The organism is Erythrobacter sp. SG61-1L, assembly GCF_001305965.1.
GTDB lineage: Bacteria > Pseudomonadota > Alphaproteobacteria > Sphingomonadales > Sphingomonadaceae > Andeanibacterium.
Genome location: NZ_JXQC01000002.1, coordinates 1 through 55,291 on the forward strand (window position 1 = coordinate 1; position 55,291 = coordinate 55,291).

61 protein-coding genes (1 of these 61 cut by a window edge) are annotated in these 55,291 nt (G+C 63.1%); 22 read left to right on the plus strand and 39 right to left on the minus strand.

Annotated features, from left to right (window positions below; genetic code table 11):
* Positions 1-35 precede the first annotated feature (35 nt).
* The 26 genes from SZ64_RS00050 to SZ64_RS00180 form a co-directional block, all read right to left on the minus strand.
* Positions 36-1,394 carry an MBL fold metallo-hydrolase gene (locus SZ64_RS00050; RefSeq protein ID WP_054528948.1) on the minus strand — a complete coding sequence of 453 codons (1,359 nt, stop codon included), beginning with the start codon at positions 1,392-1,394 and terminating at the stop codon, positions 36-38.
* Between the two features lie 78 nt (positions 1,395-1,472).
* Positions 1,473-2,504 carry a ribose-phosphate diphosphokinase gene (locus SZ64_RS00055; protein ID WP_054528949.1) on the minus strand — a complete coding sequence of 344 codons (1,032 nt, stop codon included), beginning with the start codon at positions 2,502-2,504 and terminating at the stop codon, positions 1,473-1,475.
* Positions 2,497-5,019 carry a heavy metal translocating P-type ATPase gene (locus SZ64_RS00060; protein WP_054528950.1) on the minus strand — a complete coding sequence of 841 codons (2,523 nt, stop codon included), beginning with the start codon at positions 5,017-5,019 and terminating at the stop codon, positions 2,497-2,499. Before SZ64_RS00060 ends, SZ64_RS00055 begins: the two co-directional genes overlap by 8 nt.
* Positions 5,020-5,088: 69 nt before the next feature.
* Positions 5,089-5,529 (minus strand): hypothetical protein, encoded by a 441-nt coding sequence (locus SZ64_RS00065; RefSeq protein ID WP_156313355.1) that lies wholly within the window; start codon positions 5,527-5,529, stop codon positions 5,089-5,091.
* Positions 5,530-5,608: 79 nt separating this feature from the next.
* Positions 5,609-5,905: a zf-TFIIB domain-containing protein gene (locus SZ64_RS00070; RefSeq protein WP_054528952.1), complete on the minus strand. Its 297-nt coding sequence runs from the start codon at positions 5,903-5,905 to the stop codon at positions 5,609-5,611.
* 94 nt (positions 5,906-5,999) lie between these two features.
* Positions 6,000-6,608 (minus strand): cation transporter, encoded by a 609-nt coding sequence (locus SZ64_RS00075; RefSeq protein WP_054528953.1) that lies wholly within the window; start codon positions 6,606-6,608, stop codon positions 6,000-6,002.
* Positions 6,598-7,095, minus strand: a complete 498-nt coding sequence (locus SZ64_RS00080; protein ID WP_054528954.1) for an SRPBCC family protein — start codon at positions 7,093-7,095, stop codon at positions 6,598-6,600. The genes SZ64_RS00075 and SZ64_RS00080 overlap by 11 nt, the downstream gene beginning before the upstream one ends.
* A gap of 153 nt (positions 7,096-7,248) precedes the next feature.
* Complete coding sequence (locus tag SZ64_RS00085; RefSeq protein WP_054528955.1) at positions 7,249-10,491, minus strand: CusA/CzcA family heavy metal efflux RND transporter; 3,243 nt, start codon at positions 10,489-10,491, stop codon at positions 7,249-7,251.
* Positions 10,492-10,493: 2 nt separating this feature from the next.
* On the minus strand, positions 10,494-11,645 hold the full coding sequence (locus SZ64_RS00090; protein WP_054528956.1) for an efflux RND transporter periplasmic adaptor subunit: 1,152 nt from the start codon (positions 11,643-11,645) through the stop codon (positions 10,494-10,496).
* Between the two features lie 2 nt (positions 11,646-11,647).
* The gene (locus SZ64_RS00095) at positions 11,648-12,910 is read right to left on the minus strand and encodes a TolC family protein (RefSeq protein ID WP_054528957.1); all 1,263 of its coding nucleotides are present in this window, start codon (positions 12,908-12,910) and stop codon (positions 11,648-11,650) included.
* A gap of 76 nt (positions 12,911-12,986) precedes the next feature.
* Positions 12,987-13,355 carry a hypothetical protein gene (locus SZ64_RS00100; protein ID WP_241772932.1) on the minus strand — a complete coding sequence of 123 codons (369 nt, stop codon included), beginning with the start codon at positions 13,353-13,355 and terminating at the stop codon, positions 12,987-12,989.
* Between the two features lie 292 nt (positions 13,356-13,647).
* Complete coding sequence (locus SZ64_RS00105) at positions 13,648-14,331, minus strand: hypothetical protein (RefSeq protein ID WP_054528958.1); 684 nt, start codon at positions 14,329-14,331, stop codon at positions 13,648-13,650.
* Positions 14,332-14,348: 17 nt separating this feature from the next.
* On the minus strand, positions 14,349-14,753 hold the full coding sequence (locus SZ64_RS00110; RefSeq protein WP_241772933.1) for a hypothetical protein: 405 nt from the start codon (positions 14,751-14,753) through the stop codon (positions 14,349-14,351).
* Positions 14,754-14,802: 49 nt separating this feature from the next.
* Positions 14,803-16,134 (minus strand): TolC family outer membrane protein, encoded by a 1,332-nt coding sequence (locus tag SZ64_RS00115; protein WP_241772934.1) that lies wholly within the window; start codon positions 16,132-16,134, stop codon positions 14,803-14,805.
* 73 nt (positions 16,135-16,207) lie between these two features.
* A complete protein-coding gene (locus tag SZ64_RS00120; RefSeq protein ID WP_054528959.1) occupies positions 16,208-16,957 on the minus strand; it encodes an HAD-IIB family hydrolase in 750 nt (249 codons plus the stop codon).
* 81 nt (positions 16,958-17,038) lie between these two features.
* Positions 17,039-17,452 (minus strand): hypothetical protein, encoded by a 414-nt coding sequence (locus SZ64_RS00125; protein WP_241772935.1) that lies wholly within the window; start codon positions 17,450-17,452, stop codon positions 17,039-17,041.
* Between the two features lie 77 nt (positions 17,453-17,529).
* Positions 17,530-17,985 (minus strand): MgtC/SapB family protein, encoded by a 456-nt coding sequence (locus SZ64_RS00130; RefSeq protein WP_054528961.1) that lies wholly within the window; start codon positions 17,983-17,985, stop codon positions 17,530-17,532.
* A gap of 55 nt (positions 17,986-18,040) precedes the next feature.
* The gene (locus SZ64_RS00135) at positions 18,041-20,563 is read right to left on the minus strand and encodes a heavy metal translocating P-type ATPase (protein WP_054528962.1); all 2,523 of its coding nucleotides are present in this window, start codon (positions 20,561-20,563) and stop codon (positions 18,041-18,043) included.
* Positions 20,564-20,566: 3 nt separating this feature from the next.
* Entirely contained in the window at positions 20,567-21,022 is a 456-nt protein-coding gene (locus SZ64_RS00140) for a hypothetical protein (protein ID WP_054528963.1), read from the minus strand.
* Positions 21,023-21,132: 110 nt separating this feature from the next.
* Positions 21,133-21,438 carry a zf-TFIIB domain-containing protein gene (locus tag SZ64_RS00145; RefSeq protein WP_082384347.1) on the minus strand — a complete coding sequence of 102 codons (306 nt, stop codon included), beginning with the start codon at positions 21,436-21,438 and terminating at the stop codon, positions 21,133-21,135.
* Between the two features lie 72 nt (positions 21,439-21,510).
* On the minus strand, positions 21,511-21,972 hold the full coding sequence (locus tag SZ64_RS00150; RefSeq protein ID WP_054528965.1) for an SRPBCC family protein: 462 nt from the start codon (positions 21,970-21,972) through the stop codon (positions 21,511-21,513).
* A 126-nt stretch (positions 21,973-22,098) separates the two neighbouring features.
* The gene (locus SZ64_RS00155; protein ID WP_054528966.1) at positions 22,099-22,446 is read right to left on the minus strand and encodes a DUF190 domain-containing protein; all 348 of its coding nucleotides are present in this window, start codon (positions 22,444-22,446) and stop codon (positions 22,099-22,101) included.
* Positions 22,446-25,700, minus strand: coding sequence for a CusA/CzcA family heavy metal efflux RND transporter (locus SZ64_RS00160; RefSeq protein WP_156313357.1), 3,255 nt, complete (start codon positions 25,698-25,700; stop codon positions 22,446-22,448). Before SZ64_RS00160 ends, SZ64_RS00155 begins: the two co-directional genes overlap by 1 nt.
* A gap of 3 nt (positions 25,701-25,703) precedes the next feature.
* Complete coding sequence (locus tag SZ64_RS00165) at positions 25,704-26,864, minus strand: efflux RND transporter periplasmic adaptor subunit (protein WP_054528967.1); 1,161 nt, start codon at positions 26,862-26,864, stop codon at positions 25,704-25,706.
* A gap of 97 nt (positions 26,865-26,961) precedes the next feature.
* Entirely contained in the window at positions 26,962-28,230 is a 1,269-nt protein-coding gene (locus tag SZ64_RS00170) for a TolC family protein (RefSeq protein ID WP_054528968.1), read from the minus strand.
* 460 nt (positions 28,231-28,690) lie between these two features.
* Positions 28,691-29,341 (minus strand): cation transporter, encoded by a 651-nt coding sequence (locus tag SZ64_RS00180; RefSeq protein ID WP_054528970.1) that lies wholly within the window; start codon positions 29,339-29,341, stop codon positions 28,691-28,693.
* A 67-nt stretch (positions 29,342-29,408) separates the two neighbouring features.
* On the opposite strand from SZ64_RS00180, the gene SZ64_RS00185 reads away from it, so the two are divergent.
* From SZ64_RS00185 to SZ64_RS18395, 8 genes are all read left to right on the plus strand, one after another.
* Entirely contained in the window at positions 29,409-29,837 is a 429-nt protein-coding gene (locus tag SZ64_RS00185; protein ID WP_054528971.1) for a helix-turn-helix domain-containing protein, read from the plus strand.
* Complete coding sequence (locus SZ64_RS00190) at positions 29,830-30,507, plus strand: helix-turn-helix transcriptional regulator (RefSeq protein ID WP_054528972.1); 678 nt, start codon at positions 29,830-29,832, stop codon at positions 30,505-30,507. Before SZ64_RS00185 ends, SZ64_RS00190 begins: the two co-directional genes overlap by 8 nt.
* A gap of 58 nt (positions 30,508-30,565) precedes the next feature.
* On the plus strand, positions 30,566-31,255 hold the full coding sequence (locus SZ64_RS00195) for a class I SAM-dependent methyltransferase (RefSeq protein WP_082384350.1): 690 nt from the start codon (positions 30,566-30,568) through the stop codon (positions 31,253-31,255).
* A gap of 84 nt (positions 31,256-31,339) precedes the next feature.
* Positions 31,340-32,104 carry a transglutaminase family protein gene (locus SZ64_RS00200; RefSeq protein ID WP_082384351.1) on the plus strand — a complete coding sequence of 255 codons (765 nt, stop codon included), beginning with the start codon at positions 31,340-31,342 and terminating at the stop codon, positions 32,102-32,104.
* A 98-nt stretch (positions 32,105-32,202) separates the two neighbouring features.
* Positions 32,203-32,478, plus strand: a complete 276-nt coding sequence (locus SZ64_RS00205) for a metal/formaldehyde-sensitive transcriptional repressor (protein WP_054528973.1) — start codon at positions 32,203-32,205, stop codon at positions 32,476-32,478.
* Positions 32,475-33,413 (plus strand): CDF family Co(II)/Ni(II) efflux transporter DmeF, encoded by a 939-nt coding sequence (dmeF, locus tag SZ64_RS00210; RefSeq protein WP_054528974.1) that lies wholly within the window; start codon positions 32,475-32,477, stop codon positions 33,411-33,413. Before SZ64_RS00205 ends, dmeF begins: the two co-directional genes overlap by 4 nt.
* 14 nt (positions 33,414-33,427) lie before the next feature.
* Positions 33,428-33,985 carry a cytochrome b gene (locus SZ64_RS00215; protein ID WP_054528975.1) on the plus strand — a complete coding sequence of 186 codons (558 nt, stop codon included), beginning with the start codon at positions 33,428-33,430 and terminating at the stop codon, positions 33,983-33,985.
* A 78-nt stretch (positions 33,986-34,063) separates the two neighbouring features.
* Entirely contained in the window at positions 34,064-34,342 is a 279-nt protein-coding gene (locus tag SZ64_RS18395) for a hypothetical protein (RefSeq protein ID WP_156313359.1), read from the plus strand.
* A gap of 112 nt (positions 34,343-34,454) precedes the next feature.
* Here SZ64_RS18395 and cueR read toward each other — a convergent pair whose 3' ends face one another.
* Positions 34,455-34,907 carry a Cu(I)-responsive transcriptional regulator gene (cueR, locus tag SZ64_RS00220; RefSeq protein WP_054528976.1) on the minus strand — a complete coding sequence of 151 codons (453 nt, stop codon included), beginning with the start codon at positions 34,905-34,907 and terminating at the stop codon, positions 34,455-34,457.
* 15 nt (positions 34,908-34,922) lie between these two features.
* On the minus strand, positions 34,923-37,433 hold the full coding sequence (locus SZ64_RS00225; RefSeq protein ID WP_054528977.1) for a heavy metal translocating P-type ATPase: 2,511 nt from the start codon (positions 37,431-37,433) through the stop codon (positions 34,923-34,925).
* Positions 37,434-37,693: 260 nt separating this feature from the next.
* Between SZ64_RS00225 and SZ64_RS00230 the strand changes: the two genes are divergently transcribed.
* Positions 37,694-37,897 (plus strand): heavy-metal-associated domain-containing protein, encoded by a 204-nt coding sequence (locus SZ64_RS00230; protein ID WP_054528978.1) that lies wholly within the window; start codon positions 37,694-37,696, stop codon positions 37,895-37,897.
* A 9-nt stretch (positions 37,898-37,906) separates the two neighbouring features.
* Positions 37,907-38,311: a DUF305 domain-containing protein gene (locus tag SZ64_RS00235; RefSeq protein WP_054528979.1), complete on the plus strand. Its 405-nt coding sequence runs from the start codon at positions 37,907-37,909 to the stop codon at positions 38,309-38,311.
* Between the two features lie 110 nt (positions 38,312-38,421).
* On the opposite strand, the gene SZ64_RS00240 is transcribed toward SZ64_RS00235, so the two are convergent.
* The 3 genes from SZ64_RS00240 to SZ64_RS00250 all read right to left on the minus strand — a co-directional run bounded on the left by SZ64_RS00240 (position 38,422) and on the right by SZ64_RS00250 (position 41,212).
* Positions 38,422-38,748 (minus strand): metalloregulator ArsR/SmtB family transcription factor, encoded by a 327-nt coding sequence (locus SZ64_RS00240; protein WP_054528980.1) that lies wholly within the window; start codon positions 38,746-38,748, stop codon positions 38,422-38,424.
* Positions 38,749-38,903: 155 nt separating this feature from the next.
* Positions 38,904-39,896 carry a cation diffusion facilitator family transporter gene (locus SZ64_RS00245; protein ID WP_054528981.1) on the minus strand — a complete coding sequence of 331 codons (993 nt, stop codon included), beginning with the start codon at positions 39,894-39,896 and terminating at the stop codon, positions 38,904-38,906.
* Between the two features lie 158 nt (positions 39,897-40,054).
* Positions 40,055-41,212, minus strand: coding sequence for a tyrosine-type recombinase/integrase (locus SZ64_RS00250; protein ID WP_054528982.1), 1,158 nt, complete (start codon positions 41,210-41,212; stop codon positions 40,055-40,057).
* Positions 41,213-41,328: 116 nt separating this feature from the next.
* Between SZ64_RS00250 and SZ64_RS00255 the strand changes: the two genes are divergently transcribed.
* Positions 41,329-42,348 carry a hypothetical protein gene (locus tag SZ64_RS00255; protein ID WP_241772936.1) on the plus strand — a complete coding sequence of 340 codons (1,020 nt, stop codon included), beginning with the start codon at positions 41,329-41,331 and terminating at the stop codon, positions 42,346-42,348.
* Positions 42,349-42,354: 6 nt separating this feature from the next.
* Here the strand turns inward: SZ64_RS00255 and SZ64_RS00260 are convergent, their stop codons facing one another.
* The 5 genes from SZ64_RS00260 to SZ64_RS00280 all read right to left on the minus strand — a co-directional run bounded on the left by SZ64_RS00260 (position 42,355) and on the right by SZ64_RS00280 (position 46,800).
* Positions 42,355-42,666, minus strand: a complete 312-nt coding sequence (locus SZ64_RS00260; RefSeq protein ID WP_054528983.1) for a type II toxin-antitoxin system RelE/ParE family toxin — start codon at positions 42,664-42,666, stop codon at positions 42,355-42,357.
* Positions 42,663-42,914 (minus strand): antitoxin, encoded by a 252-nt coding sequence (locus SZ64_RS00265; protein ID WP_054528984.1) that lies wholly within the window; start codon positions 42,912-42,914, stop codon positions 42,663-42,665. The genes SZ64_RS00260 and SZ64_RS00265 overlap by 4 nt, the downstream gene beginning before the upstream one ends.
* 129 nt (positions 42,915-43,043) lie before the next feature.
* On the minus strand, positions 43,044-44,132 hold the full coding sequence (locus SZ64_RS00270; RefSeq protein ID WP_241772937.1) for a ParB/RepB/Spo0J family partition protein: 1,089 nt from the start codon (positions 44,130-44,132) through the stop codon (positions 43,044-43,046).
* A gap of 72 nt (positions 44,133-44,204) precedes the next feature.
* Positions 44,205-45,407, minus strand: coding sequence for an AAA family ATPase (locus tag SZ64_RS00275; RefSeq protein ID WP_054528986.1), 1,203 nt, complete (start codon positions 45,405-45,407; stop codon positions 44,205-44,207).
* A gap of 271 nt (positions 45,408-45,678) precedes the next feature.
* Complete coding sequence (locus SZ64_RS00280; protein WP_054528987.1) at positions 45,679-46,800, minus strand: replication initiation protein; 1,122 nt, start codon at positions 46,798-46,800, stop codon at positions 45,679-45,681.
* A gap of 705 nt (positions 46,801-47,505) precedes the next feature.
* Here SZ64_RS00280 and SZ64_RS00285 point away from each other — a divergent pair.
* The 7 genes from SZ64_RS00285 to SZ64_RS00315 all read left to right on the plus strand — a co-directional run bounded on the left by SZ64_RS00285 (position 47,506) and on the right by SZ64_RS00315 (position 52,206).
* Positions 47,506-48,354, plus strand: a complete 849-nt coding sequence (locus SZ64_RS00285; RefSeq protein ID WP_156313361.1) for a toprim domain-containing protein — start codon at positions 47,506-47,508, stop codon at positions 48,352-48,354.
* A complete protein-coding gene (locus tag SZ64_RS18780; RefSeq protein WP_054528988.1) occupies positions 48,339-49,121 on the plus strand; it encodes a hypothetical protein in 783 nt (260 codons plus the stop codon). The genes SZ64_RS00285 and SZ64_RS18780 overlap by 16 nt, the downstream gene beginning before the upstream one ends.
* A 30-nt stretch (positions 49,122-49,151) precedes the next feature.
* Entirely contained in the window at positions 49,152-49,496 is a 345-nt protein-coding gene (locus SZ64_RS00295; protein WP_054528989.1) for a single-stranded DNA-binding protein, read from the plus strand.
* A 472-nt stretch (positions 49,497-49,968) separates the two neighbouring features.
* Entirely contained in the window at positions 49,969-50,907 is a 939-nt protein-coding gene (locus SZ64_RS00300; RefSeq protein ID WP_054528990.1) for a zincin-like metallopeptidase domain-containing protein, read from the plus strand.
* A 53-nt stretch (positions 50,908-50,960) separates the two neighbouring features.
* Positions 50,961-51,188: a hypothetical protein gene (locus SZ64_RS00305; protein ID WP_054528991.1), complete on the plus strand. Its 228-nt coding sequence runs from the start codon at positions 50,961-50,963 to the stop codon at positions 51,186-51,188.
* Positions 51,185-51,784, plus strand: a complete 600-nt coding sequence (locus tag SZ64_RS00310; RefSeq protein WP_054528992.1) for a hypothetical protein — start codon at positions 51,185-51,187, stop codon at positions 51,782-51,784. Before SZ64_RS00305 ends, SZ64_RS00310 begins: the two co-directional genes overlap by 4 nt.
* The gene (locus SZ64_RS00315; RefSeq protein WP_054528993.1) at positions 51,781-52,206 is read left to right on the plus strand and encodes a hypothetical protein; all 426 of its coding nucleotides are present in this window, start codon (positions 51,781-51,783) and stop codon (positions 52,204-52,206) included. The genes SZ64_RS00310 and SZ64_RS00315 overlap by 4 nt, the downstream gene beginning before the upstream one ends.
* A gap of 15 nt (positions 52,207-52,221) precedes the next feature.
* Here the strand turns inward: SZ64_RS00315 and SZ64_RS00320 are convergent, their stop codons facing one another.
* Positions 52,222-52,473: a helix-turn-helix transcriptional regulator gene (locus SZ64_RS00320; RefSeq protein WP_054528994.1), complete on the minus strand. Its 252-nt coding sequence runs from the start codon at positions 52,471-52,473 to the stop codon at positions 52,222-52,224.
* Between the two features lie 58 nt (positions 52,474-52,531).
* On the opposite strand from SZ64_RS00320, the gene SZ64_RS18890 reads away from it, so the two are divergent.
* From SZ64_RS18890 to SZ64_RS18680, 4 genes are all read left to right on the plus strand, one after another.
* The gene (locus tag SZ64_RS18890; protein WP_241772938.1) at positions 52,532-52,849 is read left to right on the plus strand and encodes a helix-turn-helix transcriptional regulator; all 318 of its coding nucleotides are present in this window, start codon (positions 52,532-52,534) and stop codon (positions 52,847-52,849) included.
* A 62-nt stretch (positions 52,850-52,911) separates the two neighbouring features.
* Positions 52,912-53,061, plus strand: a complete 150-nt coding sequence (locus SZ64_RS18675; RefSeq protein ID WP_162225037.1) for a hypothetical protein — start codon at positions 52,912-52,914, stop codon at positions 53,059-53,061.
* Between the two features lie 184 nt (positions 53,062-53,245).
* The gene (locus SZ64_RS18060) at positions 53,246-53,860 is read left to right on the plus strand and encodes a hypothetical protein (RefSeq protein WP_082384352.1); all 615 of its coding nucleotides are present in this window, start codon (positions 53,246-53,248) and stop codon (positions 53,858-53,860) included.
* Positions 53,838-54,449: a hypothetical protein gene (locus SZ64_RS18680; RefSeq protein WP_162225038.1), complete on the plus strand. Its 612-nt coding sequence runs from the start codon at positions 53,838-53,840 to the stop codon at positions 54,447-54,449. Before SZ64_RS18060 ends, SZ64_RS18680 begins: the two co-directional genes overlap by 23 nt.
* Here SZ64_RS18680 and SZ64_RS00340 read toward each other — a convergent pair.
* Together SZ64_RS00340 and SZ64_RS00345 are read right to left on the minus strand one after the other, a co-directional pair.
* A complete protein-coding gene (locus tag SZ64_RS00340; protein WP_054528997.1) occupies positions 54,446-54,697 on the minus strand; it encodes a hypothetical protein in 252 nt (83 codons plus the stop codon). The two genes, SZ64_RS18680 and SZ64_RS00340, sit on opposite strands and share 4 nt — an antisense overlap.
* A protein-coding gene (locus SZ64_RS00345) for a type VI secretion protein ImpB (protein ID WP_054528998.1) crosses the window boundary here: on the minus strand, positions 54,694-55,291 show its final stretch. 650 nt of this gene lie beyond the right edge of the window; 598 of the gene's 1,248 nt are visible here — the last part of the coding sequence; its start codon lies off the right edge, out of view — the gene reads right to left on this strand; its stop codon occupies positions 54,694-54,696. The genes SZ64_RS00340 and SZ64_RS00345 overlap by 4 nt, the downstream gene beginning before the upstream one ends.

Consider the following 55,291-nt stretch of genomic DNA (forward strand, 5'->3'; position numbering starts at 1 on the left):
CGGCCGCGCGGCCGACACGATGTCCTGTCGTTCCGTCACAGCTCAAACACCTGGTCCTGGCGCGGCACGACGGCATCCCATCCCAACTCGCGGTCGATCCGCCCCCGCAGGGCTTCGGACGCATCGGCCTCGCCATGCACGATGAACACGCGCGCTGGGGCTTTGCGGAATCCGCCGAGCCACCGCATCAGCTCATCGGCGTCGGCATGAGCCGAAAGCATCGACAGCTCGTCGACCTCAGCGCGCACCGAAATCCACTGGCCATGGATCTTCACTTCGCGCGCGCCCTGCGACATCGCCCGTCCCCGTGTTCCCGCCGCCTGAAAGCCGGAAAGGAGGATGAGATTCTTCGGATCGGGCGCAAACGCCTTCAGATGATGAAGAACACGGCCGCCCGTCGCCATGCCGCTTGCCGAGATCACGACCTTGGGCCACTCACTGGCCGAAATCGCCTTCGATTCCTCGACCTCGCGCGTATAGGTGGCGATGGTGCAGACTTCATCGCACTCGCCGGATGTCAGCCGATGATCGTCATGATGGGCATGAAGCAGCCCGGTCGCTGCAATCGCCATCGGACTGTCCAGATAGATCGGGACATGCACAAGACGCCCCGCGCGCTTCAGCTTCCAGAGGTGGTAGAGCAAGGATTGCGCGCGGCCGACCGCGAAGGCCGGGATCACCACTGTTCCGCCGCGCTGCACCGTGCGTTCGATCACGGTGCCCAGCGCGTCGGTGGCGTCCGCCGGATCGTGTGTGCGGTTTCCATAGGTGGATTCGATCAGCACATAATCGGCTTCGGCGATGTATGCCGGATCGAGCATGACCGGATCGCCATAGCGTCCAAGGTCGCCCGAACAGGCGATGCGGCGACCGGCCCATTCGATTTGGGCGACGGCCGCCCCCAGGATGTGACCTGCGCGGCGAAAGGTCAGCCGGGCACCGCCCGGCAGTTCGGCCGCGTCGTCAAACGGCACGATCGAAAAGGCTTCGATCGCGCGTTCCGCGTCGCGCACACCATAAAGCGGCAGCGCGGGCTTGTGTTTCGAGAAGCCCTGGCGATTGGCGAAATCGGCGTCTCTTTCGTTCAGGAACCCGCTGTCCTTGAGAATGAGCCGCGCTACATCGCATGTCGCGGCCGTTGCGTAGATACGGCCGCGAAACCCGTCCCGCACCAGCTTGGGCAGATAGCCCGAATGATCGAGGTGGGCGTGCGTCAGCACAACGGCATCGATGCTCGACGCCTTGACCGGCAAGTCCTGCCAGTTCAGCTCGCGCAGATTCTTGAGGCCCTGAAACAGCCCGCAGTCGATCAGGATGCGCGTGTCGCCATGGGTGAGAAGATGTTTCGAGCCTGTGACGGTGCCGGCACCGCCGAGGGACGTAAGCGTCAACATGATAACCACTCTGCCTTGAGGATGTAGGAAGGGCGCGCGCCTGTCTCTTGCGCCGTGTTCAGCGAGGCGGGCATCGTCTCAATGTCCCCCGGTCGTCCACGAAGGGGGATCGCTCGCCGGGAACGAATCCATGCCCGCAAGATCCACTTCATCGACAGGTTCAGGCGGCCGCCTGTGACGGATCAGCTCGCCTTCAGCGGATATGTGGGCTGCGAGACCGCGAGCCAGCAGCGGCGCGAGCGCGATTGCGTTGCTGGCATGGGGAACGCTGTCGGTCGAAACGATCCGGCTGCAAAGTGGCGACAGACGCTCGAAGGAATCCTCCGCGAACACGCCATGCACCACCACGACGACAGGCGGGGCAAAACCCTGCAATGCTATCTTGCGCGCCGCCTCGATCAGCGTGCGTCCGGAGGAAGCGATGTCGTCGACCAGCACGGGTTGCCGCCCGCGCCAGCCAGTAAGGTCCGGCAGTTCGACATCCACATTGCGGTCGCCATGACGGATTTTCCGCAGCACTGCATAGGGCGCGCCCACGCGGTCCGCGATCGCCGATACCCATTGTTCGCTTTCTTCGTCCGGACCGATCAGAAACGGTGCCGTGACTTCGGCGGCGATCCAGTCGGCCAACGCGGGAGCCGCCTGCAAGGCATCCGCCGGAATAGCATATAAGGGCGAGAGCGCCGGATAGCGGTGCAGGTGCGGATCGACAGTGACGAGACGATCGAAACTGGACGATACAAGCCGCGCGAAGCTCTGCGATGTTACCGCCTCGCCCGGCAGGAAGCGGCGATCCTGGCGCATATAGGCGAGATAGGGCGCCACCAGCGTCACCTCGCGCGCGCCAAGCGCGCGCGCTGCATCGGCCGCAAAGACGAGGCGCAGGAAGCCTTCATCGGGCCGCGCAAGCGTGCAGACGAGATCGACGGCCTTTCCGGCAACATCATCGAGCAGCCGGACATAAGCCTCGCCATCGGGAAAGCGACGGGTTTCCAGTGTGCCGAGCGGCCAGCCCCCTGCCCTCGCCAGATGCTCCGCCAGGGCTTCATTGCCCGGAAGCGGGAAAATCACGCGGGACAGCGATCGATCCGTGTCAGGCGTTTCAGTCATTGGTCTTGTCCCGATAGGCGAGCAGGCGCAGCGCGTTGAATACCACCAAGAGCGTCGAGCCTTCATGGACCGCGACCGCCGGACCAATGCCAAGTCCGAGAATGGTCGCGGGCACGAGGAAAGCGACAATACCGAGGCTCACGAACACATTCTGGCGGATCACCGATCGCGTGGTGCGGCTAAGACCGACCGCGAACGGCAGATGCGACAGATCGTCCGCCATCAGCGCGACATCAGCCGTTTCCAGCGCCACGTCGGACCCTGCCGCCCCCATCGCCACGCCGACCGTCGCGGTCGCCATCGCGGGCGCGTCATTGACGCCATCCCCGACCATCGCGACCTTGGTTTCGGCGCGCAGCTTCTTGATCGCCTCCACCTTGTCCTCCGGCATGAGATCGCCCCATGCCTCGTCGATCCCGACTTCACGCGCGATCGCTTCGGCCGCCCGTTGATGGTCGCCGGAGATCATAATCATCCGCTTGATGCCGATTTCGTGCAGCCGTTTGAGCGCGACGATCGCCGTCTCGCGCGGCGTATCGAGCAGGCCGATTGCGCCAAGATCGCGGCCATCGCGCTGCACGACCATGCTGGTCTGCCCGCCCTCGCGCAATTGCTCGACGGCCTGTGCCATCGCCGGGGACAGCGGTGGTATGCCATCGGCGCCGAACATGCCCGGCTTGCCGATCAGGACTTCATCCTCCCCAACCACGGCCGAGACGCCGCGCCCCGTGAGGCTTTTCAGGCTCTCCGCCTTCGGAACCGGAAAGTCCCCGACATGATCGCGACCGTCGCGCGCGATCGCCTGCGCCAGCGGATGATCGCTCAGGCTTTCGACCGCCACCGCGATCGCCATCAGCTCCTGCTTGTCCACGCCCGGCGCGGTGATGATTTGCTGGATGCGCGGCTCGCCCTTGGTGAGCGTGCCGGTCTTGTCGAAAGCGATCGCATCGAGCGAGCCGAGCAGTTCGAGCGGGGCGCCGCCCTTGACGAGGACACCGCCACGCGCCGCGCGAGCGACGCCGGAGAGGACCGCGCTGGGGGTGGCGATGGCCAGCGCGCAAGGGCTGGCCGCCACCAGCACAGCCATCGAACGATAGAAGCTGTCGCGGAACGGCTCGTCGACCACGACCCAGGCAAACAGAAGCACCACCGCCAGAACGAGGACGAGCGGCACGAACGCCCGCTCGAAGCGATCGGTGAACCGCTGAGTCGGCGACTTCTGCGTCTCCGCCTCGCTCACCATCTTGACCACCTTGGCGAGCGTGCTTTCGCTCGACAGGCGCGTCACCTCGATTTCGATAAGACCGCTGCCGTTGATCGTCCCGGCGAACACGCGGCTTGCAGCATCGACCCGCTCAGGATTGGCGCGCGCCGCCGCATCGTCCATGACGGGCTGCTTGTCGACCGGAATGCTCTCGCCCGTTACGGGGGCCTGGTTGATGGCGCTGGTGCCCTTGACCACGAAGCCATCGGCCGCAACCCGCGCATCGGGCTTGACGATCACGGTATCGCCGACCTTCAGTTCATCGACGGAGATTTCTTCAGTCGTGCCGTCGGCTCGCCGGACCGTGGCGGTGCGCGGTGCCAGTTCGGCCAGCGCCTCGATCGCCCGCTTGGCGCGGCCCATCGCATAATGTTCGAGCGCATGGCCGAGGCTGAACAGGAACAGCAGCAGCGCGCCTTCGGCAAATTCGCCGAGCGCGGCGGCGCCGGCGGCCGCCACCAGCATCAGCGTGTCAATCTCGAATTTCCTGAGACGAAGATTGTCGATCGCCTCGCGCAGCGTGAAGAAACCGCCGAAGCCGTAAGCCCCGATATAGAGGGCCGTCGGCAACCACGCGGGCGCTCCGGCAACCAGCTTTTCGATGGCGAAGCCGATCGCCAGCAGCGCGCCGCAGGTCAGCGCGAAGATCAGTTCGGTGTTCGGGCCAAGGAAAGCGCCATGATCGTGATCGTGACCATCGCCTTCCTTGTGCGCGGCCTTTTCGTCATGCCCGCCGGGGCCGTGATCGTGACCGGCATGGGCATCCCTTGGCGTAGCTTCGGGAACAGGCGACACCAGCGACCGCCTGGTCTGCTTGACGCCCAACCGCGACAGTGCGCCAAGAATGTCCTTTTCGGACACCTGTTCCCGATCGAACTCCACGCGCACCATGCCAGCGGCATTGGCGTCGGCTTCCAGCACACCCGGCAAGGCGCGCAACTGCTCGCTCACCGTGCGGGCCTTGCGTTGATGGCCGATCCCCTTCACCGGCCACAGCGCATGGCCGTAGCGTTCGGCAAGGGCGGCCCCTGCCCCGCGCGCGATGTCGCGGATACGCGAAAGCGAGAGGATGCCCGGATCGTAGTGGATGCACAGCAGCGCGGGCTTGTCCCCTTCCGCCGGAACGATATGCGCTTTCTCGATCCCCGGTCGCGCCGCGAGATTGGATGTCAGACGCGCAACGCAGGCGTCATTGGCGTCCGGAATGTCGGGAAGGACAAGCGGGATGTCGAGCTGGATCTGTTCGGTCATGAATTTTCCTCTGTTGCATCGATCTCGTTCAGCGCCCGCGCCGGGGATAGGGCGCGAGGCGGTGCGAGATCACGGAGGCGGTCGCCCGTCCCGTTCCTGGCCGGGGCCGTCGCGGCGGCAGACCTGCGATCCGGCATCGGGCCGTATGACCACGATCGACCCGTTCGAGATCGCGAGATTCATGGTGTCGCCAAAATAGGTGACGCCGGCGGCGGGAGCGGTCAGGCGCTCGGCTTTGCCATCAGGCAAGATCGCGAAATCGATCGTCAGGCCGTTGCCGACAAAATCGACCCGCACTTTCGTTCCATTCCCGCATGTGAAGATATGCGTTCCGGCGAGAGGAAGCGAGCGGTCGTCCTTGTCCGCATTGCCATCGGGTGAACATCCCGTGTTGGCAACCAGCATGAACATACCGGCCGCCAGCGCGAGAGCGCGCCGCCGCTGGGGCCACTTTGAACGGGGCACGCCACTGAAAGGCAGCGGCGTGCGATCTTTCGCCGTGAACGCCAAGGCAGGGCGTTCACGGCGCGGACCCTTCTCGCACAAGCACGCAAGGGGGCGATGGGCTTGTGGGGGGCCAATCCTCATGTCAGTCGAACAGCTCCTCGAAGAAGCTCTTGCGTCGGCGGCGCTTGTGGTCGCCGTAGCCGTAATCGCCTCTGTGGCTGTCGTGGCCGCGATCGTATCCGCCGCGCGACGGAGGGGGCGGAGGGGGCGCTGTTTCGGCGACGCCTCGCTCAATGATCTTGTCGAGTTCGCCGCGATCGAGCCACACGCCCCGGCATTGCGGGCAATAGTCGATCTCGATGCCTTGCCGCTCGCTCATGACGAGATCGACCTTGCAGACAGGACAGGGAAGCCCCTGCTTTGACGCGCGTTCTACCATGCGTAATTCCTTCTTCCTGAGAGAATTGACGATGCGGCATGAAACAGCGCCGCATCGGGCTGCGAATTTCGGGCGGGGGCGAACGCCGGTCCGGTCATGGCGCGGCCTCCGCGTGCTGGTCGGCTTCGGCCCGCGCGTCCTTCAGGATTTCGATGCCGCCCTTGATGGCGATGAGCGCCGTCAACACGCCGACGATAAGGTCCGGCCAATTGCTGCCGAGCCACAGCACCAGGCCGCCCGCGACAAGGATGCCGCCGTTCGATATGAAATCGTTGAAGCTGAAGGTTGTCGCGGCGCGCAGCGCCACATCGGGCTTCTCCAGGCGCTGAAGCAGCTTGAGGCAGATAAAGTTGATGACGGCCGCCGCCGCCGACATCAGCATCATCGTCGAGCCGATCGGCTCGCTGCCGTAGATGTAGCGCCGTCCCGCATCGACGAGGATTCCGCCAGCGAACAGCAGCAACATGATGCCCGACATAGTGGCGGCGCGGTTTTTCCAGACCGCGGCGCGGCCGAGCGCGATCAGGCTCAGAAGATAGACGAGAGCATCCGACAGATTGTCGACGCCGTTGGCGATCAGCGCGCTGGAATCGCCTGCCAGCCCCGTCCCGAAGAAGGCCAGCGATATGCCGAGATTAAGCAGCAGAACGATCCACAAGGTCCGATGCTTGGCGCCGCCATCGACGAGGCATTCATCCGTCATTGTCCGTCCTCCTGGCTTTCCGCGCCCGGCGGCGATGGCGGTTCAGTCCCGCGTCACCACTACGCAAATCCTTTTTGAGGTAGCTTAGGAAGGCCAAATCCTGAGCGCGCAGGGTGCCCCCAAATGTCCGGCGGAACAGCTTGCCCACCAGCTTGCCGGCGAAACTTTCGAACGCGATCTCGTGCCGGATCTGCGTTCCTGTCCCTACCGCTTCGAGTTCATAGCTCTCGCGGAATACAGCGCCGCCGCCGATGCCGATGCTCCATGCGATGAGGTGGGGCTTGTCGAAGGCCGTGATCGTCGCTTCCGCGCGTGTGCGATAGCCGCGTCTGAACAACGCATAGGTCAGGTCGATTGTCCTGCCAGCGGCAGCGGCTTCCTCGAAGCGATAGCTCGGATGCCAGTATTCGTAAGCCTCCAGATCGGCGAGATGCGTCCAAACTCTCACCGGAGCCATGCTAAGAACGAATGTCGTTTCTTCCTTCATCGTCAACGCGAGCCTCTGTTCGAAGACGTGGCCGCATCCGGCCTTGTCCTGTTTGGATTTCTGTCTTCATCAGTCTCCTTCATTCGAGCGACTGCCATCGTCCCTCGGTGATGGTCGCGCGCGGCCCGATCGAACTGCGCGCGACCATGTTCATCAAGCGGGCTCGCCTGTCGGCCCCGCGGGATGCTCATCCGTCCGTTCCACGCCGATCTCGTCTCGCTCATCGTCGAGACGCCGGCCGTAGCGGGCGTAGAGCGTCGGCAGCACGAACAGGGTGAGCAGCGTGGCGGAGATGAGACCGCCGATCACCACAGTCGCGAGCGGCTTTTGCACCTCGGCTCCCGAGCCGGTCGCAAGCGCCATCGGCACAAAGCCGAGGCTGGCGACGAGCGCGGTCATGACCACGGGCCTGAGGCGCATCATCGCGCCTTCATACGCCGCCTTCGCCCGTTCCATGCCGCTTTCCATCAACGACTGGATCGATGTCACCATGACGAGGCCGTTCAGGACCGCGATACCGGAAAGGGCAATGAACCCCACCGCCGCCGAGATCGAGAAGGGCATCCCTCTGAGGAACAGCGCGAGGACGCCGCCGACGAGCGCCAGCGGAACCCCGGTGAACACGATCGCGGCATCGCGCACGCTTCCCAATGCCCCATAGAGCAGCAGGATGATGAGCGCGAAGCAGGCCGGGACGACAAGCATCAGCCGCTCGCTCGCGGACTGAAGGTTCTCGAACTGTCCGCCCCAATCCAGATATTGCCCGCTGGGAAGCCGCACCTGGCTGGCGATCGCCGCTTCGGCATCGGCAACGACCCCGGCGACATCACGACCACGCACATTGGCCTGGACCACCACGCGCCGCTTGCCGTTCTCGCGGCTGATCTGGTTGGGGCCATCGGTGACACCGATGTCGGCCACGCTTTGCAACGGCACGAACCCGCCATTTGCTAAGGGCACCGGCACCTGTCCGAGAGTCTGGAGATTGGCGCGCGACACATCCGACAGGCGGATCGTCACCGCAAACCGCCGGTCGCCCTCGAAGATCATCCCCGCATCGCGCCCGCCGATCGCGGCGGACACGGTGTCCTGCACGGTCTGCGCAGTGATGCCGAGCCGCGACATGATGTCCCGCTTTGGCCGTATATCGAGCATCGGCAGACCTTCGGTTTGTTCGACCCGAACGTCCGCCGCGCCTTCGGTCTGACGCAGGATCGCGGCGATTTGGTTCGCGGTCGCATTCATGGTGTCGAAATCGTCGCCGAACACCTTGACCGCGATGTCGCCGCGCACACCGGCGATCAGCTCGTTGAACCGCATCTGGATCGGTTGGCTGATCTCGAATGCGCCGCCCGGCACGCCTTCCAGCACCTTTTCGACCTTGGCTATCAGCTCCGCCCGCGACAGGCGGCTGTCCGGCCACTCGTCTTTGGGTTTCATGATGATGAAGGTGTCGGAGATATTGGGGGGCATCGGATCGGACGCGAGTTCGGCCGTGCCCGTCTTGGAAAAGACGAACCGCACCTCTGGTAGCTTGGCTATCTCCCGTTCGATGCGCGACTGCATCGCCTGGCTTTGATCGACCGAGGTGCCGGGAACGCGCAGAACCTGCGCGGTCAGGTCGCCCTCGTCGAGCTGGGGCAAAAACTCCTGGCCCAAAAAGGAGAAGGTCAAAAGCGCCGCGAGGAAAGCGCCCACGCCAACGCCCATGGTGAGTGTCGGACGTTTCATCGCCTTGTCGAGGCCCGGCTCATATTTGCGTTTGAGCCACGACATGATCCGGCCTTCCTTCTCCTCCACCGGCTTCGACAGCCAGATGGCGAGCATCGCGGGCACGAAGGTCAGCGACAGCACGAAGGCGCAGACGAGCGCGATGATGACGGTCATCGCCATCGGCGTGAAGGTCTTGCCTTCGACACCGCTCAGCGTCAGCAGCGGCACATAGACGAGGATGATGATCGCCTGCCCGAACACCGATGGCCGGATCATTTCGCGCGCCGCGCGGGCGACCGAGTTCAACCGTTCTTCGACCGTCAGATTGCGGCCAAGATGATGCTGGCGTTCGGCGATACGTCGCAGCGCGTTTTCGACGATGATGACCGCGCCGTCGACGATCAGCCCGAAATCGAGTGCGCCGAGGCTCATCAGGTTCGCCGACACGCCGCCGCGCAGCATCCCGAAGCTGGTCATCAGCATGGTGATCGGGATCACCAGCGCCGCGATCAGCGCCGCGCGGAAATTGCCGAGCAGCAGGAACAGCACGACAATGACGAGCAGCGCGCCTTCGGTGAGGTTCTTCGCCACCGTCTTGATCGTCGAGTTGACCAGCGCCGTGCGGTCGAGGACGGGCTGGATCACCACGTCCGTCGGCATCGAGGCATTCACTTCATCGAGCCGTTCCGCGACCGCCGAGGCGACCGTGCGGCTGTTCTCGCCAATCCGCATGATCGCGGTGCCGACGACGACTTCCTTGCCATTCTCGGACGCCGAGCCGTAACGGATCGCCTGTCCAAGCCGGACCTGCGCGACGGAATCGAGCCGGATCGGCGTGCCCTCGCGCGTGGCGATGACAGTGCTGGCCAACTCGCCGATATTGCGGATTCGGGCATCCGAGCGCACCGCCAGCCCTTCGCCGCCGCGATCGACCACGCCAGCGCCGACGCCGACGTTGTTCGCCTCAAGCGCCTGCGCGAGATCGGTAAGGTTCATGCCGAGCGCAGCAAGGCGCTGCATGTCGGGGATCACCTGGAACTGCTTTACATAGCCGCCGATCGAATCGACGCCCGCCAGACCTTCCGTGCTTCTGAGCAGCGGCGCGACGATCCAGTCCTGCACCGTCCGCAGATAGGTCGCCTTGTCGGCTTCGGTGACAAGCCGGTCGCCTTCGGGGGTGATATAACTGCCGTCCGGCTGAATACCCGGTTGACCGGGCTTATGTTCGTCGCCCTTGCGATGTTCGAGGTGGACAGTCCACATATAGACTTCGCCCAGCCCCGTCGCGATCGGCCCCATGGTCGGGGTTGCGCCTTCAGGCAGGCTTTCCTCCGCCACGCGCAGCCGTTCAGCGACCTGCTGCCGAGCAAAGAAGATGTCGGTCGATTCGGTAAAAACCGCCGTGACCTGCGCGAAGCCGTTGCGACTGAGCGATCGGGTGTATTCAAGGCCCGGAACGCCCGCGAGCGCGTTTTCGATCGGAAAGGCAATCTGCTTTTCAACCAGTTCGGGCGAGAGTGCCGGTGCGGTGATGTTCACCTGCACCTGATTGTTGGTGATGTCGGGAACGGCGTCGATCGGCAGGCGCGACAGCGCCCAGCCTCCGATGACCATGGCGATCAGCGTCATGAGCAGCACGAACCAGCGCCGCTCGACGGATAATGTGACGATACGGTCTATCATGATCAGTGCCCGTGCTCCGCTTCGCCTTTTCCAAGCTCAGCCTTGAGAGTGAAGCTGTTCGGCCCGGCAAGCTGTTCATTGCCGGCCAGGCCCGAGGTGACGACCACATTGTCGCCGCTGGGATTGCCGAGAGTGACGGGCACGGCCTTGAAGCCATGATCGGTGCGGACGAACACTGTCGGTCGCCCTTCCACCGTCTGGATCGCGCTTTGCGGGACCAGCACCGACCCCGCGCCGCCGCCGGGCAACTGGATCGAAGCCGTTACCGGCTCCCCCACGCGCCATTGGCCCGAACGGTTGTCGATCACCGCGATCACCGTGGCGAGGCGCGTCGTCTCGTTGAGGATCGGCGAGACGAAATCGACCCGCGCCACCGTCTTGCGATCACCAGCAACGATCTCGATCTCGGAACCGGGCCGCACCTTCCCGGCATCCGCTGGCGATAGGGCCAGCGTCACGGCGACCCGCGAAAGGTTTGCCACGCGGAACAACTCAGCATCCGCCGCGACTGTTTGCCCAAGCGTGACGCTGCGCGCCACTACCTGCCCAGACAACGGGGAGGCGACGGCGATCCGGTTGAGCGTCCCGCCGCCGCCGCCGGCGGCTGCGACCTGCTGTTGAGCAAGACGCAAGGCAATGCGCGCTTCAGTCGCCGCCGTGCGTGCAGCGATCAGATCCTGTTCGGGCGAAACCCGCTCATTGAACAGCCTTTGCTCGCGGCGCAGATTAGATTCGGCGAGCGACAACCGTGCCCGCGCCGCTTCGATCTCGGCATTGAGCGATGCGGCTTCGCGGCTTTCGATGATGGCCAGCGTCTGTCCGCGACCGACCGTCTGGCCAAGATTGCGCGTAAGCGAGACAACGCGGCCGCCGATCGCGGCGGACACGACCTGCATCCCTTGCGGATCGCCTTCGATCGTCGCGGGCAATGTCAACGCGCCGCCACCGCTGCGAATGGCGCGCACCAGTTCGATCCCGGCAGTCTTGATCTGCTGGGGAGTCAGATCGATCTCGCCCTCTTCATCTTTATGCCCCGCTTCTTCCCCGGCGGCGGCATTTTCAGCTTTCTCCTGCGCGGGATCGCCGCCGGAGCATCCCGCCATCAGCAATGCAGCAAGAGTGAGCGGCAGCGCCGCCTTGATGGTGCGTTTCATGGTCAATTCCCCTGAAGATCGGGCGCGCGAACGGTCAGCCGTTCAAGCTGCGCCTGTGCGCTATGATAGTTGAGCAGCGCGTCGATCGCGGCGCGCCGGGTTTCGGAGAGCGTGCGTTCGGCATCGAGCAGTTCGAGTTGCCCAAATTTGCCCTCGCGATAACCGATGCGGGCGATGCGCGCGGCTTCATCCGCCGCCTGCAACGCAGGACCGCTCGCCGTCGCGGCAGTCGTCGCAGCATTGGCGGCTTCGGCCTGTGCGCGGGCAATGGCCTGATCGACCTCGATCGCGGTGACACGCTGCTGTGCCTCCGCGCGCAGCCGTTCCGAGGATGCCTGTGCAACCGCTGCCCGGCCATTGTTGAACAGGGGCAGAGGAATGGAAATGCTGAACAGCGCCGCCGTATCGCCGGTGTCACGCATATAGCGCGCCCCAGCGCCTACGGTCAGATCGGGAACCCGCTGCGCCCGCGCGAGCCGCACACCGGCATCGGCAATCGCCAGATCGGCTTCGGCCGCCGCCATTGCCAGCGTGCCCGCGCTCTCGATCTCCTGCATCGGACCATAGGCCGCGCGCACATTGGCGAACCACCCGGTATCGAGATTGCCCGCGACAGGCTGGCCGATGATCCGCGACAGCGAATAGCGGGCCACTTCGACAAGGCGCTGTGTCCGCTCGACTTCGGCATCCGCGTTGATCCGGGCCACGTCGGCGCGCTGGACTTCGATGGGCGAAGCGCGCCCCGCCTGCACACGGACCTGAGCCGCGCGCAGCCCTTCCGCCGCGATGCGGGCCTGGTCGCGCGCAGTCGTTACTCTCTGCTGCGCCGCAGCAGCTTCGGCATAAGCCTGGATCACCGACAGCCGCAAATCGGCTTGCGTGATCGCCGCCTGGATAGCCACGCGTTGCGAGCGGGCGTCGGCGACCCCGATCCGGGCGGAGCGTTTGCCGCCCAGCTCGATCGGCAATGCGAGCGATGTTGTCGTTTCAAGGCTTTCGACTCCCCGATAGGGGCCGCTCCCGGCGACATTCTCGGCCTCGACCGTGATGCCGGGATTTGGACGCAGGCCCGCGACGGTGCGGGCGGCCTGCGCCGCGCGAATATCGGCTTCGGCCGCGTCAAGCGTTGGCGATGTCGCCCCCGCCATCGACAATGCCTGGTCAAGACTGAGGGTTGCGCCCGCCTCCACGGGCGGCGCGGTCTGCGCCTGCGCGATCGTGGCGCAGGACGCCGCAGCCAATGCGGCTGCGATCAAACGGTGCATGATAATAAATCCTGAACTGAGACGTGTAGAATCCGCCGCCCTGCACACTCAGGGCGAGGACATCGTTACCGCTCAGTCAGACGATAGGAGGGCGCAATCCGGGTGTGGATTCGCGCGGCAAGAGTGCCGCAACCTGCAAAAAGGGATAAGCGCGTTGGAGCCGCACGACCATCTCATCCGCTGGGGCGTTTCCGAGCATCAGGGAAGACGCGCCATGGCAGCCATGGTGCTCGAACGCCGCCTTGTCCGAATCGCCGGATGACGGTTTGCTGCTTTCATTGGATTCGGCGCGAACCGTTCCACAGCATTCGAGCATGACAACACCGGGGAGTTCGCGCGCGTGCACGACCGTCGTTGTGACGAGCGACGCCATCATCAGGCAAATGACGAGGAACCCCTTGCGGAACATGGCTAGCCCGATAATCGAGATGAGCCGCTGTGTCACGCGTAAATCGGCAATCCGCGCGATAAATGGAGCAACCTCATTTATTTGTGCTCGAAAGCCCAGTGTCTCGGGCGACCTGAAGAGCGCTACTGTTACGGAATTGAAAGAATATCGCTGGTGTTATGTAATAACCTATCGTTATGTTTGCGATACTTCGAGATTCGAGTCGTCGAATATTGGCTTGTCTCACGCGGCAATCACCACCTCGATACCGTCAATGCGATGTCGTCGGCACGGCACCGATCTCAATGTTGTTTTGGCCGATGATCTATTCTCTCCCTTGGCCGCGCACTCACATAAGCTCCTCGATGATGAGCAGTCCAAGGAAGCCTGCGAAGAACATGCCGCTGATGAGTGGACTGTCGGGCCTTTCGTGCGCGTCCACCAGCAGCTCTTCGGTGACGAGATAGAGCAAGGCCATCAGACCAAAGCTCAGGAAGGCGATGATGAAGGGTTGCGGCAGCACCGCCACCGGCGTCGCGAGAACCGCGCCGACGGGCAGAAGGAGACCGATCGCCGCCACGATCGCGACCACCTTCCAGGCTGCACGCACCTTCTCGCGAAGGTCGCTCGTGACGGTCACGCCGAGGAACATCACCTCCAGCGTAAGCGCGATCGTCAGCAGCAGGCCCGCTTTCTCGCCGGCGAGAAACGCGAGGCCCAGCACCAGGCCGTCGACAAGAATGTCGATGGCGACGGCGCCCACCATCGCCAGCGAGCCCGTGGCTCTTTCCTCCAGTGCTTTCAGCAGCAGCATGGCGCCGACGCCGATCGCGCCGCCGATAAGCGTCGCGACCGGAGCGGCATCATGCTTGATCTGCGGCAGAATTTCGGTCGCCGCCGCTGCGAACACCACGCCGGCGGCAAGATGCTGCATGGCGCTCACAAAGCTCGGGCCGGGTGTGCGCAACAGCGACAGAAGCGCTCCGGCGACGATAGCCGTGACCGGAACGATCGTATAGGCGAGCACTGGCATCAAAACCCCTACGGTCCTCAGGCCCGCGTGCAATTGCGCGAAGGCTTTCCTGTCTCGCGAACATCGATGTCCTTGCCGGAAACGGTAAGCGTCATGCCATTTCCGGTATAGGCGCTGTCGGCGGCGGGAGCGGTCAGCCGAACCGAGGGACCGGCAGATCCCAACCTCACATTGATCGACAATTCGCCCTTGAGAAAATCCACGTAAATGACGTCGCCGCCGACACACCGATAGGTATGGCTTGCAACGATCGGGGGCGGCAGCGCCACGGGCCGAGCCTCTGTCTCGTTCTTGCCCGATCTACCGGCCGTGTCGGTGTCGGAGCATCCCGACAGCAGCGCGGCCAGAGGCAACACCAGCAGAAGGCTTCGTGACAGGGCGATGCGGCGCGGAAAGTCACTATCCTTGAAGGCATATATCACAGCAATCTCCTTTCGATTAGGGAGCGCAGACGCCGGTGCCGGATCGCGGTCATCGGAATCCGGGCTCGAACAGTGTGCCGCCAAACAGATTGAGGTCGCGTGCTTCGGCCCGCCCCATTGCCGCCAGCAGCGTGAATCCGGCAACATAGGCGTCGCGCTCAGCCGTGACGAGCTGGACGCGGCTGTTGAGCAATTCCTGTTCGGCGTTGAGCACGTCGAGGACATTGCGTGTGCCTACACTATTTTCCGCCCGAACGCCCTCAAGCGCGAGCGTGTTGGCCGCGATCGCAGTCTTGGACGACTGGATCACCGTTTGCGCGGCCAGATAGCGCGAATAGGCGGCGCGCGCTTCGGCAACGACGCGCCGTTCGATGAAGACGATCTGCTCGATTGCCTGGCTTTCCAGCGCCGTCGCGCGCCGCACTTGGGCAGCGGGCAGGCCCCCTTGATAAAGCGGGATCGTCGCTGAAAGCCCGACGGTCGCCGTGGTTTGAGCTTGCTGGAACACGCGTCCGGGGATATTGCCCGCGAGCGTGCCCAGATAGTTGTTGTAGCCGCTGCTTCCCACGAGCGCGAGCGTGGGCAGGCGCGAGGCGGCTGCGACACGGACGTCATAGCGCGCCGCCCTGGCATCCGCCTTGGCCGCGATGAGCTGAGGATTGTTTTCGACGGCGATGGCGACGGCATCGGCAGGCGATTGCGGCAGACCCGGCAGCGCAGGCGGTGGCTCAAGCTCGCGCGCGGGCAGACCGACAAACCGGAGATAATTTTCCAGACTGGTATCGAGTTGCGCGAGCGCCGTTTCTAGCTGCCCTTGGGCGACGGCGAGACGCGCTTCCGATTGCGCAACATCGGTGCGGGTCAGATCCCCAACCTCGAAGCGATCCCGCGTGACCTGAAGGTTGGTTTCGAGGACCGCAACATTGCGGCGGTTGAGGCCCACGATCGCCTCATCGCGCATGACGTCCATGTAAACCGAGACAATCGCAGTGAAGAGATCGGCTTCGGTAAAGCGCAGGTTCGCGCGTCCCGATTCCACCCGCGCATCGGCCGCGCGGATCGCATTCTTAACGCGGCCGCCCTGATAGAGCGGAAACGACAGGTTGGCGTTCGCGCTCGCGGCCCGCAAGGGCGCGGAAAAGCTGTTGGCCGACCGGACGACAAATTCCTGATAATCGGCGGTCGCGCTCAATGCCGGGCGCCCCGCCGCCTTTGCGATCGGCACGCCTTCATCCGTGGCGCGCAAGCCAGCCCGCGCCCCGGTCAGGCTGGGGTTGGTGCGATAGGCATGGATCAACGCTTCGCGCAGGGTTTCGCCATGAGCGGGGCTCGCCGCAACCAGCGGCAGGGCAATCCAGATCAGCCTTGGGAATGCGTTCATTGCTTATCTCCATTGTTTCGCGAAAAGCAGGCAATCGCGCGGCTTTGAGCACGGCGAGCACCGGCAGCGAGGCTCAGCGCTTCAAACATGCGATGATCGCTGACATGACGGCCGCGGTCTCATCGACATCGCGCACCTTCACCACGTCGACCCCGACTTGCGCGGCGGGATAGTCGTTGCCACCGGGATAGATCGCATCGCCGAGGAACAGCATTCCAGCCAGCGGCACCCCGCTTTCTTCGCTCAGCCGCTTCAGACCGTAGCCTTTGTCGACGCCTTCGCGCGTCACGTCGATCGAAGTGGTGCCGCCAAGGTTGACCGACAGGCCCGGCAGCGCCGCGCGCAGCGCTAATTGGAGGGCAGCGCGCTTGGCGCGGTCCGGGTCCCAGCCCTCTTTCGCTCGCAATGGTGCGTGCTGGCCCAGGCCAGAGAAGGTAATCTGGCTTCCCCGGTCCTCGATCCGTTCCCCCCAGGTCCGCTCATCGGCGAGTCCCACCGCCGACAGCGCGCGGTCAAAGGCCGCACGGATCGTCACCTTCTCCGTTTCATCGAAAAGCTCGGCATAGACCGCGCGCCACTCGCCGTTGATGAAGCGATAGAGCTTGGTGCCCGTGGTCGGCATCAACCATAGTCGCTCGCGCGCTGCATCAGCCGGTAATCGCGCGGCGACCTGCCTGTGGAATTGCGGCCAGTCACCCCCCGAGATCACCGCGACGTCCGCCAAAGCGAGCAGGCGAGCAAGCAATGCCGCCATCTCGCCCGACAAGGGGCGCTTGCTCTCGGCAAGGGTTCCGTCAAGATCGAAGGCGATCAGCCATTTCATGGCGCATCGCCTTCCGGGGCATGATCGGCGAGGAGTGGGCAGAGTATCGCTGACATCAGATATTTTCTCGGAACAGGCCCGTCATCGCAGCCATTCGACGACCGCGACGAAGACCAGGATGATTGCTGTGACGCTCGCCAGGACCAGCCTTTCCACGCGTGGATCGCCGACATTCCTTATGCGCGCTGCGACCTGCCAGGCTGGCCGCATCGGGACGCGCCAGGACCCGGAGACGATCCGGTCCAGCTCGGCGTCCGACAGACCGAAAAATGCCTTCACATCACCGCGCGCACGGCTCTTCAGGCCCATGACGCGCAGGATCGGATCTTCCCATGCGACATCGATCGCGCTCGGGATCAATGGCCCGCGCTGGTCCCCGCCGGCCCATGATGGCGAGAGAAGCCCGATAGTCTGGCAGGGATCGCGTTCCAGCAAGGCCGCCCAGCGGTCGAGCCGCACATGCCGGTCCTCCTTGCGAATTTCGAGATCGGTCACAGGCCGATTGGCCCGAGCCCGATCGACCAGAACCCGCAAGCGCCGCTTCAAGCGGACGTCGGAGGACCAGATATGCTTCACCGACTGTCCGATGCGCCCGTGTCGTCATGAGTCGCGCGCTTGAGCGGACGCGAGCAGCGCAACGTCAGGAAAGTGGTCAGGCTGAGCACCAGCGCGATGTCGTAAAGTCCGTAGCCGACCGCCGCGCCCAGCGCGCCGGTCGCCCACAGGCTGGCGGCGGTCGCCGTCCCCGACGCTTTCCCGCCATGCTTCAGGATTGCACCGCCGCCGATAAAGCCGACGCCGGTAATCAAGCCCTCCAGCAGACGCGCTTGCGCCGGCGAGGTGCGCCCGAGAATGGCGATGCCGACGAGCACGAAGCCGCAACTGGCGATCGCCACCAGCGGAAAGGTCCGAATGCCGGCGCTGCGTTCATCCTTCTCGCGATCCCAGCCCACCGGCAGCGCAAGGGCATAAGCGATCGCCAGGCTGAAGATGTGCGTGAGGGCTTCGGACCACGGTGGAAAGGTCATTGGGAAGACCCCATCCAGATTGGGAGGGTTTCGCAGAACGCAGCCACGGGTCTGTTCATCGCCGTCCCTCCGCATCGCGATAGGCCAGCAACCGGAGAGCGTTGAACACGACGAGCAACGTCGATCCTTCATGGACCGCGACCGCCGGGCCAATGCCAAGTCCGAGGATCGTCGCCGGGACGAGCAGGGCGACCACGCCGAGGCTGACGAAGACGTTCTGCCGGATCACCGAGCGCGTGGTGCGGCTGAGTCCGACCGCAAACGGCAAGTGCGACAGATCGTCGGCCATCAGCGCGACATCGGCCGTCTCCAATGCGACGTCGGAACCCGCCGCGCCCATGGCGATGCCGACCGTCGCCGTCGCCATTGCCGGTGCGTCGTTGACGCCATCCCCGACCATCGCGACCCTGGTTTCGGCGCGCAACTTCTTGATCGCCTCGACCTTATCCTCCGGCATGAGATCGCCCCACGCCTCGTCGATGCCGACTTCCCTGGCGATGGCTTCAGAGGCGCGCTGATGGTCGCCCGAGATCATAATCATCCGCTTGATGCCGATCGCGTGCAGCTTTTCCAGCGCGGTCCGGGCCGCTTCGCGCGGCGTGTCGAGCAGGCCGATCGCGCCCAGGTCCTTGTCACCGCGCCGGACGACCATGCTCGTCTGGCCGCCTTCACGCAGCTTCTCGATCACGGCCGTCATCTCGGCCGACAGCGGCGCAATGCCGTCGGCGCCGAACATCTCGGCCTTGCCGATCAGGATTTCATCCTCACCGACAAGGGCTGAGACGCCGCGACCCGTCAGGCTCTTCAGGCTTTCGGCCTGCGGGATGGAACGGTCTCCGACATAATCGCCCCCGTCGCGCGCGATCGCCTGTGCCAGCGGATGATCGCTCAAGGCTTCGACCGCGACGGCAATGGCCATAAGCTCCTGCTTGTCCACGCCGGTCGCCGGAATGATCTGCTCGATGCGCGGCTCGCCGATAGTGAGCGTGCCGGTCTTGTCGAAGGCGATGGCGTCGAGCGAGCCGAGCAGTTCGAGCGGCGCGCCGCCTTTGACAAGCACGCCGCCCCGCGCGGCGCGGGCAACCCCGGACAGGACCGCGCTGGGGGTAGCGATCGCCAGCGCACAGGGGCTCGCCGCCACGAGGACGGCCATCGCGCGGTAGAAGCTGTCGCGGAACGGTTCGTCGACCACCACCCAGGCGAACAGCATGAAGAAGGCAATGCCGAGCACGATCGGCACGAAATATCGTTCGAATTTGTCCGTGAAACGCTGCGTCGGCGACTTCTGCGTTTCGGCTTCGCTCACCAGCTTGACGACCTTGGCGAGCGTGCTGTCGCTTGACTGGCGCGTCACCGCTATCTCGATAAGCCCGCTGCCATTGATCGTGCCGGCAAAGACCCGGCTCGCGGCATCGACTCGATCGGGATTGGCGCGCGCGATCGCAACATCCATCACCGGGCGCTTGTCGACCGGCATACTCTCGCCTGTCACCGGCGCCTGGTTGATCGCGGTGATCCCCTTGACGACGAAGCCATCGGCCGCAACGCGCTCATCGGGCTTGACTACCACGATTTCGCCAACCTTGAGATCTTCGACCGCCACCTCACGCGTGCTTCCGTTCGCGTCACGGACCGTCGCGGTGCGCGGCGCAAGCTCCGCCAACGCCTCGATCGCCCGCTTGGCCCGCCCCATGGCGTAATGTTCCAGCGCGTGACCGAGGCTGAACAGGAACAGCAGCAGCGCGCCTTCCGCAAATGCCCCCAGCGCCGCCGCGCCTGCGGCCGCAACCAGCATCAGCGTGTCAATCTCAAACTTGCGCAGCTTCAGATTGTCGATCGCCTCGCGCAGCGTGAAGAGACCGCCGAAAAAATAAGCCGCGACATAAAATGCCGTCGGCAACCAACCCGGCGACGCCGCGACCAGCTTCTCAACGGCGAAGCCTGTGCCGAGCAGAGCGCCGCACGCCAGCGCGGAGATCAGCTCCGTATTGGCGCCGAAGATGCCGCCATGTGCGTGTTCATGGTCGTGCGTCTCGCCGGCACCATGGTCATGGTCGTGGACCTCGCCGTCGGCCGCGTGATTGTCGTTGACCGGACGGGCCGCGGCGGCCTGTTCGGTGTCCGGGGCAAGGGTCCGGAGCCGCACATTCATCGCGGCAAGGCCGTCCTTGAGGGCATCTTCATTCGTCAGGGAGCGGTCGAACTCGACCCGGACCACGCCCGCCACATTGGCCTCAGCCTCAAGCACGCCGTCAATAGCCCGGAGCTGGTCGGTGACGGTCCGCGCGCGGCGCTGGTGTGTGATGCCTTCGACGTCCCAGCCTACATGGCCGAAGCGTTCGGCGAGATCGGCTCCCGCAGCCTTGGCCAGCTCGCGAATGCGCTGGAGGGAAACACGGTCGGGCTCGTAATGGATGCACAGCTTCGCCGGCTCGCCGCCAGACGGCTTTATGGCATGGATCTCGTCAACGCCCTCCCGGCTTTCGAGCGAGCCGATCAGCCGCGTCACGCAAGCATCCGCGACGTCGGTGACATCGGGCAGCAACAGCGGAATATCGAGCCGAAGCTTTTGGATCATCGCTCATCCTTTCTGGAATGGTGTGGCGGCGCTGTCGCCGCCGGACGGACGCGGATCAGGGGACGCATGAGGATGCTCGCTTCCCGTGCGGTTCGCCCGCTGACAGGTGCCGGCCTTCGCATTGGAGCGGATCACGGTCATCCTGGCGCCGTCCGATAGCGCCACATTGACGTTCTCGCCGACGAACGGGACGCCGCTGGCGGGCGCGGACAGCCGTTCCGGCGCACCATTCGGCGGCGATCTAAGATCGATCGTCAATCCGTCGTCGAGGAAATCGACTTCGACCTTCGACCCATCGGAACAGGCGTAGAGGTGACTGCCGATCGGCGACCGGACGAACGCGTCCTTCCGCCCGGACCTGTCGCCGCTGTCAGACTCGGCCGAACAGCCCGACAGGCCCGTCGCTCCCACCAGTGCGAGAGCGCCCAGGGCGAGACGGAAGCGAGACGCCCCGCTCATCCCGTGCCGTCCGCTTCGGATTCGTTCGCCATGGACGCAGGGGGACGCCCATGGCGCGGGCCGTTCTCGCACGTGAGGGACTGGTCTCGTGGGCGGCCGATCCATGCAGCTCAATCGAACAGATCCCGCAGAAAGCTTCTGCGACCATGCCGCCCGCGCGAGCCATGACCATGACCGTGGCCATATTCATGGCCACGTTCGTCGCCGTAGGAGCGCTCGTCGCGGGCGCCGGACGGCGATCCACTCGCGGTCCCGGCAAGGCTGCGCTCGATGATCTTGTCGAGTTCGCCCCGATCGAGCCACACGCCCCGGCATTGCGGGCAATAATCGATTTCGATGCCTTGCCTGTCGCTCATCACGAGATCGACGCGGCAAACGGGACAGGAAAGTCCTTGATGGGCTGGATTATCGACCATGATTTGCTCCTGCTTTTGAACGGAAATTATGGGCGTTCTGGCCGCGGCCAGCAGACGCCAGCGTCTCTTCGGCTAAAGCCCGCGTCTTGGCTGGGAATATCGCGCGATGGTGGTCGCGCGCTTGAGATGCGCGGCGAGCGACCTGTCGGTCAGCATGAGAACATTGCGCAAGCCGCGCCTGAACAGCGGCCAGAACAGGAAGGCCAAGAATCCGGTGCAGCACATGCCATGCACCAGATGAGTGCCTTGCACTTCCTTGGCGACGACAAAGCTCTCCTCGATTTCGAGCACCCACCGAACCCCGACACGCCAGGCGATGATCCGCTGGCGGTCGAGCTTCGAAATCTCGGTTTCCACTGTGAATTGTTCCGCGCCCCGCCTGCGATAGGTGTAGGTGATCTTGCGGGGCTCGTCGGAATCGCGCTTGAGGATGACGAACGGATGCCAGTCCCGATAGCGATCGACGTCCGCGAGCAGCCGCCAGACCCGCGCCAGAGGAACAGCCAGATGGAGGGAATGGTCGACGGTGAACATGGGAGAATCCCTTGTGGCCGACACGTGGCCGGCGGCGCGCCAAGCGAGCCCGCAGGCGACGACGGAAGCGACAGGCGACGGACGGGCGCGCCAAGCGAACCCGTCCTGCCGCGTTGATCGGGAGCATCACGCTTGCTCTCCGGGATCGGCCTTCATGCCCTTCCCGCCAATGACTTCGACGGCTTCCAGCGTTACAAGGCCGATGTCGGGAAGGTCGTCGAGCAAGGCGACGAACGCTCGCAAGGCGTCCTCGAAATCGACAATCTCGATAACCAGCGCGCGATCGTTTTCGAGGACAAGGCGGCGATGGACCTGCGCCGAACTGCCGAAACCGAGCAGCGCTTCCAGCACGGTGATACCAGCCATTTGCCGGTCACGGGCCAGTGAGGCGATATATTCGAACACCTTGCGGTCGCCGATATAGGCCGACTCATCAGTATAGATGCGGAGCAGTTTTCGGGCATTCTTCTTCATCATCCCTCTCCTTCAGCAACGACCGGCTCGCCACCGGGGGGCGGCGTCCTTTTCTTCTTCCATTGGACCTTCACTCCCAGGACCACCTTCGCGATTGCGGGCAGCACCAGCAGGGTCAGGATGGTCGCCGCGATGAGGCCGCCGATCACGGTCGTTGCGAGCGGCTTCTGAACTTCAGCGCCGGTGCCAGTTGCGAGCGCCATCGGCACGAAGCCGATCGCGGGCACGAACCCTGTCATCACGACCGCGCGCATCTTCTCGGCCATGCCTGCGCGGATGGCTTCGGCGAGCGGGTGGCCCGCCTCGATCCGCTCGCGGATCGCGGACATCACCACCAGGCCATTGAGAACGGCAACGCCGGCGAGACAGATGAAGCCCACCGCCGCCGACACCGAGAATGCGATGCCGGTCAGCGCCAGCGTGAACACACCACCGGCAAGTCCCAATGGGACTGCGAGGAATACCGCCGCGGCCCGGCCGAACCCGCCCAGCGCCATGTAGAGCAGCCCGAAGATCGCCAGGAAGCAGAGCGGCACGACGATCGACAGCCGCTGCGAGGCCGCCTGGAGGCTTTGGAACTGCCCGCCCCACTCCAGATAATAGCCCGCAGGCAATTTCACCTGCGCGACCTTGGCCTGCGCCTCGGCAACGAACGATCCGGCATCGCGCCCTTGCAAATTGGCCTGGATGACGACCCGGCGCTTGCCGTTCTCGCGGCTGATCTGGTTCAGCCCTTCGGTGAACCGGATCTGTGCAACCTGCGCGAGCGGGACCGAGCGGCGCGCTTGCCCCTCCTGCTGTGGCAGGAGCACCGGAAGGGCCAGCACGTCATCGAGATTGACCCGCGTGGCTTCCGGCACCCGCACAGTGATGTCGAACCGGCGATCGCCCTCGAACAGGAGGCCCGATGCGCGACCGCCCATCGCGGCCGCCACGGTGTCCGCCACTTCCTGCACAGTCAGGCCGTAACGGGCGATCGCGGCCCGATCGAAGCGGACATCGAGCGTCGGCGCGCCGCCGGTCTGGTCCGCCTTGACGCTCGCCGCGCCGGGGATCGACTGGAGGACGCGCACGATCTCGTTGGCGGCCGCCGACATCTTGTCGAGATCGTCGCCATAAAGCTTGATCGCGACGTCGCCGCGCACGCCCGCGATCAGCTCGTTGAAGCGCAACTGAATGGGCTGGCTGACCTCGTAGAGCTGACCCATCTTGCCGCCGGCCGCCTTCTCGATGCGCTCGACGACATCCGCCTTGGACTCGACGTCCTTGGACCATTGATCCTGAGGTTTCAGGATCACGAAGCCGTCGGAGACGTTGGGCGGCATCGGATCGGTCGCGACTTCGGCCGTGCCGGTCTTCGAGAACATCAGCTCGACTTCGGGCAGTTTGGTGACAGCCCGCTCGACGCCGCGCTGCATGGCGAGCGATTGTTCGAGGCTCACCGAAGGCACGCGGGTCGAAGCGAGCGCGAGATTCTTTTCGTCGAGCTGGGGAATGAACTCGGACCCCAACAGCCCGAACGCCGGCACCGCCGCGAGGAAGAAGGCCAGGCCCCCTCCGATGAACGGCCAGGGCCGCGCGATCGCCTTGTCGAGCAGCGGCAGATAGCGCTCCTTCGACTTGCGGATCAGCCAGACTTCCTTCTCGGCGACCCTGCCGCGGATGAGCAGGGCGACGAGGGCCGGAACCAGCGTGATCGCGAGGATGAACGCCGCCACCAGCGCGAGCATGATGGTGATAGCCATCGGCGAGAAGGTCTTGCCCTCGACGCCAGTGAACATCAGCAAGGGCGCGAAGGCGAGCAGGATGATCGCCTGACCGAATACGGTCGGTTTGATCATCTCCTGGCTGGCGCGCATCGTCTCTTCGAGCCGTTCGCGCAAGCTGAGCAAGCGGCCTTCATGTTCCTGCCGGTGCGCGAGGCGCGCCAGACAGTTTTCGATGATGATGACCGCACCGTCGACGATCAGCCCGAAATCGAGCGCGCCAAGACTCATCAGATTACCCGGCACCCCGAAGGCGTTCATGCCCATCGCCATCATCAGGAAGGAGAAGGGGATCACCAGCACGGCGATGATCGCCGCCCGCCAGTTGCCGAGCAGCAGGAACAGCGAAGCGGCGACCAGCAGGGCGCCTTCGGTCAGGTTCCGCTCGACGGTGCCGACCGTGGCATTGACCAGCTTGGCGCGGTCAAGGACCACTTTCACTTCGACTCCCGGCGGCAGGGTCGACTTCACCTGGTCGAGCTTCTCATTGACAGCCTGCGCGACGACACGGCTGTTCTCGCCGATCAGCATCAGGGCCGTGCCGACGACCGCCTCCTGGCCGTTCATACTCGCGGCGCCGGTGCGTAGATCGCCGCCGATCCTGACATTGGCGATCTGTCCGATCGTGATCGGAATCCCGCCCCGCGTCGCGGCGACCGCGTTGCGGATCTCGTCGACCGAGCGGATGCGAGCGTCGGCACGGACGAGATAGGCTTCGCCGCCGCGATTGAAATAGTTGGCGCCGACCGCGAGATTGGCGGCTTCGAGCGCTTCGCCCAGCTCGGTGTAGGAAATGCCGTAGCTCGACAGCTTCACCGGATCGGGCTCGACCACGAAGGTCTTGGCATAGCCGCCGATCGAGTCGACGCCGGCGACACCGGGAACCGTGCGGAGTTGGGGCCGGATGATCCAATCCTGCACCGTGCGCAGATAACCAGCCTTCGCGATCTCATCGGTCAGGCGGTCACCTTCGGCCGTGAGATAGCTGCCGTCCGGTTGCCAGCCCGGTTGCCCGGCGACCTTTTTGGCGCCGCGTCCATCGGGATTGGCATAGCCGACCGTATACATGACGACTTCGCCAAGCCCCGTCGTCACCGGCCCGATTTGCGGCTGCACGCCCTGGGGCAGATTCTCTTGCGCCTGGACAAGCCGCTCACCGACTTGCTGCCGTGCAAAATAGAGATCGGTCGAATCCGAGAAGATCGCCGTGACCTGGCTGAACCCGTTGCGCGAGAGCGAACGCGTGGTTTCGAGGCCAGGAATGCCCGCGAGAGCGGTTTCGATCGGATAGGTGACGAGCTTTTCCATCTCGACCGGCGAGAGGCCGCGGTCGATAGTATTGATCTGGACTTGTTTGTTGGTGATGTCGGGAACCGCGTCGATCGGCAGCTTGGTGAGCTGCCACAGGCCAAGGCCGGCGACTGCGAGGAAGAGGAACAGCACCGCCCATCGTGCGCGGACGGACAGCGCCATGAGACTTGCGATCATGGCTTATTCCTCCTCGCCCGCGCCCTTGCCGAGTTCGGCCTTGAGCAGAAAAGCGTTGCGGGTGGCGATGATTGCGCCCGACTGGAGGCCGGAGACGATCTCGACCCTGCCGGCGCTGCGCTGGCCGAGCGTCACGAACCGCGCACGGAAGCCCTGCTGTGTGCGGACGAAGACGGCATCACGCCCGTCGACGCTTTGCACGGCATCCTCGGGGACGACGATCGCATTCGTCGCTGCGCCCTGACTCGGCATCAGGCGGACACGCACGCCAAGGCCGGGCTGAAGAATCCCGCCTGGCACCTCGACCAGCGCCGTCGCCGAGCGGGTCTCACCACTCAGGGTCGGCGTGACCGCGCGCACGCGGCCTTCGACCGTTCGCCCGTCGACGAGTTCGACGATCGCTCGATCGCCTGCCGCAAGCCGCGTGACGTCGCCGGGACTGATCGCGGCCTCGACCTGGATCTTACTCGGATCGGCGACCCGGAACAGTTCGGTCTCCGGTTGGACGAAAGCACCGAGGCTGACATTTTCAGACGTGACCCTCCCGGCGATCGGGCTCGCCACGATTACGCCGCGCCCGTCGCTGGTGACGTTCGCCGCGCCTGCCGAGACTTGCGCGCGCCGCGCTTCGGCTTCCGCCGCTGCCGCTTCCGCCTGCGCCCGTTCAAGATCGACGCGCGCCGAAACCTTTTGATCGAATAGATAGCGCTCACGCGCGAGGTTCTTTTGGGCAAGCACGGCTCTTGCCGAAGCGGCCGTCCGATCGGCGGCGATTTGCGCCGCGTCGCGACTTTCGACCACCGCCAACGCCTCACCGGCACGGACAGGATCGCCGAGCCGCTTGAACACCCGCGTCACCGCGCCGCCGGCACGCGCCGTAACCAGCGCTTCGCCTGCGGGCGCCGCCGTGACCTGGCCTTGCACCACGATCTCCGAACCAAGTCCGCCCGCGCGGATGGTCTCGACGGCGATACCGGCCTCGCGGATCGCATCGGCCGTCATCGCCAGACTGTCGGGGGGTGTCTCGCTTTCATCGCTCTTCTCGGCGGGAGCGGTTGTCGCCGAAGGGTCGGCCGTGCATCTCGCGACGCTGAAGCCGCCGACCGCTGCCAGCAGCACGGCGCCTGCGACGCCGCCAAGGAGTCGCTTGTCCTGTGTTATCATTGAAAGTCTCCGAAACGGATGGAGCGATGACCCACGCGGCGCGCGTCCAGCTCTAGGAAAGGAATGCCGGGAATACGGCTGCTTGAGGAAAGCGCGCTCATGGCGTTGCTCCCCCGAGGTCAGGCGCAGGCGCGGTCAGGCGCGCAAGGCGGGCCTCGGCGTCGTGATAGGCAACCAGCGCATCGACGGCGGCGGCCTTGGTGTCGGCCAGGGTTCGCTCCGCATCGAGCAAGTCAAGTTGGCTGAACTTGCCTTGCGCGTAGCCGATCCTCGCGATGCGCGCCGCTTCGGTCGCGGCCGCCAGTGCCGGGCCGCCCGCCGATCGGGCGGCGGCGGCGGCGTTGGCTAGCTCAGCCTGCGCGCTGGCAATGGCCTGTTCGGTGTCGAGAATGGTGACACGCCGCCTTGCATCGACCCCCTGTCGCTCGGCCTCGGCCTGACTCACTGCCGCGCGGCCATTGTTGAACAGAGGAAAGGGAATGCTGACCCCGAAGATCGCCGCCATGTCGTTGGTCGCGGACAGACGCCGGGCGCCGGCGGTCAGCGTGACATCCGGAATGCGTTGCGCGCGGGCGAGGCGCACCTGCGCGTTCGCGGTCGCCACGTCGGCTTCAGCGGCCGCGAGGATGAGCGTGCCGTCTGCCGATCTTGGCAACGCCGGCCCGTAAACACCGACACGATCAAACCAACCGGCATCGAGAGGACCGGCAACCGGCTCGCCGACCAGCCGCACGAGATTTTCCCGCGCGACCGCCGCCTCCCGTGTCGCACGTTCAAGCGCGACATTGGCGTTGACCCGTTGGACATCGGCCCGTTGCTGTTCGATCGGAGAAGCGGCGCCGGCGGCGACCCGCGTGCTTGCCGCCCGAAACCCCGCGTCCGCGAAGCCGGCGAGTTGACGGGCTATCTCGACACGGCGCTCACCCGAGGCCGCGGCGATATAGGTTTGGGTGACACGCTCGCGAAGATCGCTGAGCGCAATCGCCGCTTCGAGGCGCGCGCGGACGCTGCGCGAATCGGCGACGGCGATGCGTGCGGACCGCTTGCCGCCGAGTTCGATCGGCAAGGCGAGGCCCGCCGTGGATTCGGCGCTTTGGGTGCCACGATAGGCGCCCGATCCGCCGACATTTTCGACCTGGACCTGGACTTGCGGATTGGGCCTTAGACCCGCGACCGTGCGCGCGGCACCGGCCGCCCGCACACCGGCGTTGGCGACCTCCAGACTTGGCGATGACGCGCCGGCAGCAACAAGCGCACGTTCGAGCGTATATGGGGGGGATGAACTAGGCGGCGGGGCGGCGGTTTGCGCCTGCGCGATCGACGTGCAGGACGCCACAGCCATCAGGGCCGCGACAACGCGGTGCATGAACAATTCTCCTGACAAATTCCGAAGACCGCGAGAGTCGCGGTGAACGCGGAATCGTCAGGCTATTGGGGGGCGTAGCGCGGGGTCTGTTGGGGATGCAGGAATGAACTGCAATGCAGCAGGCAGCAGCCGGTCCATCGCATGATATGCAGACGTCAAATCGCCGCTGGCCACCGTATCGCAAACCTGATGGCCATGGCATCCGCCATGATGGTGCACATAGCCTTTGCCCGCATCGGACGGAACTTGATCACTATCGCCCGACACGTGGCCCATGCTTGCCGCAACCTCACTGTCGACGCAAGCAAGCGGCTCGCCAGCGTGCGCAACTGCACCGCCTGTCAAGGACAGGCTTACAAAAAATGCAGCAAGGATGAGCAAGACTCGGCGCATTATCCGCCATCTATCACAGAGATGGCGATTGCTGAAGCAGATAAGAAAGGGTCAAACCATGCTCGCTTCATCTCGGAACCTCAGGTGCCAACGGACGTGCCTGACGCCATGCTGGAATGGCCTCAGCCAGAACACGCCATGCAGAACGCAGGAAGATGAGGGCGATAATCATACCCACCGCAATATCCGGCCACGCGGAACCTGTCATACCGACCAGACCCGCGGCGATCAGCACGCCGATATTGGACGCGACATCATTGCGCGAGCATTCAAAAGTGCTCGACATATTCACATTGGCGGTGCGGAAGCGCCACAGCAGCGCGAGGCAGACAAGGTTGGCAACGAGCGCCATTCCGCCCAAGGTCAGCATCAGGCTCGACGATGGCGGCACGCCGTTCACGATCTTGTCCGCGATCTCGATGATGATCGCGATACCAAAAACAAGGATGATACCGCCCTTGGCGATCGCGGCCCCGGCTTCCCAGCGCGCGCCGCGATGCAGCGCATAGAGACTGAGGGCATAGACGAAGGCATCGCCCAGCATGTCGACGGAATCGGCCATCAGCGCCGAGGACCGGGCGACAAGGCCGCCCCCGAACTCTGCGAAGAACATCGCGAGGTTGATGACCATGACGATGACGAGAACCCGGCGCTGGTCCTTCTTGCGCGCCAGTTCCGTGAGGGTTTCGCCCTTCTTCGAGCAGCAGTCGTCAGCCATGGTCCGTGTCCGAGTCGGTTGGATATGGCATGGACCTATGCACCCTGAAGCCGCTATAGGGTCAAGCATGAAAATCGGTGATCTCGCAAAACGCACGGACACGCGCGTCGAAACCATCCGTTTCTACGAGAAGGAAGGGCTTATTCCCGCGCCCGCCCGAAACACCGGCAACTATCGCATCTACGAACAGGCGCACCTTAATCGGCTGTCCTTCATTCGCCGGTCGCGCGATCTCGGCTTCACGCTCGATCAGGTCCGCAAGCTGTTGAAGCTCGCCGACGACCGCGCCGCGCCTTGCGCCGAGGTCGACGCCATCACCGCCGCGAACATTGCGGAAATCGATACCAAGCTCGCGGATCTTGGCGCGCTCCGGGCCGAACTCGTTCGGACGCTGGAGCGTTGCCGGGGGGAAACCATCGGCGATTGCCGGATCATTGAAGCCCTTGCGCCGACAAACAGATCCTTATCGAGCGGGGCGCGACCATCCGATGAATGACCGATGGCTTGGAAATCTCGAAATCGGCCAGTTTGCCGCGACATGGCGCGGGGCCGTGGGAGAATCCGAAGCCCATAGCCATTTTGCCGGCCAGGCCGTGATCGCCGCGACGCCGGTTGTCGTCGAAACCGAAACCGGGGCGGTCACGGCGCAATGCGTCCTCATTGAACCCGGCGCGCGCCACAGGCTGCTGCCACATCCCGATGCCGAACTGCATTTCGTGGAGCCGACCTTGCACTGGCAGGGCACGCAGCTTGCCGAAATCATCACCGGCTTTCCGTATAAGATCGTCAATGCAGGCAATGCAGCGCCGTCCTTCTGGACCGCGTGGCTTAAAGGCGAGATCACTCCAACGAACGATTCCAGGCTGGAGGGCGCCATGAAGCTGCTCGACAGCACGCTTGCCGAAGGCCCGGTTCGCCTCGCCCCGCTCGCGGCCCGCGCCGGACTTTCGCCGGACCGTTTCCGCCATCTGTTTGCAGCGCAGATCGGTATCCCGCTTCGCCGCTATGTGCTGTGGCGACGCATGGCGCTCGCCGCGAGCGGATTGGCGAAAGGCCGAACGATCACGGCGGCCGCCCATGAAGCGGGCTTTGCCGATGCCGCCCACTTCGCGCGCACCATCAAGCGCATGTTCGGAATCAATGCCCGCCAGCTCCGGCCAGCCTGACTTTCGCCATAGCCGCCACGTTCAAGCATCGGGCACGGCACGGCGCTACGCCGTAGTTATGACCGACCTCATCTCCGACGCGCCCGACTATGTGCCGCCCTTGGGCCGCCCTGCCCTGACCCGCCACTATGACCGCATGATCGCGCTCATGACGCGCGAAGGGCGCTGGCGCTCCGAGCTTCTGCGCCGCATCCCGCCCCGGCCCGGCCTGCAAATCGTCGATGTCGGATGCGGGACGGGAACGCTCGCGGTCGAGATCAAACAGCGTCGTCCCGATTGCACCGTCATGGCCGTCGATCCCGACGCGCCGGCCCTCGCACTGGCGCGCGAAAAGGCGGCCAAGGCAGGCGTCGCTATCCAATGGGATCAGGCGATGGGCGACCGCATCGGCGCTCTGGTCGAGGACGGCGGCTGCGATGTCATACTTTCGAGCCTGGTCTTTCACCAATGCGCGCTGGGGGTGAAGCAGGCGATCGCCGATGCCATGTGTCGCGCGCTCGCGACGGGTGGCCTGTTGCTTGTCGCCGATTACGGGTTGCAGCGCACCTTTTGGATGCGGACGCTTTTCCGTCAGGTGCAGATGCTTGACGGTTTCGACAAGGCCGAACCCAATGCCACAGGCTGTATGCCGGGCATCTTCGCGGCCGCGGGCTTTGAAGGGATCGATGAATCGCAAGTCATCCGCACGCCTACCGGATCGATCTCGATCTATCAGGCGCACAAACCGTCCCGCTTTCCTGCCCCCTGATGGAAAATCAAATAAGCCCTTGACCCTATAGCTACTACAGGCCGTAATCGTTCCAGCAACCCTCGCCGAAGGAAGGCGAGCGATATGGACAAACGATACTTGCGACAAACGCCTTTGCTGGACTTTGCCTCGCCAATCATCCGCGATCTCCTGGCGGCGCGGGGTTGGTGTGCATTGACCCCGTTCGAAAGAATCGGACAGGCTTACGCTTTTGTCCGTGACGAAACCGCCTTCGGCTACAACAGGTCCGATGACATTCCCGCATCGAAGGTTCTCAAGGACGGTTATGGTCAGTGCAACACCAAGGGAACCTTGTTGATGGCGCTTTTGCGGGCGCTGAAGATTCCGTGTCGCCTGCACGGATTTACCATCCACAAGGGATTGCAGCGCGGCGTTGTCCCTGAGCTGGTCTATCCCCTTGCCCCGAACAGCATCCTTCATAGCTGGGTCGAAATCGCGCATGATGGCCGCTGGATCAATCTCGAAGGCTTCATTCTGGATCGGCCCTTTCTTCAGGCGCTACAGGCGAAATTTGCCGGTGAGACGAACAGCCTGTGCGGCTACGGAGCCGGAACCGATTGCCTGTCGTCGCCGCCGATCGACTGGCTTGGGCAGGACACCTATATCCAGCGCACGGGGATCAACGCCGACTTGGGGCTGTTCGACAGTCCCGATGACTTCTACGCGCGCCACAGGCAGCGTTTGGGGACGGCTCGCGAATGGATGTATCAAAACTTCGTGCGGCACTGGATGAACCGGCGTGTTGAAAAGGTTCGGCAGGCAAGATTCCGAAAATCCCTCGCGGTCCAGCAACGCACGATCATCCGGAATGATGCAGAAACCGTTTAGGGTATGCAGCGCACGCCGCCCATATGGCGCTTTGCGGTGAAACCATAGACCGCTCCGATCCTTGTTGAATACCTGAATATAGGCTAGGGGGGTATCTTATGCCTCACCTCTCCAGAAACGACTCCGACCTCCTCGCCCGCGTAAAGCGCATCGCTGGGCAAGTCGCGGCCGTGGAACGCGGCCTGACTGAGAAAGCGCCCTGCGCCGATATTCTTCACCTCGTCGCAGCAGTGCGCGGCGCGGTGAACGGGCTGATGGACGAAATCATCGTTGATCATCTCGACCAGCATGTCGCAAAGCCTGGTCTCGGCGACGCCGAACGGGCGACGGGGGCGGCAGAACTGGCGACCGTGATCCGGCGCTATTCCAAATGACACGCGGCCCGGACCTTGCGCGATCGGTCGAAGCTCTCGCGCACGATCACAATTTCCTTGGCGCGGCACATGACGACAATGCCCGGCGCACGCGCATCGTCGTCGTCCTGACTTTCGCCATGATGATTGGCGAAATCGCCGCCGGCTATCTCACAGGCTCGATGGCGCTGCTTGCCGACGGCTTCCACATGGCGACCCATGCCGGTGCGCTCGGTGTCGCCGCCTTCGCCTACAGCTATGCCCGGCGCCATGCGGGCGATCGACGTTTCACCTTCGGAACCGGCAAGGTTGGTGAGCTGGCCGGTTTCGCCAGCGCCTTTGTTCTTGCCATCATCGCGCTTGGCATCGGCGTCGAATCCGTGAGGCGGCTCCTTGCCCCGACTGACATCGCGTATGCCGAAGCAATATGGATCGCGGTCCTTGGCCTGATCGTCAATCTCATCAGCGCCTGGCTGCTCGGCGGCGACCATCATCTCGATCACCATGACCATCACGGCCACGGTCATGCCCATCATGAGCATGACAACAATCTGCGCTCGGCCTATTTCCATGTGCTGGCCGACGCGCTCACCTCCATGCTCGCCATCGTCGCGCTCCTCGCCGGCCTTTATTTGGGTTGGCGCTGGATGGACGCGGCGATGGGCATCGTCGGCGCGGCCGTCATTGCCCGCTGGTCATGGGGCCTGCTGCGCGACAGTTCGGCCGTGCTCGTCGACGCCGCCGCCGATCCCAGTCTTGAAGAAGAAATCCGGAAGGCGGTCGAGGACGGCGATGCCAGGATTACGGATCTTCATATCTGGCGGGTCGGGCCAGGCAAGTTCGCCGCCATCGTCGCGCTCGTCGCGGAACGCCCCTTGCCACCCGACGATTACGCCAGACGTGTGCGCGTGCATGATGAGCTGGTTCATGTCACTATAGAGCCGCACCCGGCCTGAGAGGAGATAGGCCCATGCGCGAGCAACGCAGTCGCTATTCGACGGTTTCGATCCTGCTGCACTGGACCATCTTCGTGCTGATCTTCGCCAACGCGACCTTCGGTGGCTGGATGGAGGAAGCCGCCCCGAACGAAAAGCTGGACTATTACCAGCTTCACAAATCGGTTGGAATCACCGTCCTGTTGCTGAGCCTTGTCCGGCTTGGCTGGCGCATCGCCCATCCCTGGCCCCCCTTTCCAGATAATATGACGACATGGGAACGCATCATTGCGCGCGGCACGCATATCCTGTTCTATGTTTTGATGATGGGTGCACCTCTCCTTGGGTGGGCGGCAGCTTCGGCAGGCGGCTCCCCTGAAACACCACTTTTCGGTGCGCTCCCCGGCCCCAATTTACCAGTGCCGCAAGGGGAAGAACTGTCCGAGACGCTGGGTGGCCTTCACAAGGCAATGGTGAAGGCGATCTATGTCGTTCTAGGGTTGCATGTCCTTGGGGCGCTTAAACACCATTACCTCGACAAGGACGAGGTTCTTCACCGTATGCTGCCGTTGCTGCGCGATCCGCAGCGATGAATCGTCTATTCACCGCGAGTTCAATTGCCGTTCTTCAAATTGGCTCCGTTGGGCTTTTCGATGCCCAGGAGAGGTAGAATGAAATTTCTGATGATACTTGGCGCTGCCGCGCTTGCGGCCATGACGCCTTCGGTCGCGATGGCTCAGCATCATGGCGATCGCGGCAGTCATGAACGCAGCGTAAGCCGTCACGGCAACAGCGGCCACGTCGCGCCTTCCTACGGCCGCTACTACGATCAGCGGTATCGTGGCTACGACCGGCGTTATGGTTACGATCGCCACGAACGACGTTATGACCGGCATGACCGACCACGGCACGAACGTCGCCGCCATCATCAACGGCGCGGGCACCATTGACGAGGACGGGAGCTGATTTCTAGTTCTCACTCACACGCGTTGCCATGCGCGGCCGCTCCTTCCTGATGGGAACGATGGTGCATCACACAGCGCCGCTTGGAACCTGATTCATTCAGGGGCGATGGCGAAGCCGCCCTGTTCCTACCGTAGCCGGGCTTGGCACATCCTGCTCGCCGCTGGGTTCTTCCAGATCGGCGAGGATGGGACAGTCGGGCCGGTCATCACCCGCGCAGCAATCCACCAGTGTCCCGAGCGTGGCGGTCATCTGTTCGAGGCTTTCGATCCGCTCCTGGAGCTGGGCAATATGCGCCTGAGCGATCCGCTTCACGTCGGCGCTCTGGCGGGATTTGTCCCGCCAGAGGCTCAGCAGTTCATTGATCTCCGCGACCGAGAAACCGAGATCACGCGCCCGCCGGATGAACCGCAGCATATGGACATCCGATGGCGAGTAGTCGCGATAGCCGGAATCCTTGCGATCGGCTTTCGGAATGAGGCCGGTCTGCTCATAATAGCGGATCATCTTGGCAGAGACGCCCGATGCCTTGGATGCTTGTCCGATATTCATGATGCTTCTCGTGCCTTAACCATGCTGTGCCATCGGTATTGCCCTTTCAGGGGGCTGGAATCCGCGCAGGCGCAGCGAGTTACCCAGAACAAAAATGCTCGACATCGCCATAGCACCCGCAGCGAACACCGGCGACAACAGGATGCCCCAGCCAGGATAGAGAGCGCCCGCAGCGACCGGAATTAGCGCCGTGTTATAGGCGAACGCCCAAAACAGGTTCTGGCGAATGTTACCGATCGTCGCGCGCGACAGCGCGATGGCCGTCGCCACGCCATTCAGATGACCGGACATGAGCACAACATCGGCCGCCTCGATCGCGATGTCCGTGCCAGTGCCGACGGCAAGGCCAACGTCGGCCGCCGCCAGGGCGGGCGCGTCGTTGATCCCATCGCCGACGAAGGCGACCCGGCCATGCTCCGCCTTGAGCCGGGCGATGGCCTCCACCTTCCCATCGGGCAGCACTTCGGCAATCACTTCGTCGATACCGAGCTGGCGGGCGATGGCCTCCGCCGTCATGCGGTTATCGCCCGTAATCATCGCGACCTTGAGGCCCAAAGCGTGCAGTGCCGCGATGGCGGCGGGCGTGGTGTCCTTGATCGGATCGGCCACGGCGACGATCGCCGCGAGGCGGCCGCCAATAGCGGCATAGAGCGGCGACTTGCCTTCCTGGCCCAACCGCTCAGCCGTTGCGGCGAAAGCGCCGACATCCAGCCCCAGCTCGCGCATGTAGCGATCGGCGCCAATCTGGACCAGTTCTCTCCCAGCGACCGCCTTGACCCCAAAGCCAGTGATGGATTCAAAGTCGTCGATCGCGGGCAATGCGATGCCTTCGGACTTGGCCGCGTCCACGATCGCACTGGCAATCGGATGCTCAGACTTGTCCTCGACAGCGGCGACCAGACCCAGCACCTTGGTCCGGTCGAACTCATCCATAACTTGAAGATCGGTGAGCGCAGGGCGGCCCTCCGTCAGTGTTCCGGTCTTGTCGACGGCAACGACCCTGGCATCCTTGAGAAGCTGGAGAGCTTCCCCCTTGCGGAACAGGATGCCCAGTTCGGCGCCGCGCCCGGTGCCCACCATGATCGCTGTTGGCGTCGCAAGGCCCATGGCGCATGGGCAGGCGATGATGAGCACCGCCACTGCATTGACCAGAGCGAAGGTCAGGGCGGGCGACGGGCCGAACCACAGCCAGGCGGCGAAAGTCAGCGCCGCCACCGCGAACACGGCGGGGACGAACCACATCGTCACCTTGTCCACCAGCGCCTGGATCGGCAGCTTTGATCCTTGCGCCTGCTCGACCATGCGAATGATCTGCGACAGCATCGTGGCCTGGCCGACAGCGGTTGCGCGGAAGGCCAAGGCGCCCTTTTGATTGACGGTTCCGCCGACGAGCGTTGCCCCTTCGACCTTGGCGACCGGGATCGGCTCGCCGGTAATCATCGACTCATCGACGTAGCTATCCCCTTCCGTGACTTCGCCATCGACGGGAATACGCTCGCCGGGACGCACCTCGATGATGTCGCCGGTGACGACTTCGTTGATGGAAACCTCCACCAATGCGCCATCGCGACGGACGCGGGCCGTCTTGGCCTGCAACCCGACGAGGCGCTTGATCGCCTCGGACGTTCGACCCTTTGCGCGGGCTTCCAGATAGCGACCCAGCAGGATCAGAGCGATGATGACGGCCGCCGCTTCATAATAGACGTTGACCGTCCCCACCGGCAGCAGGCCGGGAGCGAAGGTGGCGACCAGCGAATAGACATAGGCGGCAAGCGTGCCCACCGCGACTAGCGAGTTCATGTCGGGCGCGAGCCGCACCAGTGCGGGCAGGCCCTTCTCGTAGAAACGAATGCCGGGGAATGCGAGCACCAGCGTCGTCAGGACGAATTGAATATACCAGCTCGTCTGAATGCCGATCGTCCGGCCGATCAGTTCGTGCGCGCCGGGAATGACGTGACTGCCCATTTCGAGCAGAAACACCGGCAGGGCGAGCGCCGCGGCGATGGTGAAGTCCCGCTTGAGATCCCGGCGCTCGGCATCCTTGCGCTCGGCCGTTTCCTCGTCGCCCGTTGCGCTCGCCTCGATCGGGCGCGCGGTATATCCCGCGCTCGCGATCGTGGCGATGAGCGCCTGTAAATCGGCTGCGCCGCGCACGCTCGCGCGCTCCATCGCCAGATTGACGGTGGCCTCGGTGACGCCGGGGATGGCTTTTATCGCCCGTTCCACACGCCCGACACAGGATGCACAGGTCATCCCTTCCACCGCCAACTCGACGCTCGCGGACGGCACGCTGTAACCGGCGTCCTCGACCGCCTGCACCAGCGCCTTCCGATCGACGAAACCGCTGGCCTGAATGTCGGCGCGTTCCGTCGCCAGATTGACGTTAACGGACTGAACGCCTTCGACCTTGTTCAGCGAACGTTCGATGCGCGCTACGCACGACGCGCAAGTCATACCCTCAATCGGCAAGCTGAACGCCGAATCGGCGAGATTCGTTGAATCTCCTTGGATTTTCGCGGCTAGCATTGCTCGATACTCCACGCTTCATGATTGGAACTTGCATCAAAATGCAGGTTCCAATCGTGGGAAGGTCAAGAGCAAAGATAGGGTGCCCTCAGGTAAGGGCCTCGCAGCCACGACAATGAGATCAAAATTCGCTCCCAATCACGGCGCAACGCCGGAAGGTGCAATCTCCTTCATGATAAAGACCGTGAGACCGGCCTTGACCTTCCAACGATGGGAAAGGTTAGCTTGTGATTCGTCGTTAGAAACAATGGAGATTTTCAATGCAGTTTCACGTCGAAAACATGAGCTGTGGTTCGTGCGTCAAGCATATCACGCAGGCTGTCGCGGCGATCGACCCGAATGCGAAGGTCGAAGTGGATATCGCGGCCAAGAAAGTCACGGTCGATAGCGTGGCCACCGCGCAGGCCATCGAAGCCGCGCTCGCGGCAGACGGTTATCCCGCGCGAGCCATTGAACAGGCCTGAGAGACGATCATGAACAAGCTGACGCCTATATTCATTGCGGGCGCGCTCCTGGCCGTCGGCGTTCTCGCTTACGCACAATCTGGAATCGGCCCGCAGGCGAATGGAGTAACACTGATGCAAAGCGCTCATGGCGGGCATGGAAGCCCGGAATATTCAGATAACCCGGTTATCCGCGATTATCAGACGGCGAACGACAAGATGCACGCCGATATGGAGATCGAGTTCACCGGCGATGCCGACGTCGATTTCATGCGCGGCATGATCCCGCACCACCAGGGCGCCATTGATATGGCCAAGGTCGCTCTCGAACACGGGAAAGACCCCAAGGTTCGCAAACTGGCGCAGGATGTCATTACCGCTCAGGAAGGCGAGATCGCGATGATGCAGAAATGGCTTGCCGATCGGAGCAAGTAGCCCCCCGACCAGCACCGCCTTGCTCGTGCAGCCCGACATTGACTAGCCCTCCAGGATCGACCGATCCTGGAGGGCTATCCTTTTGACAGTCATCAACAGCCACCGTTCGATCAGTCGTCGGCGTGATCTTCATCTATATGGCTGAGCATATCGACGAGCATGGTGCTCACATGCTCGTCGGCCACCTCATAAAAAACCTTCTTGGCCTGCCGTTCGCTGCGAACGAGGCGGGCACCGCGCAACAGACGAAGATGATGGCTCACCAGCGTCTGAGAGAGATTGAGGGATTTTGCGATGTCCCCCACCGCCTTGGGACTTTGCAAGCAGAACAGCAGAATGCGCAGGCGGGACGGGTCGCCGAGCAAGCGAAAGGTTTCGGCCAGAATGGCGACCCGCTGTGTGCTCGACTGAAAGTCCGAAACGTCGTCTGTGTTCATAGACCCGCCACCCGATAATGGAACATATCACGATATGTTCACATATATCATCTCATGAAGACCATTGCACGGCTCAGGTCCATGTCATGCGCGGTGCCGATTGGAGAACCGGCACCCCCGATCCCTCAATAGATCGGTCGCGGGTTGAGCAGACTTCAATGGGCATGTGCGTGACAAGCCGATCCGTGCTCATGCTTTTGATTCAGCCTGCCGCCGGGCGCCAGACTGCACGTCTCGCCTTCCTCGTTCCAGTCGACAGCCACGGTGGCGTGCTCGATCTCGAAATGGCTCTCCAACTCGCGCTCGACTGCGCGCACGACCATGCGGGCCTCGGCGTCGTTCGTGGGCCGGACGTGCATCGTCGCCAGCGTGCGGCCCGACGTGATCGACCACACATGGATATGGCCAACCGCAGCCACGCCCGGCACATGCTCCAGCAAATGACGCTCGATTTTCTCCGGCGCGGCACCATCGGGCGCACCTTCGAGCAGGATGTGCAGCGATCTGGCGGCCAGCTTCCATGCGCTCCGCAGGACCAGCAGCGAAACGAGGACCGACAGGATCGGGTCGATCGGCGTCCAGCCCGTCAAATAGATCACGATCGCAGCCCCCACGGCGCCGACCGAGCCAAGCAAGTCGCCCAGGACGTGCAGCGCCGCACCCTTGATGTTGACATGCTCGCTGTCGCCGCGCGTCAGAATCCAGAATACGAGGATGTTGACCAGCAATCCCGCGACTGCGACGCCGAACATCGGTCCTGCGAGGATCGGTTGCGGCTCCTGAAAGCGTTCCCAGGCCTCATAGACGATCCAGCCCACGATTGCGAACAAGGTGACGGCGTTGACGAAGCCGGCGACCACCTCAAATCGTAGATAGCCGAAGGTGCGCTTCGAATCGGCGGCGCGCTGCCCAAAGCGAAACGCCGCATAGGCGAGCGCGAGCGCCGCAGCGTCGGTCATCATATGCCCGGCGTCCGCCAGCAAGGCGAGCGAGCCCGAGAGCAGGCCGCCTACGACTTCGACGACCATGAACGTGAAGATCAGGCCGAACGATAAGAGAACCTTCCGTTCGTTGTCGCTGGTTATAGTCGGCGTGTGCGAATGATCGTGGTCGTGGTCGTGACCATGTTCTGCGTGCGAATGGGCCATTGAGAGACTTTCATCAGACTGAATAATTCATATGTATATGTATTCATATGTTTGATGTCAATTTTTCCACGGGCACGGCAATGGATCAGTCATCGTCGGATAGGCCGCCCCCACATCGACAAAGCAACCACCGTTGAAGACGCCGCGGGGCGCGCCTCCTAACTTTCGTTGACCCGCGCCGCCATGCGAGCCGCCGCGCCGCTTTTCACGGCGAGCTGCGCGCCATAGCGCAGCACCGTCTTGGGATCGCGCCAGCGGTATGCCTGCATAATCGCGGGTAAGGGCTCGCGCGCGGCGAAATTGTCCTGCGCCACGCCAACGCGGAGCGAATGGCTCGACACGGCCGCAACCCAGCGCGCCACTTCCGCTTCGCTCATGGGGCCGAGCAACTTCTTGTCGAACGCGCGCTGCACGAGCCGTTTGTAGATGAGGTTGATGCTGTTGGGATGCAGCCGCTTGGTCCCGATCGCCGCGATCGAGCCGTCAAAGTGGGTTTCGATGCGGCGGAACAGCGGCCCCTTATCGATACGCGCCGCCTCGCGCCACCGCGCGATCGCCTTCATCGTCGCAGGGGACAGGTAGCCCCAGGCCCCCTCGCCTTCCTGATCGGTCTTGCTCGACGGGATGAACAAGGCCCCTGCCCCTTGTGCATCCGGTCCGTGGATATGGTCGACGTCGATCGCCACCACCTCCGAGCGGCGCGCGGCCACGTCATAGGCGACACGCATCAACGCCTCGTCTCGCAGGCCCATCTCATCGCGCCGGACCGCCTTCAGCAAATGGGCGAGGCACACGCCGGAGGCCGGGCTGTCGAAATCGGCAATATCGCCCTTGAAGCGGATCGCACGGGCCTGGCGCTGGCGAACCCCCCGCTTCTTGCGCGCCGCCTTCTTCTCGAAGGTTATCAATTCCCCGCTTGTCGGATCGGGAAGCCCGGCCAAGCGATAGGCCCGGCCAATGTAAGAGACATAGCGTTCGATCGTCGCCATCGCGCGGATTTCTTCGGCCGAGGGGTCGATGCCCGACAGCGCTCGGATAAAGGCCGCTACATGGCTTGGCGTCGCCCGCGCCGGGACGACGCCATGGCGGCGACACCAATCGCCCCATACCGTCAGGTCCGAGCGGAAGGCGCGGCGGGTATTGTCCGACCAGCCCCGCACCGCGGCCGACACCAGTTCAGCATCGAGGCGGACGCCAGCGCCGACAAGATCGCGCACGTCCTCGACGACTTCCGCCACGAAAGGATCGGGGAAAGGAACGGGCAACGCGGCCGCTGGCGACGGCTGTGCCGGAGGTTCAGGGGCATCGGCGTTCATGGCGACGAGGATTAGCGCGGCGACATTCTATTGTATAGGGTGTTGATAAGGGTGTATTATCACCACTCTGCATCATAGCACATTTAACCGAGATCACTTTTCGGTTAAGTAACGGCATGGCCGCCCTGCCCTCCGCCCGCCGCTACGGCCCCGAATATGCCCCGCCTATGGTCGCCGCGATCGCAGCGGCCACGGCTGCAATCGCCCGTCTCGACGCCCGGATTTGCGTCAGTCCAGTGGCAAAGGCATGGGCGGCGCGCGCGGCCTGGACCGGCTATGCGAAGGGGCTGCAATTGCAGTCGGCCGAGATCGACGAAATCGACGTATTTTCGTGGGGCTGTGGCCTTCCCCTGCCCCACCGACCTGCGATTCCGAGCCATCTCGACCTGTTCGGCCGCTTCGACGAGTGGCACGCGGCCTTGCGCGAAGACGACAGGCATCATTGGCGCGACCGCCTGCCCACCGCGATCGGAGATCCGGCAGAGGCGGCCGATCACCCTCCCCTTATCCGCGCGCTCGATACGCTGCGCCAGCTCGCCCGGATCGACCATAGCGTCATGGCCTGGCTGTCCTTGCCGTTTGCGCTGCGCGACCGTGGCCTTTCCGCCGCCCCACTGCCCTGTCTTGCCGGGGGCGCGAAGGCGCTCCGGATGAAGCCCCGGCCCAATGAAGCCGATTGGCTCGCTGTCCTGCGCTCGCTCGCCAATGCCGCTGAAATCGGCCTGGAGCGGCTTCACAGCCTCGAAAGGGAATATCGCAACGCCCAGCGCGCGATTGCGGCTGAATACCGTCCTGGCGCGCTCCCGGCCCTGCTGGCGTTGAGCCAGCACCGTCCTCTCCTGTCTCCCCAATCGGTCGCAGGCTTGCTTGGGATGAGCATCGCGGGCGCGAGCAAGCTCTTGGACCGCGCCGCGGCCGCTGGCCTGCTGATCGAGATCACCCAGCGGCGGAGCTGGCGCCAGTTCCTTGCACCGGACTTGGCCGTCGAATTTGGCTATGCGCGGCTCAAGCGGGGGCGGCCCGCCAAGGAACCCCCTCCCCTGCCCGCCGCAAGCCGCGATCTTGCCGAGGTGTTCGATGCTTTCGATCAGGAAATGGAGCGGATCGACCGCCTGCTAGGCGGCGCGGCGATCTAGCTCCGGCTATTTCAGCCGGTCCGCAAGTCGCGTCATCAGATCCATGCGCTCATGGAAGATCGCGATCACCAGCGCGGGCGCATCGTCGCGCGGCAAGCAAAAGACGTAATGGTGTTCGCAACGCGCCATCCGCAACGCCGGGTAGATCGCGTCCAGAGACTTGAACCGCCCTTCCCCGGCAGCAAGGCGCGCGATGCCCTCATGCAGATCGGCCATATAGCGACGCACCTGGGACGCGCCCCATTGCTTGCGGGTATAGCGAACGATGCCACTCAAATCGGCATCGGCCGCATCAGTGAGAACATAGCCAGCGGTCAAGCGCGGCCATCCTCGCCCAACTCCTCATTCACAATGTCGGCAATGCTTCTGGACGACACTTTGCCCGCCAGTCCGTCAGCAATCCGCTTGTTCAACAGGGTGTTCAATTCCTGCCATGCCTGATCGCTACCATCAGCCGGAAAAAGACGTTCAAGCGCATATTGCTTGATCGTCTTGCCCTGCAACGCCGCGAGCGCCTTCAAGCTCATATGCTGCTGGTCAGTTATGTCGATCGTCAGACGACTCATAAGAACCTCATAAATTACAACAAACCCACATTACCACATTTACGGGCTTGTGGCTATTCGTCTCTCCTATCGCATCGAGCATCCGCTTGCGCCCTCCGGCACAAATTGCAGGGCTGCAATTTGTGCCAGTCAGCTCCCTTTAGGCCAGTGATGATCGAGCAATTCCCGCAAGGCAGCTTCCGTTTCCTCGCGTGTTCCGCCGCCTTTCAGGAATAGTGTCAGGCTCAGCCCCTTCCCTTTGCGGTCCTTACCCTCCACCCGGAACAGAGCCGCACCGCTTCCGTTGCGAACCGTGAAATCGTCCATTCCTGACTTCTTGGGGGCTACCGGCTTGGGCGGAGTGGGCTTGGCCTTCTCCGCATCGCGGCCCGCAGCAGCCGTCAACGAGCGCAGCACATCGGGGACGGTTGCGGGCTGTCCTTCCTCCCCGGCCTCCCTCGCTTCCTTCAACCGCCGCGCTTCATCCATCACGGCGGCGCGCGAGCCATCGCCTTTCAGCAGCGGTTTGAGCTGGCCGACATGCGAAATCTTCAATTCAAAGGGATCGGGAAAAGCGGCGATCAGGTCGGGATGAAAGCGCGCCAGATCGAGATAGCGACTCAGCCAGGACTCCGACTGGTTTATGCGCCTCGCCATTTCCTTCTGACTACCATCATAATAGAGATCGAGCGCCTTCAGATAATCACGCGCGCGTTCGAGATCACTCAGATCCTCGCGCGCCCGGTTTTCAATGTCGGAAAGGCGAAAAGCCTGTTCATCCGTAAGACTGCGAATTTCGACGAGATAGCGAAATTCAGGATAATTATGCGCGCGCAGCCATGTCACGCTCCAATGGCGGCGCGCACCACTGATAACCTCAAAATCATAGTCGGGATCATCGGCAACGCGGCGCACGATCGCAGGAAATTCCTGCTTACCCTGCGCGATCATCGGTTCGATCACATCGGCGCAGCGTTCATAGGTGAGCGCCGTGTAATCGCGGTTATGATGCTCCCAAATCCGGCATCGCGCGGGGTCCACCAGCTCTTGCGGATTGTTGACCACCGCGCCCGACGCCAGATCGGACAGCCTGTTGGCGCGATTGCCTAAAACGCCCTTCCCCAAGCGTGAATTGCGCTCCGCAGGGCGATCAGGAGAGGGAGTCTTGACCTCAACCGCACTCGCCAGATTGTCGAGAAAACTCTTGTTATTTGAACTCACCGCCCGCTCCTTTGGCACAAATTGCAGGGCTGCAATTTGGTCCTCACAATGCCCGCATGGCACAAATTGCAGCCCTGCAATTTGGTCCGATCAGGCATGGCCTTCCTTCCTCAGTTTGGCCAAATGGCTTGGCCAGAGCCGCCGAATATCCAGCTCGATTTCGTTGCACACGCCATCGAGATACGTCAGGCAACGATCACGCACGTCCTTGCCGGTCATGGGCTTGTCGACTTCATAGACCGTCATCAGTCGCGCCGTGGCATTGTCGATTTCCGCCGAGTTTTTAAGCGGCGTCCGCAACATCGCATTGCCGTAGAGCTGGCGCATCAATTCGAGCAGGCCCTTTTGCATCGACTTGTTCTCGTCGACCTTCGACGCGACGAAGCGCAGAAATGCGAGATTGGGCGCAAGACCATGTTCCTTCAGATTCTCAATCGTTTCATCGAGCATCGCGAGAAATGCCGCAGTGGAGGAAAAATCCATCACCGTTGGCGGCACCGGCACGACAAGCGCATTGGCAGCGCGCAGCACCGACAGCGAGATTGCGCCCAGCGCCGGAGGCGGATCGAGGACCACCACGTCATAAAGATCGCTGACCGACGCGATTCCTTGCGCGAGGCGATCGAGCAGAACCCCCTCCCCTCGCGCCATACGCGCAGCAATCTCATATTCGGACTGAAACAGATGTAAATTCGCCGGGATCAGATCGAGTCCGTCGAAATGCGTCTTGAGGATCGCATATTCCAGCGTGTCGCGCTCGCCTTCGCGCAGGAAGGGATAGAGCGTTTGCGCTTCAGTCAAATCCAGATCGGGAACATAGCCGAACAGGGTCGTAACCGATGCCTGGCTATCGCAGTCGATCAGCAATACGCGATAGCCCTTGATCGCCAGATTTTGCGCCAGATGAACGCTGATCGTGGATTTCCCCACGCCGCCCTTGAAATTCTGAACGGCCAAAATCGCGCAAGGTTCGTCCGGTCGACGCCAGGGCCGCGTTCCGAACGTCCCGCGCATATCATTGAGCTGCGCGAGCGTATATCCGACGCGCCGGTTGTTCTTGCCGCGAGGCGGCGGCACCAAGCGGCCGTCATTCTCTGCATCGCGGATCGCCGCTGGCGTCCTTCCAACCAGCTCGGCGGCCTTGCCAATGGGAAAAGTCGGCTCGCGCCTCTCACCCGCGCGGGCCGATTGTGCGTCGCTCCGCAGCCGTTCAAGAACCGACGACGACCGGGCCGCCAGATCGGCAACGCTTAGTGTCTGTTCTTCGAGAACATTGTCGATTGCAGATGCCATTGGCGCTCCCTTTGTGAAATCTAAAGGGACAATGGCCAACTTTCGCTTTTTGGTCAACAATGGGCTGATAATCGAAAGTGCGGCGTAGCCCCCGCCACTTTCGAAAGGTAACGCACAGCTAGGGGTGGTTTTGCCCCTCCTCCCTCACTCTGCCCTCTCCTAACCTGTCGTCTTGGGGGCACATCCATCCCTTGCCGGTGCAAATTGCAGCCCTGCAATTTACACCCACCGGATGCCATGAAGGCACAAATTGCAGGGCTGCAATTTGTGCCTAAGAGGGTCGCCCACGACGGGCGGAATACGACTCACACCAGCCTTTCCATGATTTTTCGAGCGCCCGTCCGCTAATGCGGTGTAGCCGCTCGCCCATATTGTCCCGATAAGCTGTCGCGATCATGTCCACGTCCCAGCCACCACCGTAGGTCTTGCCAATGTCGTAGAACTCTTCGCTGCCGTATTTCAGGGAACCCGAAGGGAAGGAGGCGAATTTGGCGCGCGGCGTGCTGTCGGGCGCGGCGAGTTTTGCTGACAGTCCCGCGACCAGTTGCCCGATCGCATCCGGCGATACCAATTGATCGTCAGCGACCGTCATCGTTTCGACGGTCTTTTCGCGGCGCGCGACACGACCGCTCGAATGACGGGTCAGTTCGTCGACGGTTTCAATCTGTTCGGGCGGTGCCTTGGGCTTAAATCGAAATTCGATTTCGGAGACGGCGCGACTACGCTTCGTCTCGGTCCACTCCACGGTGAAATGCGCCAGTTGGTCAATCTCCGCCTGCGCGACTTTCAACACCCGGCGACGGAGCTGAGCAAAGTCGGCATAGGCGTCCGGGTCGATACCCAAGGCAGCACGCAAACCGATTATATCGACTTTCCATACAGGTTGCCGCCGATGCAGGCGAAGCGCCCCTTCCTCATAGAGCTTGAGCGAATAGGCGGATCGGAACCCAAGCACGGCCTGACGGTGCATGACCGCATAGGTTTCCGATTCCTGGATCAGCTTGCGCGCATCGGGCGTGAACTCCCATTCAATCCATCCCGTTTCCTCGCTCTCTTCGCTTTCCTCCCAGGATCGCAAAATAAGGCTGAAACGCTTGGTCGCGCGCTTTCCGCGCCAGGACGTATCATTTTCGGCAAACAGCGTGCCGTGCAATTCCATAAGCAAGTCGAGTATTCGTTCATTGCTCTTGTGACCGCGCCGAATATCGGACTTCCGCAGCCGGTGCCGCATATCGCGCCACGCATCGCCGCCAGCGGAAAGAACCATCAGTGCGAACAGGCGTGAGGCCGCAAGGCTTAGCGATTGACCTTTGACGAAGCGGACTTCAACGAGCTTTCCGGGCTTAGCAAATTCTTCGCCGCCCTTGCGCTGGAGCGTGGCCGCCACCTTCATCGAGCGAGGGGAGACTAATTCCTCTGCTTCGGTTATATCTATCGCTTGCGATTTCCCCATCGCTATCACCTCGCCCTTCATGGGTTGCCTGACCTGTCGCCGTTCGTCAAGTCAGGACAGGATAACGGAAAGGACAGCCCCCAAGACGACAGGTTTGAATCTTTGCGCCATCCCCGGAAAAGCCAAGGAGTCATCACGAGTCGCGCGTTATCGGTCGCGGACCTCGATAAGCGCCACAAAGGGCGAGGGGAGGGACCAATTATCACCGATTTCGCGAATCGCCCCCAAGGCGTCAGGCTCCCCCCGATCGGACAGGTTACGGCCCCCAAACCGACAGGGTTTAGCCCCCAAGGCGTCAGGCTAATGCCCCCAGGACGACAGGATTGACCTTCATTTATCGCGCTAATCCAGATACTTGCCTCCCCCTGAATCATGAATCTTAGAATCTGGAATCACCCCGCCGCATTCGCGACGGGCGTTTTTCATAATGATTCGATTGAAAAGGTGATCCACGCAGTGTTGCGCCAAAGGACCGCGACCGCTGCTCAATAAGACCGATCGCACCGCGCTCACCCGTTACGCACCTGATCTTGCCGCACGGTCGCAACCGGCAGCTTCGCCGCCGGAGGGCTTGGCAGGGAGGTAAAAGGGCAGGGCAAATGGAATAATCATTGTCGGATTTGTATTATACGCTATTTCCGACACATGACAATCACGACCACGGCAGCGGCGAAAGAGGCTGTGCGGCGGCTGAATGGCACCTGGCACGGCAGTTATGGGAAGGCACTCTGCCCGGCCCATAACGACAAGCGCCCATCGCTTTCGATCACACCGGGCCGAGACGCCGTGCTGTTCCATTGCTTCGCCGGGTGCAGCCAGGCCGCGATCATGGAGGCGTTGTCAAAGAAGGGTGGCTATATCCGTCCCACCGAACGCGATCCCAACCCGCCGCAACGGCGCGACCTCGCACCGCTCGCCCGCGACCTTTGGAGCAAGGCTTTGCCGCTCCCCGGAACGCCCGCCCAACTCTATCTCGAAAGCCGCCGTCTCGGTCATTCGACCATCGGCCGCTATGATCCCGCCGCGCTTACCTATGAAGGCGGCGAGCGCCTTCGCCTTCCAGCCCTCTTCCTGCCCATCATCGAGCGGCGCGAAATCGTCGCCCTGGCCCGCGTGTTCGTCGACCGCGATGGCAACAAGCATCCGTTGCTCGAAGATGCAAAGCGCACTCTTGGAGATCCGCGCGGCGGCGCTGTCCGTATCGGTCAACTGGACGGCGATCACCTCAATCTGGCTGAAGGTTTCGAGGAAGCCGAATCCGTAATAGCCCTGTTTGGCCTTGCGGGCTGCTGGTCCGTGAATGGGGCAGAGCTATATGCGCGGGTCCATATCCCCGACCATATCCGTTCGATCACCATCTATTCGCAGCACGGCGCAGCCGCCGCCAATGGCGTGGCCAAGGCCAGACCGCATCTTGGCGCTCGCGGCCGAACGATCGCGGTCGAGCTGCCACCCCCCGGTGGCGACTGGAACGACGCATGGCGGGCCGCGTGATCGGCCGCATCCCGATCTTCTTTTCAGGCGGGATCATTCTCGCTGCCCTGTTTTCCAAAGCTCACCCCGATTTGATCGCCAATCCGCTGCAAAGCGCGCGCGGGGCGTGCGATCAGTTCGTTGACCAGGCGCTTTGCCAAGTCGCCGGCACCATCGACGCATTGCGGCATGATCGCCCGCCCGTTCCCGGCGTTTCAACCTTCCTCCCCGAACGGATCGAAACCCCCGGTGCCGTCGACCCGGCCATAACCCAGCACGATATAGCTTCGACCGTCTGCGATCCCGGTTATCTGTCCGCGCGCACGCCCAAGCCGTCATGGACGGCCGCGGCGCGGCGCCGCCTCGCCAGCGCACGGCTCCCCGACGAAAGCGCGGAGAATTATGCGCTGGATCAGCTCGTCCCGATCTCCCTTGGCGGCGCTGCGTCCGACGCGCGCAATCTGTGGCTCCAATCATGGACCGGGCCGTGGAACGCGAGCCGCAAAGACGCGCTCGAAACCGTGCTGCATCGTATGGTGTGCAACGGGGAACTTACCCTGGACTCAGCGCAGCACGCGATCGCGAGCGACTGGATCGAGACTTACCGCCGTGTCGTGACACCGCAAAATCTCGCGCGTCATCAATTGCCGCAGCGGTGGGCCTTGAAGAACGGCGATCAGATCGGGCCGTCGATCCAGACCGGAAACGACCAAGGGCCGGTCATTCTGCAAACGAATATCGAGCGGGGAGGGGGAGCCTATGAGGTTCCCGCCATTCCGGTCGAATGACGATTTCACTGAAGGAAGGGAGTTGAAGCCATGTCGCGTGACACAGCAGAGTTTCATATCATCGGGAATATCGGCAGCATCCGACCGCGTGAGAAGGTCACATATGTCCGGGTCGCCGTAAAATACTCCCGCAAGGAAGGCGATGAATGGACGGAGCATACCCGCTGGAACAGCGTGACTTGCTTCGGCAAAGTGGCTGAGAAGGCGCAGAAGGCTGGCGTTGGCGACCTGGTTCGTATTACCGGAGTCCCTGAAGAAACCGCCTACGAGCGTGGCGGCGAAACCATTTACGGCACCGACCTGATCGCCAAACATTTCTATATACACAATCGCGCTGGAAACGGTGGCGACGACGCCAGCCCCGATGCCGATTGAGAAGGGGAGGGCGGGGCGGCCGAACCCGCATTATGCGGGTGACGATCCTCGCATGAAATTGTCGCAGGATCCGCGTGCGCGGATTTTGCGGCGTCTCTTTTCATCACCCCGCCAGCAACCGGCATGGTGATGGGGCGGCGCAGCGCGTGAGCATCCCCCCGCTCGCGCGCGCGCCGTCATAGATCGACGGCCGACGAGCGGCCGACTTTTCCCGTTTCTCGTCTTTGTTTCTGATTCTGGGGCCTGTTCCTGCCCCCTGTCGCAAGGGCTGGACCGTCGCGGCCGCAGGCGGCCGCGCTTGGCGGGCACGGCGGTATCCCCGCCTTCCGCGCCGTCGGCTTGTGCAGGCGGGTGATTCCCCTCCGCCGTCCCCGGCCCTCAATTGCGCCATTCCCCGACCCGGCTCGCCACTCAGGCAGAAGCCGATGGACGCCATCGCCTTCGGCTCCATTTTAGGAAGGGAAACAAGCATATGGCACGGAAATCAACCCGCAGCGCGCAAGCCAACCGCATCGACGTTTACGAAGAGGTCACAGCCAGCATTATCGCACTGTTGGAGGCAGGCACCCGCCCATGGTCGCCATCATGGGCATCGGGCGCTGCAACGCTTCCTTTGCGCCACGAAGGAACGGCCTACCAAGGAATCAATATCCTCTTGCTTTGGTCCGCAGCGATGACGCGCGGCTATTCCAATCCCTATTGGATGACCTACCGGCAAGCGGATGAGCTAGGCGGTCAGGTCCGCAAGGGCGAGAAGGGCAATCTTGTCGTTCACGCTGGAACCTTCACCCCAAAGGACGGCGAGACGGGCGAACCTGTCACGAACAGCGACGGCGAGGAAGCGAGCCGCCGCTATCTGAAACGCTATGTTGTGTTCAATGTCGAGCAGATCGACGGCCTGGACATGGCGAAATATCCGGTCCCGGTTGTCGAGATCAAGAACCGCGACCAGCGCGACCCCGATCTTGATGCGGCTTTTGCCCGCTATCCCGTCACCTATCGGGAAGGGGGCGGCAGCGCCTTCTATGACGACCGCGCCGACTGTATCCAAATGCCCGCTTTCGCTGATTTCGTGAGCGGCAACGCCTTCTATGCGACCCTTGCCCATGAGGGAATCCATAGCACCGGGCATCCCGACCGCTTGGACCGCGATAGCCTTCGCAAATATGCTGACAGCAAGGAAATCCGGGCTTTCGAGGAATTGATTGCCGAGATTGGCGCAGCGATGCTTTGCGCGCAGCTAGGCATGGAACCGACCGAGCGCGAGGATCACGCCGCCTATATTGCCGATTGGCTCAAGGCCCTTCGCAATGACAAGCGCGCCATCTTCCGCGCGGCCACCGCCGCGCAGACCGCGAGCGAATTGATCCTCTCTCACATGGCCAACCAGCCCGCGAGGCAGGCCGCTTGACCGATCAGGGGGCGGCCGCGCGCTGCCCCGCCATTTCCCGAAAGGATCGCGCCATGACCCCGAACAACGAGCCGCGCTTGCAGACCGGATATGACTATCTGGCAGCGAGCCTCACCAGCGGTCCCGACGCACATCAATATCGCGCGCTATTGCGCGCCTATCTTGACCATTACGACATGGGCACGACAGGCGACGACACCACCGCCGACAGGATCGAGCGGCTTTCTGCTTTCCTTCGCCTGTTGGCCGCTGCCGCCATCGCGGAAAGGGCGGCGACATGAGCAGCGACACAGACGAACGCGCCCCAGCGGTGACAGGTTACAACCCGGAAATCGCCACCGTGTCGGCGGCGGAATTTGCCGAGCTTATGGCGCTGGCGCGTGAGCAACCGCGCCTAACGCCCGATGGGCAATGGCGTCACGATTATCACGCCGCCATGATCGCCAAGCGGACCATAGGCGTGCAGCCGGACCTATTCGGCGCGAAGCCGATCATCCACATGCACCGGACGAGGCCGGGGCCGGTAATCGACTGGCAACCGGAGCCTGTTGACGAGAAGCTGGCCCGGATCGCGCGCGACCCCAATGCGGCTTTCGGCATCGGCCGCCCCGCGCTCAGCGATGAGGAAAAGGCGGCGATGCTCCGGTCCGCCGCGAACTGGCTGCGCCTTGGCCAGCGCGTTCGCCTCACTGGATCGACAGGTTCGATAGACGGCCAATTCGAGCGCAGAGTCGGCCGCGTCGGCGTGGTCTGGCGCATATCCAGAGTCCTTACCGATCATGTTCATATCTATCTCGATCCGGTGGGGGCCGAGCGATCCGAGAAAATCGTTTTCGTCGAGCTGCGCGACGTGGAGCCGATTGAGGATCAGCTATGAGCGCACCGCACCGCACCGGAATAGGCGATAATGGCGGGCTGCCGCTGGACGATCCAGCGCGGCCGTCCCCGGCCCATGCGCCACGGCCCTATGATGCTGCCTGTAGCCGCTGCCTCCATTGGGAGCCGCCCACCGAGCGCGAGGAATCCGACTATCGCGCGTGGAAGGGCGGCTATGGCCGCCGCGTCAAGGAGCCGAGCGGTTATTGCCATCGCATCCGCCACCGTCCCGGTGGCCCCATCGCCAGCGGCGGAACGATGGGCCGCAGCTTTTGCCACAATTTCGAGCGCAAGCCCGATCCCGAACCCGAATGGGGCAGGGGCCGCGCTTTCGTCACCATCTGGCAGGACGACAAGATCGCGTGGCAGGGCAGGGAAGGGGAGGAACCCGCCGAGTTTCGGCAAGGGGAACTGGACCTGTGAAGCGCCGACCCCGCCTTATTCGGACACGTCGCCCGAAATGTCGGGAGGCATCAGCAAAAGATAGGCATGGATACTCAGCCCCTTCGCAATGCGCTCGATATTATCAATCGAGACATTGCGTTCGCCGCGCTCAATTCCGCCGAAATAGGTTCGGTCCATTTCTATGTCATAGGCAAAATTTTGCTGACTGATACCCAGCGCCTTCCGGTGGCGGCGGATATTCGCAGCTACGATCTCGCGTAGGCAACCAGGATGGGTGCGTTTCACCCTTCATGGTTCACCCGCAAGATGGTTATAAGGCGACGGGTTTTAAGCATCAATTCTCTTGCTGATTCGTAACTGGAAAATGACGCTAACTAGGGGCGCGGGCGTGAATAGTCAGGAGCAAGCGAACGAGGCGGCCGAAAAGCGCGGTATCATTCATGCCGCAGCATCGCAGCACGCCATGCTTCTCGGTCGAAATTGCCGGGAGCGCCGCAAGATTCTCCATATGTCGCAGGCTGAGCTAGGCGAGCGATCCGGCGTTGCCGCATCGCACCTGTCGAACATCGAGAAAGGCCGCAGCAATCCGACATTGGAGGTCATGGAGGCGATCGCGAAGGCGCTGAATTGCAGCGTTGTCGATCTTCTAGGCGATGGATGACCACACAAGGGCAGATTCCGGTAGAACCTAAAAGCCGCCGAGCGCCCCGCGCGTCATTCTGAGTGCGGATCGTCCTTGGTGCCGGTCCGATCTCCTTCCTGTCGGGCGACTTCGCGCTCAAGGACTTCGCGGATGAACGCGGCCCGTCGCTGGCGTCCCACCAGCTTGTCAATGCGCTCGCCAAGACCTTCCGGCAGGCGGATGTTGGTTGATTTCACGTTGAGCGGCGGCCTTCCCATTCCTGCGTCGTAAACCAGCCCAAGATGGGTTCAATGCGAAGCCTAATAACCGGCACCGCTTATTGAGTTTTTCCTGTTATTCATGTTATAAGCGGTGCCGGTTATTATCTCCGGACACCAATTTTGGTGATGGAGATCAGCGGCGAAGGTGATTCTCATGTCTCCAGACCAATACGGCGCGAATGATTCGTTGACGGGTGCTGGCACGTCGCGCCGCAGTCTGTTGCGAGCGATCGCGGCCGCACCGGCGGTAGCGGCCGCGCCCTGGGGTGAGGCGCTGACGCCGTTGTATGAAAGCTATGGTGACGCCGCGGCGACCGTTGTTCGATCGAGAGAGGGGCGGGCCTTTAGCCGCCAGCGTTATCATGTTGCGGAAGGTTTCTTCCCCACTGAACAACCGCAGGGACGTTTGGCATGGCAAACCTTTTTGTATCGGTCAGGCATTGCCGCCCAGCTCGCGCTATCCTCCCACTTGCTGGACATCGGTTTTACCGATGAATGGTGCGCCCGTAACATCGGCCTCCGTGTCGCCAAGTCGTTAGCCTATGCCAATGCGACTGGATTGGGGCACAATTGCCCGGAGATGGCACGCCTGGCGCTCGTCCTCACCCCCTATCATCGCTGGAATCAAGTCCGCCCGTCAGGCCAGTCGGAACCCGATGACGGTGGATTTACACCCGCTCAGGTTCGCGTGTGCCTTCGCGCGCTGTTGGACCGCGTGCATGATGTGACTGGCCATCCCCGCCCGCGTGGGTGGGAACGCCGCCTTTGATATGTCGGAAAGCGGACGCGAGCGAAAGACGGCCGCGAGCGCCTTGTTTATTTCGGCTTTGATGCACGCGGTCCTCTTGGTGCCGCTTGCGATCCCCAATTGCTCGCTTTCGCCATCGGATGATGAACGATCCGAGGCAATCGACGATCGGCCGCCGTTAGCGGCCGAGATCGTGACTGACATTCCGCCGCCTTCCCGAAAGCCACCCCGTATCGGAAATGAGCTATGTGATCCTAACGCGCCCCCTGAATGGTCATTCTTCAACATCGAGCCTGGTTTGGCCGTCGATCGGATGTATCAGGCCGCGGACCCCTATTTTCGCCAGATAATGATGGTGGGAGTGCCCGTGCAAGTAACACGATCACGCGCCTTGCGAGGTTGGTTCAGGCCGATTGATGCCGTGCGTTTACTGGCGGGCGACGTGGGCGCATGTGTTTCCGATTGGGGAGGTGACGTGGGCATCCACCCCTGTCACGGATCGAATGTGCCATTCAGCAGAGCCAAGGAATGGCAGGTTAGACGAGAATGGGAGCCAGCGGGTTGCACGACGCCGACGCTTGCCCTGATGCCCAATCCTATCACTGTCTAGGCGATCCCTCCGACGAAGCCTTTCGTGTCCCCGCTTCGCGGCATGGCGAGACGCATTACCCCGCCACAGCCGCGTTGCCGACACCGCGCGCGCGCTTCGACTTCGGACAGCCAGAGCCGCCCGAAATCTCCGCGCGCCAGCAGCTCGCCCGCTGTCACGAACCGGACCTTGCCGCAGCGGCGGCATGTCAGTTCGAGCCGGTCCCCGGTATCGAGGTCGCGAAGCTGGACGGTATCGAGCCAGCTCACCAATTGTCCTCCGCTTCGGGAATCCGCGTGTAGCTGATCTTCGACCCGACATTGCCCCCCGCAGGCGGCGCCCACGGTCCCAGGCTCACCACCGTTTGCCCATAGCGCGCGTTGAGGCTGTCCATCGCCTGCGTCAGCATCTCGCAGCGTTGCCGTTCAGCATCGTCATTGGCGAACAGATCCGGTTGCCGCGCCCCGGCGTCGGTCAGCTCGCCCAACGTCACGCTCAGCCGCAGGATATTCGTGGCGGGCGGGATCACCGCGACGACATGCTCCCACAGCCGCGCGAACGCGGCGAGGATCGCCATATCGTCGGCAACCTCGCCCAGCGCCTCCACATCGCCCCAGCTCCGTTCATAGCCGCGCAGGCTGAGATAGAGGGCCGAAGCGTAGAAATTGGCGCGGCGCATCCGCCGCGCCGCCTTGATCAGAAGCAAACGGCCCATCACGCGCGCATCGTCGAGGCCGCGGCCGTCAGGTGGCAACACTCGTGAATGGCCGAACATATTGCGTTCGGTTTCCGGGGATTCGATCGCGTAGCCATGCAGCGCATACCAAAGCCGCTCGCCCGTGACATTGCGCCACAGCGCCCGC

Coding starts and splice junctions, on each gene's coding strand:
- SZ64_RS00050 (WP_054528948.1), bottom strand. CDS start 1,394: ATGTTGACGCTTACGTCCCTCGGCGGTGCCGGCACCGTCACAGGCTCG.
- SZ64_RS00055 (WP_054528949.1), bottom strand. CDS start 2,504: ATGACTGAAACGCCTGACACGGATCGATCGCTGTCCCGCGTGATTTTC.
- SZ64_RS00060 (WP_054528950.1), bottom strand. CDS start 5,019: ATGACCGAACAGATCCAGCTCGACATCCCGCTTGTCCTTCCCGACATT.
- SZ64_RS00070 (WP_054528952.1), bottom strand. CDS start 5,905: ATGGTAGAACGCGCGTCAAAGCAGGGGCTTCCCTGTCCTGTCTGCAAG.
- SZ64_RS00075 (WP_054528953.1), bottom strand. CDS start 6,608: ATGACGGATGAATGCCTCGTCGATGGCGGCGCCAAGCATCGGACCTTG.
- SZ64_RS00080 (WP_054528954.1), bottom strand. CDS start 7,095: ATGAAGGAAGAAACGACATTCGTTCTTAGCATGGCTCCGGTGAGAGTT.
- SZ64_RS00085 (WP_054528955.1), bottom strand. CDS start 10,491: ATGATAGACCGTATCGTCACATTATCCGTCGAGCGGCGCTGGTTCGTG.
- SZ64_RS00090 (WP_054528956.1), bottom strand. CDS start 11,645: ATGAAACGCACCATCAAGGCGGCGCTGCCGCTCACTCTTGCTGCATTG.
- SZ64_RS00095 (WP_054528957.1), bottom strand. CDS start 12,910: ATGCACCGTTTGATCGCAGCCGCATTGGCTGCGGCGTCCTGCGCCACG.
- SZ64_RS00105 (WP_054528958.1), bottom strand. CDS start 14,331: ATGCCAGTGCTCGCCTATACGATCGTTCCGGTCACGGCTATCGTCGCC.
- SZ64_RS00115 (WP_241772934.1), bottom strand. CDS start 16,134: ATGAACGCATTCCCAAGGCTGATCTGGATTGCCCTGCCGCTGGTTGCG.
- SZ64_RS00120 (WP_054528959.1), bottom strand. CDS start 16,957: ATGAAATGGCTGATCGCCTTCGATCTTGACGGAACCCTTGCCGAGAGC.
- SZ64_RS00130 (WP_054528961.1), bottom strand. CDS start 17,985: ATGACCTTTCCACCGTGGTCCGAAGCCCTCACGCACATCTTCAGCCTG.
- SZ64_RS00135 (WP_054528962.1), bottom strand. CDS start 20,563: ATGATCCAAAAGCTTCGGCTCGATATTCCGCTGTTGCTGCCCGATGTC.
- SZ64_RS00140 (WP_054528963.1), bottom strand. CDS start 21,022: ATGAGCGGGGCGTCTCGCTTCCGTCTCGCCCTGGGCGCTCTCGCACTG.
- SZ64_RS00145 (WP_082384347.1), bottom strand. CDS start 21,438: ATGGTCGATAATCCAGCCCATCAAGGACTTTCCTGTCCCGTTTGCCGC.
- SZ64_RS00150 (WP_054528965.1), bottom strand. CDS start 21,972: ATGTTCACCGTCGACCATTCCCTCCATCTGGCTGTTCCTCTGGCGCGG.
- SZ64_RS00155 (WP_054528966.1), bottom strand. CDS start 22,446: ATGAAGAAGAATGCCCGAAAACTGCTCCGCATCTATACTGATGAGTCG.
- SZ64_RS00160 (WP_156313357.1), bottom strand. CDS start 25,700: ATGATCGCAAGTCTCATGGCGCTGTCCGTCCGCGCACGATGGGCGGTG.
- SZ64_RS00165 (WP_054528967.1), bottom strand. CDS start 26,864: ATGATAACACAGGACAAGCGACTCCTTGGCGGCGTCGCAGGCGCCGTG.
- SZ64_RS00170 (WP_054528968.1), bottom strand. CDS start 28,230: ATGCACCGCGTTGTCGCGGCCCTGATGGCTGTGGCGTCCTGCACGTCG.
- SZ64_RS00180 (WP_054528970.1), bottom strand. CDS start 29,341: ATGGCTGACGACTGCTGCTCGAAGAAGGGCGAAACCCTCACGGAACTG.
- SZ64_RS00185 (WP_054528971.1), top strand. CDS start 29,409: ATGAAAATCGGTGATCTCGCAAAACGCACGGACACGCGCGTCGAAACC.
- SZ64_RS00190 (WP_054528972.1), top strand. CDS start 29,830: ATGAATGACCGATGGCTTGGAAATCTCGAAATCGGCCAGTTTGCCGCG.
- SZ64_RS00195 (WP_082384350.1), top strand. CDS start 30,566: ATGACCGACCTCATCTCCGACGCGCCCGACTATGTGCCGCCCTTGGGC.
- SZ64_RS00200 (WP_082384351.1), top strand. CDS start 31,340: ATGGACAAACGATACTTGCGACAAACGCCTTTGCTGGACTTTGCCTCG.
- SZ64_RS00205 (WP_054528973.1), top strand. CDS start 32,203: ATGCCTCACCTCTCCAGAAACGACTCCGACCTCCTCGCCCGCGTAAAG.
- dmeF (WP_054528974.1), top strand. CDS start 32,475: ATGACACGCGGCCCGGACCTTGCGCGATCGGTCGAAGCTCTCGCGCAC.
- SZ64_RS00215 (WP_054528975.1), top strand. CDS start 33,428: ATGCGCGAGCAACGCAGTCGCTATTCGACGGTTTCGATCCTGCTGCAC.
- SZ64_RS18395 (WP_156313359.1), top strand. CDS start 34,064: ATGAAATTTCTGATGATACTTGGCGCTGCCGCGCTTGCGGCCATGACG.
- cueR (WP_054528976.1), bottom strand. CDS start 34,907: ATGAATATCGGACAAGCATCCAAGGCATCGGGCGTCTCTGCCAAGATG.
- SZ64_RS00225 (WP_054528977.1), bottom strand. CDS start 37,433: ATGCTAGCCGCGAAAATCCAAGGAGATTCAACGAATCTCGCCGATTCG.
- SZ64_RS00230 (WP_054528978.1), top strand. CDS start 37,694: ATGCAGTTTCACGTCGAAAACATGAGCTGTGGTTCGTGCGTCAAGCAT.
- SZ64_RS00235 (WP_054528979.1), top strand. CDS start 37,907: ATGAACAAGCTGACGCCTATATTCATTGCGGGCGCGCTCCTGGCCGTC.
- SZ64_RS00240 (WP_054528980.1), bottom strand. CDS start 38,748: ATGAACACAGACGACGTTTCGGACTTTCAGTCGAGCACACAGCGGGTC.
- SZ64_RS00245 (WP_054528981.1), bottom strand. CDS start 39,896: ATGGCCCATTCGCACGCAGAACATGGTCACGACCACGACCACGATCAT.
- SZ64_RS00250 (WP_054528982.1), bottom strand. CDS start 41,212: ATGAACGCCGATGCCCCTGAACCTCCGGCACAGCCGTCGCCAGCGGCC.
- SZ64_RS00255 (WP_241772936.1), top strand. CDS start 41,329: ATGGCCGCCCTGCCCTCCGCCCGCCGCTACGGCCCCGAATATGCCCCG.
- SZ64_RS00265 (WP_054528984.1), bottom strand. CDS start 42,914: ATGAGTCGTCTGACGATCGACATAACTGACCAGCAGCATATGAGCTTG.
- SZ64_RS00275 (WP_054528986.1), bottom strand. CDS start 45,407: ATGGCATCTGCAATCGACAATGTTCTCGAAGAACAGACACTAAGCGTT.
- SZ64_RS00280 (WP_054528987.1), bottom strand. CDS start 46,800: ATGAAGGTGGCGGCCACGCTCCAGCGCAAGGGCGGCGAAGAATTTGCT.
- SZ64_RS00285 (WP_156313361.1), top strand. CDS start 47,506: ATGACAATCACGACCACGGCAGCGGCGAAAGAGGCTGTGCGGCGGCTG.
- SZ64_RS18780 (WP_054528988.1), top strand. CDS start 48,339: ATGGCGGGCCGCGTGATCGGCCGCATCCCGATCTTCTTTTCAGGCGGG.
- SZ64_RS00295 (WP_054528989.1), top strand. CDS start 49,152: ATGTCGCGTGACACAGCAGAGTTTCATATCATCGGGAATATCGGCAGC.
- SZ64_RS00300 (WP_054528990.1), top strand. CDS start 49,969: ATGGCACGGAAATCAACCCGCAGCGCGCAAGCCAACCGCATCGACGTT.
- SZ64_RS00305 (WP_054528991.1), top strand. CDS start 50,961: ATGACCCCGAACAACGAGCCGCGCTTGCAGACCGGATATGACTATCTG.
- SZ64_RS00310 (WP_054528992.1), top strand. CDS start 51,185: ATGAGCAGCGACACAGACGAACGCGCCCCAGCGGTGACAGGTTACAAC.
- SZ64_RS00315 (WP_054528993.1), top strand. CDS start 51,781: ATGAGCGCACCGCACCGCACCGGAATAGGCGATAATGGCGGGCTGCCG.
- SZ64_RS18060 (WP_082384352.1), top strand. CDS start 53,246: ATGTCTCCAGACCAATACGGCGCGAATGATTCGTTGACGGGTGCTGGC.